General features: G+C 38.4%; 72 protein-coding genes and 1 pseudogene (2 of these 73 running past the window's edge). 30 read left to right on the forward strand and 43 right to left on the reverse strand.

Annotated elements, in window-relative coordinates:
- From ACWYN3_RS11135 to ACWYN3_RS11185, 11 genes are all read right to left on the reverse strand, one after another.
- Positions 1-837, reverse strand: the 5' portion of a protein-coding gene (locus ACWYN3_RS11135) for a hypothetical protein (RefSeq protein ID WP_456221203.1). Its footprint begins 147 nt before the window's first position; 837 of the gene's 984 nt are visible here — the first part of the coding sequence; the start codon lies at positions 835-837; the stop codon falls past the left edge of the window.
- On the reverse strand, positions 834-1,910 hold the full coding sequence (locus tag ACWYN3_RS11140) for a hypothetical protein (protein WP_456221204.1): 1,077 nt from the start codon (positions 1,908-1,910) through the stop codon (positions 834-836). Before ACWYN3_RS11140 ends, ACWYN3_RS11135 begins: the two co-directional genes overlap by 4 nt.
- The gene (locus tag ACWYN3_RS11145; protein ID WP_456221205.1) at positions 1,847-2,125 is read right to left on the reverse strand and encodes a hypothetical protein; all 279 of its coding nucleotides are present in this window, start codon (positions 2,123-2,125) and stop codon (positions 1,847-1,849) included. The genes ACWYN3_RS11140 and ACWYN3_RS11145 overlap by 64 nt, the downstream gene beginning before the upstream one ends.
- 47 nt (positions 2,126-2,172) lie before the next feature.
- Positions 2,173-3,387, reverse strand: coding sequence for a hypothetical protein (locus ACWYN3_RS11150; RefSeq protein WP_456221206.1), 1,215 nt, complete (start codon positions 3,385-3,387; stop codon positions 2,173-2,175).
- On the reverse strand, positions 3,323-4,729 hold the full coding sequence (locus tag ACWYN3_RS11155) for a hypothetical protein (protein ID WP_456221207.1): 1,407 nt from the start codon (positions 4,727-4,729) through the stop codon (positions 3,323-3,325). The genes ACWYN3_RS11150 and ACWYN3_RS11155 overlap by 65 nt, the downstream gene beginning before the upstream one ends.
- A 281-nt stretch (positions 4,730-5,010) precedes the next feature.
- Complete coding sequence (locus ACWYN3_RS11160; RefSeq protein WP_456221208.1) at positions 5,011-5,343, reverse strand: hypothetical protein; 333 nt, start codon at positions 5,341-5,343, stop codon at positions 5,011-5,013.
- 26 nt (positions 5,344-5,369) lie between these two features.
- Positions 5,370-6,320, reverse strand: coding sequence for a hypothetical protein (locus tag ACWYN3_RS11165; protein ID WP_456221209.1), 951 nt, complete (start codon positions 6,318-6,320; stop codon positions 5,370-5,372).
- A gap of 10 nt (positions 6,321-6,330) precedes the next feature.
- On the reverse strand, positions 6,331-7,314 hold the full coding sequence (locus ACWYN3_RS11170) for a hypothetical protein (protein ID WP_456221210.1): 984 nt from the start codon (positions 7,312-7,314) through the stop codon (positions 6,331-6,333).
- A gap of 23 nt (positions 7,315-7,337) precedes the next feature.
- Complete coding sequence (locus ACWYN3_RS11175; RefSeq protein WP_456221211.1) at positions 7,338-7,850, reverse strand: glycoside hydrolase family 95-like protein; 513 nt, start codon at positions 7,848-7,850, stop codon at positions 7,338-7,340.
- Positions 7,847-8,848 (reverse strand): glycosyl hydrolase family 95 catalytic domain-containing protein, encoded by a 1,002-nt coding sequence (locus tag ACWYN3_RS11180; protein WP_456221212.1) that lies wholly within the window; start codon positions 8,846-8,848, stop codon positions 7,847-7,849. Before ACWYN3_RS11180 ends, ACWYN3_RS11175 begins: the two co-directional genes overlap by 4 nt.
- A complete protein-coding gene (locus ACWYN3_RS11185) occupies positions 8,757-9,626 on the reverse strand; it encodes a hypothetical protein (RefSeq protein ID WP_456221213.1) in 870 nt (289 codons plus the stop codon). Before ACWYN3_RS11185 ends, ACWYN3_RS11180 begins: the two co-directional genes overlap by 92 nt.
- Positions 9,627-10,321: 695 nt before the next feature.
- On the opposite strand from ACWYN3_RS11185, the gene ACWYN3_RS11190 reads away from it, so the two are divergent.
- The gene (locus ACWYN3_RS11190) at positions 10,322-10,837 is read left to right on the forward strand and encodes an FAD-dependent monooxygenase (RefSeq protein ID WP_456222962.1); all 516 of its coding nucleotides are present in this window, start codon (positions 10,322-10,324) and stop codon (positions 10,835-10,837) included.
- Positions 10,838-11,194: 357 nt separating this feature from the next.
- Here the strand turns inward: ACWYN3_RS11190 and ACWYN3_RS11195 are convergent, their stop codons facing one another.
- From ACWYN3_RS11195 to ACWYN3_RS11220, 6 genes are all read right to left on the reverse strand, one after another.
- Positions 11,195-11,575, reverse strand: a complete 381-nt coding sequence (locus ACWYN3_RS11195) for a hypothetical protein (protein WP_456221214.1) — start codon at positions 11,573-11,575, stop codon at positions 11,195-11,197.
- Between the two features lie 259 nt (positions 11,576-11,834).
- A complete protein-coding gene (locus ACWYN3_RS11200) occupies positions 11,835-12,344 on the reverse strand; it encodes a peptidoglycan-binding protein (RefSeq protein ID WP_456221215.1) in 510 nt (169 codons plus the stop codon).
- Positions 12,323-12,709, reverse strand: coding sequence for a hypothetical protein (locus ACWYN3_RS11205; protein WP_456221216.1), 387 nt, complete (start codon positions 12,707-12,709; stop codon positions 12,323-12,325). Before ACWYN3_RS11205 ends, ACWYN3_RS11200 begins: the two co-directional genes overlap by 22 nt.
- A gap of 87 nt (positions 12,710-12,796) precedes the next feature.
- Positions 12,797-13,387, reverse strand: a complete 591-nt coding sequence (locus ACWYN3_RS11210; protein ID WP_456221217.1) for a DUF6266 family protein — start codon at positions 13,385-13,387, stop codon at positions 12,797-12,799.
- 687 nt (positions 13,388-14,074) lie between these two features.
- On the reverse strand, positions 14,075-14,350 hold the full coding sequence (locus ACWYN3_RS11215) for a DUF6266 family protein (RefSeq protein ID WP_456221218.1): 276 nt from the start codon (positions 14,348-14,350) through the stop codon (positions 14,075-14,077).
- Entirely contained in the window at positions 14,347-14,712 is a 366-nt protein-coding gene (locus tag ACWYN3_RS11220) for a DUF6266 family protein (protein ID WP_456221219.1), read from the reverse strand. Before ACWYN3_RS11220 ends, ACWYN3_RS11215 begins: the two co-directional genes overlap by 4 nt.
- A 382-nt stretch (positions 14,713-15,094) precedes the next feature.
- Here ACWYN3_RS11220 and ACWYN3_RS11225 point away from each other — a divergent pair, with 382 nt between their 5' ends.
- Positions 15,095-15,712: a hypothetical protein gene (locus tag ACWYN3_RS11225; RefSeq protein WP_456221220.1), complete on the forward strand. Its 618-nt coding sequence runs from the start codon at positions 15,095-15,097 to the stop codon at positions 15,710-15,712.
- Between the two features lie 7 nt (positions 15,713-15,719).
- Here ACWYN3_RS11225 and ACWYN3_RS11230 read toward each other — a convergent pair whose 3' ends face one another.
- Positions 15,720-15,902: a hypothetical protein gene (locus tag ACWYN3_RS11230; RefSeq protein ID WP_456221221.1), complete on the reverse strand. Its 183-nt coding sequence runs from the start codon at positions 15,900-15,902 to the stop codon at positions 15,720-15,722.
- A gap of 88 nt (positions 15,903-15,990) precedes the next feature.
- Between ACWYN3_RS11230 and ACWYN3_RS11235 the strand changes: the two genes are divergently transcribed.
- Positions 15,991-16,278 carry a cation transporting ATPase C-terminal domain-containing protein gene (locus tag ACWYN3_RS11235; RefSeq protein ID WP_456221222.1) on the forward strand — a complete coding sequence of 96 codons (288 nt, stop codon included), beginning with the start codon at positions 15,991-15,993 and terminating at the stop codon, positions 16,276-16,278.
- A gap of 93 nt (positions 16,279-16,371) precedes the next feature.
- Here ACWYN3_RS11235 and ACWYN3_RS11240 read toward each other — a convergent pair whose 3' ends face one another.
- From ACWYN3_RS11240 to ACWYN3_RS11255, 4 genes are all read right to left on the reverse strand, one after another.
- A complete protein-coding gene (locus tag ACWYN3_RS11240; RefSeq protein WP_456221223.1) occupies positions 16,372-17,046 on the reverse strand; it encodes a universal stress protein in 675 nt (224 codons plus the stop codon).
- On the reverse strand, positions 17,009-17,239 hold the full coding sequence (locus ACWYN3_RS11245; RefSeq protein ID WP_456221224.1) for a hypothetical protein: 231 nt from the start codon (positions 17,237-17,239) through the stop codon (positions 17,009-17,011). Before ACWYN3_RS11245 ends, ACWYN3_RS11240 begins: the two co-directional genes overlap by 38 nt.
- A gap of 93 nt (positions 17,240-17,332) precedes the next feature.
- A complete protein-coding gene (locus ACWYN3_RS11250; RefSeq protein WP_456221225.1) occupies positions 17,333-17,482 on the reverse strand; it encodes a hypothetical protein in 150 nt (49 codons plus the stop codon).
- A 15-nt stretch (positions 17,483-17,497) separates the two neighbouring features.
- The gene (locus ACWYN3_RS11255; RefSeq protein ID WP_456221226.1) at positions 17,498-18,328 is read right to left on the reverse strand and encodes a L,D-transpeptidase scaffold domain-containing protein; all 831 of its coding nucleotides are present in this window, start codon (positions 18,326-18,328) and stop codon (positions 17,498-17,500) included.
- 243 nt (positions 18,329-18,571) lie between these two features.
- Here ACWYN3_RS11255 and ACWYN3_RS11260 point away from each other — a divergent pair, with 243 nt between their 5' ends.
- From ACWYN3_RS11260 to ACWYN3_RS11295, 8 genes are read left to right on the forward strand one after another with little or no spacing between them, the layout of a single operon-like run.
- Entirely contained in the window at positions 18,572-18,925 is a 354-nt protein-coding gene (locus ACWYN3_RS11260) for an MlaE family ABC transporter permease (RefSeq protein WP_456221227.1), read from the forward strand.
- Positions 18,922-19,344: an MlaE family ABC transporter permease gene (locus ACWYN3_RS11265; protein WP_456221228.1), complete on the forward strand. Its 423-nt coding sequence runs from the start codon at positions 18,922-18,924 to the stop codon at positions 19,342-19,344. The genes ACWYN3_RS11260 and ACWYN3_RS11265 overlap by 4 nt, the downstream gene beginning before the upstream one ends.
- Before the next feature lie 6 nt (positions 19,345-19,350).
- Positions 19,351-20,094 (forward strand): ABC transporter ATP-binding protein, encoded by a 744-nt coding sequence (locus tag ACWYN3_RS11270; protein ID WP_456221229.1) that lies wholly within the window; start codon positions 19,351-19,353, stop codon positions 20,092-20,094.
- 6 nt (positions 20,095-20,100) lie between these two features.
- Positions 20,101-21,111: an MlaD family protein gene (locus tag ACWYN3_RS11275; protein WP_456221230.1), complete on the forward strand. Its 1,011-nt coding sequence runs from the start codon at positions 20,101-20,103 to the stop codon at positions 21,109-21,111.
- 44 nt (positions 21,112-21,155) lie between these two features.
- On the forward strand, positions 21,156-21,434 hold the full coding sequence (locus tag ACWYN3_RS11280; protein WP_456221231.1) for a universal stress protein: 279 nt from the start codon (positions 21,156-21,158) through the stop codon (positions 21,432-21,434).
- A complete protein-coding gene (locus tag ACWYN3_RS11285; RefSeq protein ID WP_456221232.1) occupies positions 21,431-21,586 on the forward strand; it encodes a universal stress protein in 156 nt (51 codons plus the stop codon). The genes ACWYN3_RS11280 and ACWYN3_RS11285 overlap by 4 nt, the downstream gene beginning before the upstream one ends.
- A 22-nt stretch (positions 21,587-21,608) precedes the next feature.
- Entirely contained in the window at positions 21,609-21,917 is a 309-nt protein-coding gene (locus tag ACWYN3_RS11290) for a glycoside hydrolase family 130 protein (RefSeq protein WP_456221233.1), read from the forward strand.
- A gap of 34 nt (positions 21,918-21,951) precedes the next feature.
- Positions 21,952-22,644: a glycoside hydrolase family 130 protein gene (locus tag ACWYN3_RS11295; protein ID WP_456221234.1), complete on the forward strand. Its 693-nt coding sequence runs from the start codon at positions 21,952-21,954 to the stop codon at positions 22,642-22,644.
- On the opposite strand, the gene fumC is transcribed toward ACWYN3_RS11295, so the two are convergent.
- The 8 genes and pseudogenes from fumC to ACWYN3_RS11335 form a co-directional block, all read right to left on the reverse strand.
- Complete coding sequence (gene fumC / locus ACWYN3_RS11300) at positions 22,637-24,040, reverse strand: class II fumarate hydratase (RefSeq protein ID WP_456221235.1); 1,404 nt, start codon at positions 24,038-24,040, stop codon at positions 22,637-22,639. The two genes, ACWYN3_RS11295 and fumC, sit on opposite strands and share 8 nt — an antisense overlap.
- Positions 24,041-24,148: 108 nt before the next feature.
- The gene (locus ACWYN3_RS11305) at positions 24,149-25,873 is read right to left on the reverse strand and encodes an ATP-binding protein (RefSeq protein WP_456221236.1); all 1,725 of its coding nucleotides are present in this window, start codon (positions 25,871-25,873) and stop codon (positions 24,149-24,151) included.
- Positions 25,873-27,693, reverse strand: a complete 1,821-nt coding sequence (locus ACWYN3_RS11310) for a chemotaxis protein CheB (RefSeq protein WP_456221237.1) — start codon at positions 27,691-27,693, stop codon at positions 25,873-25,875. Before ACWYN3_RS11310 ends, ACWYN3_RS11305 begins: the two co-directional genes overlap by 1 nt.
- A gap of 118 nt (positions 27,694-27,811) precedes the next feature.
- The gene (locus ACWYN3_RS11315; protein WP_456221238.1) at positions 27,812-29,194 is read right to left on the reverse strand and encodes an NAD-dependent succinate-semialdehyde dehydrogenase; all 1,383 of its coding nucleotides are present in this window, start codon (positions 29,192-29,194) and stop codon (positions 27,812-27,814) included.
- A 12-nt stretch (positions 29,195-29,206) separates the two neighbouring features.
- On the reverse strand, positions 29,207-29,455 hold the full coding sequence (locus ACWYN3_RS11320) for a hypothetical protein (RefSeq protein ID WP_456221239.1): 249 nt from the start codon (positions 29,453-29,455) through the stop codon (positions 29,207-29,209).
- Positions 29,456-29,590: 135 nt separating this feature from the next.
- A complete protein-coding gene (locus ACWYN3_RS11325) occupies positions 29,591-31,375 on the reverse strand; it encodes a phosphoketolase (RefSeq protein WP_456221240.1) in 1,785 nt (594 codons plus the stop codon).
- Between the two features lie 20 nt (positions 31,376-31,395).
- Positions 31,396-31,956: a phosphoketolase family protein gene (locus ACWYN3_RS11330; protein ID WP_456221241.1), complete on the reverse strand. Its 561-nt coding sequence runs from the start codon at positions 31,954-31,956 to the stop codon at positions 31,396-31,398.
- An 11-nt stretch (positions 31,957-31,967) separates the two neighbouring features.
- Positions 31,968-33,157 (reverse strand): annotated as a pseudogene (locus tag ACWYN3_RS11335) (acetate/propionate family kinase).
- A 287-nt stretch (positions 33,158-33,444) separates the two neighbouring features.
- On the opposite strand from ACWYN3_RS11335, the gene ACWYN3_RS11340 reads away from it, so the two are divergent.
- The 4 genes from ACWYN3_RS11340 to ACWYN3_RS11355 all read left to right on the forward strand — a co-directional run bounded on the left by ACWYN3_RS11340 (position 33,445) and on the right by ACWYN3_RS11355 (position 37,420).
- Entirely contained in the window at positions 33,445-34,608 is a 1,164-nt protein-coding gene (locus tag ACWYN3_RS11340) for an ATP-binding protein (RefSeq protein ID WP_456222963.1), read from the forward strand.
- A complete protein-coding gene (locus ACWYN3_RS11345) occupies positions 34,605-35,657 on the forward strand; it encodes a response regulator (RefSeq protein WP_456221242.1) in 1,053 nt (350 codons plus the stop codon). The genes ACWYN3_RS11340 and ACWYN3_RS11345 overlap by 4 nt, the downstream gene beginning before the upstream one ends.
- A gap of 115 nt (positions 35,658-35,772) precedes the next feature.
- Positions 35,773-36,195, forward strand: a complete 423-nt coding sequence (locus tag ACWYN3_RS11350; protein ID WP_456221243.1) for an Hsp20/alpha crystallin family protein — start codon at positions 35,773-35,775, stop codon at positions 36,193-36,195.
- 193 nt (positions 36,196-36,388) lie between these two features.
- Positions 36,389-37,420, forward strand: coding sequence for a PAS domain-containing sensor histidine kinase (locus ACWYN3_RS11355; RefSeq protein WP_456221244.1), 1,032 nt, complete (start codon positions 36,389-36,391; stop codon positions 37,418-37,420).
- Between the two features lie 110 nt (positions 37,421-37,530).
- Here the strand turns inward: ACWYN3_RS11355 and ACWYN3_RS11360 are convergent, their stop codons facing one another.
- Positions 37,531-37,959, reverse strand: a complete 429-nt coding sequence (locus ACWYN3_RS11360) for a hypothetical protein (protein ID WP_456221245.1) — start codon at positions 37,957-37,959, stop codon at positions 37,531-37,533.
- Positions 37,960-38,016: 57 nt separating this feature from the next.
- A complete protein-coding gene (locus tag ACWYN3_RS11365) occupies positions 38,017-38,391 on the reverse strand; it encodes a universal stress protein (RefSeq protein WP_456221246.1) in 375 nt (124 codons plus the stop codon).
- 163 nt (positions 38,392-38,554) lie between these two features.
- Here ACWYN3_RS11365 and ACWYN3_RS11370 point away from each other — a divergent pair, with 163 nt between their 5' ends.
- The 12 genes from ACWYN3_RS11370 to ACWYN3_RS11425 all read left to right on the forward strand — a co-directional run bounded on the left by ACWYN3_RS11370 (position 38,555) and on the right by ACWYN3_RS11425 (position 45,669).
- Entirely contained in the window at positions 38,555-39,232 is a 678-nt protein-coding gene (locus ACWYN3_RS11370; RefSeq protein WP_456221247.1) for a response regulator transcription factor, read from the forward strand.
- Positions 39,229-39,543, forward strand: coding sequence for a hypothetical protein (locus tag ACWYN3_RS11375; protein ID WP_456221248.1), 315 nt, complete (start codon positions 39,229-39,231; stop codon positions 39,541-39,543). The genes ACWYN3_RS11370 and ACWYN3_RS11375 overlap by 4 nt, the downstream gene beginning before the upstream one ends.
- 14 nt (positions 39,544-39,557) lie before the next feature.
- Entirely contained in the window at positions 39,558-40,493 is a 936-nt protein-coding gene (locus tag ACWYN3_RS11380; RefSeq protein ID WP_456222964.1) for a sensor histidine kinase, read from the forward strand.
- A gap of 75 nt (positions 40,494-40,568) precedes the next feature.
- A complete protein-coding gene (locus ACWYN3_RS11385) occupies positions 40,569-40,928 on the forward strand; it encodes a thioredoxin family protein (protein WP_456221249.1) in 360 nt (119 codons plus the stop codon).
- Between the two features lie 80 nt (positions 40,929-41,008).
- Positions 41,009-41,938, forward strand: a complete 930-nt coding sequence (locus tag ACWYN3_RS11390) for an FAD:protein FMN transferase (RefSeq protein WP_456221250.1) — start codon at positions 41,009-41,011, stop codon at positions 41,936-41,938.
- A 32-nt stretch (positions 41,939-41,970) separates the two neighbouring features.
- A complete protein-coding gene (locus tag ACWYN3_RS11395; RefSeq protein WP_456221251.1) occupies positions 41,971-42,183 on the forward strand; it encodes a DUF4266 domain-containing protein in 213 nt (70 codons plus the stop codon).
- 8 nt (positions 42,184-42,191) lie between these two features.
- Positions 42,192-42,581 carry a hypothetical protein gene (locus ACWYN3_RS11400; RefSeq protein ID WP_456221252.1) on the forward strand — a complete coding sequence of 130 codons (390 nt, stop codon included), beginning with the start codon at positions 42,192-42,194 and terminating at the stop codon, positions 42,579-42,581.
- Positions 42,551-43,417 (forward strand): DUF3570 domain-containing protein, encoded by an 867-nt coding sequence (locus ACWYN3_RS11405; RefSeq protein ID WP_456221253.1) that lies wholly within the window; start codon positions 42,551-42,553, stop codon positions 43,415-43,417. The genes ACWYN3_RS11400 and ACWYN3_RS11405 overlap by 31 nt, the downstream gene beginning before the upstream one ends.
- Before the next feature lie 55 nt (positions 43,418-43,472).
- Positions 43,473-43,997, forward strand: coding sequence for a cytochrome b/b6 domain-containing protein (locus ACWYN3_RS11410; protein ID WP_456221254.1), 525 nt, complete (start codon positions 43,473-43,475; stop codon positions 43,995-43,997).
- Positions 43,958-44,140 carry a cytochrome b/b6 domain-containing protein gene (locus ACWYN3_RS11415; RefSeq protein ID WP_456221255.1) on the forward strand — a complete coding sequence of 61 codons (183 nt, stop codon included), beginning with the start codon at positions 43,958-43,960 and terminating at the stop codon, positions 44,138-44,140. The genes ACWYN3_RS11410 and ACWYN3_RS11415 overlap by 40 nt, the downstream gene beginning before the upstream one ends.
- Positions 44,141-44,378: 238 nt before the next feature.
- A complete protein-coding gene (locus ACWYN3_RS11420) occupies positions 44,379-44,798 on the forward strand; it encodes a PAS domain S-box protein (protein WP_456221256.1) in 420 nt (139 codons plus the stop codon).
- Position 44,799: 1 nt separating this feature from the next.
- Positions 44,800-45,669, forward strand: a complete 870-nt coding sequence (locus ACWYN3_RS11425) for a universal stress protein (RefSeq protein ID WP_456221257.1) — start codon at positions 44,800-44,802, stop codon at positions 45,667-45,669.
- Here ACWYN3_RS11425 and ACWYN3_RS11430 read toward each other — a convergent pair.
- From ACWYN3_RS11430 to ACWYN3_RS11445, 4 genes are read right to left on the reverse strand one after another with little or no spacing between them, the layout of a single operon-like run.
- A complete protein-coding gene (locus tag ACWYN3_RS11430) occupies positions 45,666-45,902 on the reverse strand; it encodes a cation transporting ATPase C-terminal domain-containing protein (protein WP_456221258.1) in 237 nt (78 codons plus the stop codon). The two genes, ACWYN3_RS11425 and ACWYN3_RS11430, sit on opposite strands and share 4 nt — an antisense overlap.
- On the reverse strand, positions 45,883-47,943 hold the full coding sequence (locus tag ACWYN3_RS11435) for a cation-translocating P-type ATPase (protein WP_456221259.1): 2,061 nt from the start codon (positions 47,941-47,943) through the stop codon (positions 45,883-45,885). The genes ACWYN3_RS11430 and ACWYN3_RS11435 overlap by 20 nt, the downstream gene beginning before the upstream one ends.
- On the reverse strand, positions 47,880-48,158 hold the full coding sequence (locus ACWYN3_RS11440; RefSeq protein ID WP_456221260.1) for a cation-transporting P-type ATPase: 279 nt from the start codon (positions 48,156-48,158) through the stop codon (positions 47,880-47,882). The genes ACWYN3_RS11435 and ACWYN3_RS11440 overlap by 64 nt, the downstream gene beginning before the upstream one ends.
- Before the next feature lie 60 nt (positions 48,159-48,218).
- On the reverse strand, positions 48,219-49,103 hold the full coding sequence (locus tag ACWYN3_RS11445; RefSeq protein WP_456221261.1) for a universal stress protein: 885 nt from the start codon (positions 49,101-49,103) through the stop codon (positions 48,219-48,221).
- Positions 49,104-49,511: 408 nt separating this feature from the next.
- Here ACWYN3_RS11445 and ACWYN3_RS11450 point away from each other — a divergent pair, with 408 nt between their 5' ends.
- Positions 49,512-49,727: a hypothetical protein gene (locus tag ACWYN3_RS11450; protein WP_456221262.1), complete on the forward strand. Its 216-nt coding sequence runs from the start codon at positions 49,512-49,514 to the stop codon at positions 49,725-49,727.
- 46 nt (positions 49,728-49,773) lie between these two features.
- Here the strand turns inward: ACWYN3_RS11450 and ACWYN3_RS11455 are convergent, their stop codons facing one another.
- From ACWYN3_RS11455 to ACWYN3_RS11485, 7 genes are all read right to left on the reverse strand, one after another.
- Entirely contained in the window at positions 49,774-49,977 is a 204-nt protein-coding gene (locus ACWYN3_RS11455; RefSeq protein ID WP_456221263.1) for a helix-turn-helix domain-containing protein, read from the reverse strand.
- A complete protein-coding gene (locus ACWYN3_RS11460; protein WP_456221264.1) occupies positions 49,919-50,476 on the reverse strand; it encodes a Crp/Fnr family transcriptional regulator in 558 nt (185 codons plus the stop codon). The genes ACWYN3_RS11455 and ACWYN3_RS11460 overlap by 59 nt, the downstream gene beginning before the upstream one ends.
- Positions 50,477-50,536: 60 nt before the next feature.
- Positions 50,537-50,749: a hypothetical protein gene (locus ACWYN3_RS11465; protein WP_456221265.1), complete on the reverse strand. Its 213-nt coding sequence runs from the start codon at positions 50,747-50,749 to the stop codon at positions 50,537-50,539.
- A gap of 62 nt (positions 50,750-50,811) precedes the next feature.
- The gene (locus ACWYN3_RS11470; protein ID WP_456221266.1) at positions 50,812-51,408 is read right to left on the reverse strand and encodes a methyltransferase domain-containing protein; all 597 of its coding nucleotides are present in this window, start codon (positions 51,406-51,408) and stop codon (positions 50,812-50,814) included.
- Between the two features lie 367 nt (positions 51,409-51,775).
- Complete coding sequence (locus ACWYN3_RS11475) at positions 51,776-52,525, reverse strand: YoaK family protein (protein WP_456221267.1); 750 nt, start codon at positions 52,523-52,525, stop codon at positions 51,776-51,778.
- 119 nt (positions 52,526-52,644) lie between these two features.
- Positions 52,645-52,908 carry an alkylphosphonate utilization protein gene (locus tag ACWYN3_RS11480; protein WP_456222965.1) on the reverse strand — a complete coding sequence of 88 codons (264 nt, stop codon included), beginning with the start codon at positions 52,906-52,908 and terminating at the stop codon, positions 52,645-52,647.
- Entirely contained in the window at positions 52,860-53,225 is a 366-nt protein-coding gene (locus tag ACWYN3_RS11485; protein ID WP_456221268.1) for a hypothetical protein, read from the reverse strand. The genes ACWYN3_RS11480 and ACWYN3_RS11485 overlap by 49 nt, the downstream gene beginning before the upstream one ends.
- A 498-nt stretch (positions 53,226-53,723) precedes the next feature.
- On the opposite strand from ACWYN3_RS11485, the gene ACWYN3_RS11490 reads away from it, so the two are divergent.
- On the forward strand, positions 53,724-55,013 hold the full coding sequence (locus ACWYN3_RS11490; protein ID WP_456221269.1) for an aminotransferase class I/II-fold pyridoxal phosphate-dependent enzyme: 1,290 nt from the start codon (positions 53,724-53,726) through the stop codon (positions 55,011-55,013).
- A protein-coding gene (gene pckA, locus ACWYN3_RS11495; protein WP_456221270.1) for a phosphoenolpyruvate carboxykinase (ATP) crosses the window boundary here: on the forward strand, positions 54,994-55,215 show its 5' portion. The gene runs 1,332 nt beyond the window's last position; the window shows 222 of its 1,554 coding nt (coding positions 1-222); its start codon is at positions 54,994-54,996; its stop codon lies beyond the right edge, outside the window. The genes ACWYN3_RS11490 and pckA overlap by 20 nt, the downstream gene beginning before the upstream one ends.

Raw genomic sequence — 55,215 nt, forward strand, 5'->3', positions numbered from 1 at the left:
TAAATGGTCAAAAACCAGGAGTTTCTTTTTATCTGTTTGAAAATAAATCCCGGGTAATTCAATAGCCATCAACATACCATTAGTTTCAGTCCAGGAATTTCGGGTATTAATAAAATTCCCTACACTTCCTTTACCCTCCGCATCACTAGGCTGAATGCGTTCCATACTTGATCCGATAAGGTTATTGGTGGTATAATGACCAGGCATATTTACGGCTTCAGCTTGTGCATGCTGGATATCATTGATTAAATCAGCATATAATTTATTACCGGTCGCTCTGTACAATTTAAATAGATAATCTCCTGAGGCCTCGCAGATACCTGGTGCTGAATGTTTGTTTTGAATGCTTGCCCATACAGCCCCTGCCATGCGGCATTGCAATTTTGCAATCTGACTGCCAGACGGGAAAACAGGGTCATAAGATAATGTCCAGGTTGAACAAAGGGCTGCCTGAACTTCAGCTTTCTGCAACCAGCTCTTTTCGCCGGTATAGTTGTATAATGCCATCAATGACTCCAAAAAACCAAAAGCTGATTCTGAATTCGCATCCATACTGATGTCGCCGCAGTCACCACCAGTAAGCCCCTGTTTGACCACATCACGTTCATAATAATAATTTGCCGCGTCTTTAGCTACACGGAGCCAATCAGGGTGATTAAAGTAATTTGCTGTTATGGCCAGGCCAGCAGGCGCTATGGCTCCCGCCGTAGAATTGAATACCGCGATCTGTCCCGTTTCCGGCACAATATACTGACCAAATTCTCCATATTTGTTCCAAACGTTGGTAAAAGCAGCAGCCAATTTTTGCGCTGCAGATTCCCATTCCGGCTTAATCATGTTTCCAAAGCCTTGTGCTTTGAACAAAGAAGATGCTTCATCAACCAAAGTAAAGCATCACTATTTTTACGAACCATGGCTTGACCACCTGAAAAATCAGGATGCATTTTATCAAAAATGAGTTCACCATTAGCTTTTATTCCTCCATAAAAAAAACCGCTTTTCCCCTGAAGTTTATTCACTACAAAATCAATTTCTTCAGCAACCCGATGACGTTCTCTTTCATTATTAAGTGCAAGCATGGGGTAGCTGTTTATCATACCACTTACCCATCCCAGTTGAAAATCGTTGTTATTTTCTGGTTTGTAATAACTACCAGCAGGGACCTGTATAAAATTGTTGCTACAAATGACAGTACCCACGGTTAATAATTTACTCATAGGCAACTGATTACGAGGATTACTGGTTCCTGTCAAATCTTTACGCACCCGCATAAATTTCTTGAGTAAATCAGGAATATTGTTGGCATCAAATACATATAACCTCATGTTGATGGCTATTCGATCCCCAGGATTCCAGTCACACGCTTTGTCGCCACTATCGTGAAAATCTCCAAAACCTGTTGCCAATTTCCGCACCGCAGGAGCAGAAATAGTAAACCTGCAGCTATCCTGTTTTGCATTTTCTGCAATTGTAAGCCCACTGTTGCCCAATTTTGTTTGCTGGGTGGTCATGAGAATAAAGCCCTTTTTTGTTTCGGGTGAAAAAAAGCACATCGCCGGCGTTGCCGCATTGCCGGTTTGTAACTCCACTAATGAAGCCGTATTCAATTCTATAGCCAGCCGGGGATTGTTGGAAATCGTCAGTGGTACTTTAGGGTTATAATACATCTCCTTACTGTATTGTGGGTTGTATTCATTACCTATAGCATGATACCTGTTCCCATTATACATACTGGCCGGCACCATAACATAGTTTTTCCGGCTCCAGCGGCCGAAATCAAAAGACACTGCCAGCGCAGTAGAAGAAGCATGCCCTTCCTTTAACACAATATCTGCGGTCACATCCATCATTTCGTGGCTTGCATCTTGTTTTGTTTTTGTATTTGTTTTGTATCTAATATAACCGACCATTGTGCGCTGTCGGTTCTCAAAGAATTTTGCTTAAATTGGTGTTCATTCAATTTTCTAGTACCATCATATTGAATAGCGCTTATATGCATAGTTCCATACAATGCTTTTAAGAAACCTGGAAGTATGGGCTTTTTAATTGCTTGTGCATTGGCAATACTCCCTAAAGATTTACAAATAATTAAGGCAACAAGGCAATTCTTTTTGTTAAGATTCATAAATAAAGGTTAATTATACACACCACTTTTTGTTACACAACTATTAATTAGAGTTTTACGCCTTTACCTATAGTATTTACAACTAGCTCAAGCTTTATCTTTTCATTACCTTCATGTAATGCGGCGACAGAAATTTCCGATTGACCTTCTGGTAGCATCAGATTACGCTCAGAAGATATTTCTTCCAGCTTTTCCCTAAACTTATCCCCTACATAAAGTGAATTGTTCTTATATATAATGAATTCACCATCAGAAAGCTTTCTGTTTATCAAAAACTGCTTTCCATTCTGTAGGGTAATTTTGATTCCGTTTGCCTGTTGATTCTTTTCTGCATATACACGCAGTGCAAATTCAAGTGGCTGACCCTCAAATTCATTTTTTAATTGGTATGATTTCCCTTCGGGTAAATAAGGCTGATTGCTGTAACGGTTTTCTCTCACAGGATACAATAGGAAAGATTTCTTTCCTGTCTGCTCCAGATGAAACTTGTAATTCAGATCCTTCAGCTTTTCTTTGAGCGCCTTTGAAAAGTTCATTTCGTTCCTCAGATTTTCCCAAGTGTGGTAAGCCTTAAATATGACATCCTTTTCACTACAATTCTCCACCCCTCTTTCACTCAAACCCAACATATAAGTGGCATCCCAGCCAATTGATTTGGCCTGAAGATTCTCTGCATCATACATCGTCCAGTCACTGCTAAGATCAATAATTCCAAATGTTGCCGGCAGGTAACTGCTCTGGAAAACATCCCGCATATCCTTTCCTTCTATTCCCCACTTATTGAGTACCGGACTAAACATATGATCTCCACCACCAACGTTACATACACTCATATAATGCCAGCTTCCTTCGTTAACAGCACTTCCCATTACGCGCAGATATTTACCGCCATTTTTCTTGTAACTTTCGAAAAGCTTGCCAAAGAAACGCTTAAAAGAATATTGACCCTGCCCTTGGTATATACAGCTTTCAAGTCCATCAAAATCAATGTAATCCATGCCTCCGTCTGTCAGCCATTTTCCGTAATAATCTGCATATACCTCTTGCAAATTCATATCGGGAGCAAAACCACGATAGCAATTAGGCTGCAGCTTCACAATGGTTGTCCCGGCAGCAAAAGATCCGCGGGTGGTACCATGAAATCCCCTTTTCACATGGAGGAAGGTATAGGGTTTGGTTTCTGTTATTCCATTATACTCAATAAGTTCCTTTCCAATTTTGAGTACATTGGTATGGTTTCCTTCCCCAGCCCCCGAATTCATTAAAATAAGCCCTGTCAGCAACGGTTATAATGGTATCGAGCGGAGACAATTGCCCTGTGAGAACTGTACGCTGCATAATGGCCAGACTATCGTTAGGCACGGGTGCCACATCGCTGTTCCCATCAGGCTGCAGGAATTCACAAAGCGTATGTAACCCCCAACGTATGCCATTCTTTTTCATTAATGCCCCATATTCTGGAATGGTCATTTCAGGAGCAGACTTAAATTTTATCTTATTTCCATTCCACCTGTTTGCACGATTAGGATAATATTCACCCCATCCTTCATCCTGAACAGATTTAAGCCCAAGACGCTGTGCATAATGTACAAGGCTGTCATGATCACCCCTCCATGCAATATCCGGACGATAAGCTTTTGGATCCTTGATCCAATTGCCTTCTACTTCGGGATGGGGTAACCCTTCGCTTAAAACTATTTTCTCTATCGTATTAAGCCCTATTGAGTCCGGGCAGGCATAAAAAGCCATAGCAGAACCAATAAACCCAGCATCAGTAGGTAATACAAGCTGATAACGAGCAGAGTTCGCCTTTCCGTCCAGATCGTCTGGCAATACAGGAAAACGTATCATTTGCTCCTTTCTTCTATCGCGCGAATGCATACAAATTGTAGATCCGTATGCTGGTTCAAGATAGGCGCCGTTACCATAATTCATTCTGTAGTATTCTTCCGGATGGGAATAGAATGCCACATCATTAACACCATCGCCACCAATTGTAAAAGTTTGCCCCTCTTTAAGGTGTGAAGGAAGCGGAAATTTTACTGGGTCCGGCGAATGAATGAAATAATACATGAATGACATATCACCTCCTGTTGGTAGTCCACTTGTAGTATTATCGTTTAGACCGAGCATACCTATTGCAAAATGATCATCCCTTACTACGCCGAGTACATCTCCAATAGTCTTTGATATATTGGTTTTATAAGGGCCCCATATAATATTATCAATTTGTTCCTTTCTGGTAAGAGAAACCAGCTGAAATCTGAAATACTCCTTTTTCTGCTCTGCTTTAATCGTTGCAACTGCGCCGTTCTTAAAGTTAAGCAGGATTTCACTGCGCTTCTGATTATAAGTGGCTTTTACAGGATAGATATAGCCTTTATGCCCCGAGAGGCTCATCAACGCCGAAGAAAGTCCTTTAGGATTGTATTCCTTATTGGTTTTAATATCTTTAATGGAGATAATAAAACCTTTACCATCTATACTGATAGCCGAATAACGGTTTTTTAAATTGATCGTCTGCGCTTGGGTTAGAATACTATAACAGAGCACCACTATTAAAACTATGGATACCCTGAACAGCTGAACTGGAGAATAATTCATCTTGTTTATGTTAAGGTCTTGTGCAAATTTCCCACACGATTTCATTTGTGTCAACAAAACTATAGGTTGGTTATTTCAAAAAAAGAGTGCACTTCAAACAACTGTTCCTATCAGTAAGTCAAAGCTAAAATTAGATAATACCATGCCTATTAATTGATCCTTTATTGCCCGATATCAATGTTTTTTTTGCATAACTCAAGAGAATTATCTCTCCATAATACTGTAATATTGAGCCTGGCTGATGCCTTTTAATGGCACACATAACAAGGGGTGTTAATTGATTAAAATTTATCTCTTTTTAAAACTATCGGATTCATTTTTACACTACTGATTTTCTGGTATAACTTCCAGGTATTGTTATCCACGGTTTCCAAAGTCCAGTCTTTCTTCGGATCTGCCAACAGTTTTTTTATCAAACGGGGAAATGCATTTGCCGCACGGGCATCTTCCCAAGTTCTGATTACTTTGAAAATTGCATCCTTCTGAGGGCAGCTTTCAACATCTTTCTGGTTTAGAGTCAAGCTGTATGTGGTTCCGACCCCTATTGAAATTGCTTGTATATGCTCATACTGCTCAACTGTTGAATTAGCTTTGATAGGAAAATTCCCACCCATACCCACTGGAAAATAGTTGGAGTAAGTTACATCGCGAAGATCCTTTCCCTGACTGGTATTACTCCCCCATTCTCTGGTGTCGACATCATATAAGTTCTTTCCTCCTCCAACATTCCAGATACTTTGATAATGCCATGAACCCTCTGAGAGAGTAGAGCCAGTGAAACGAATATCAGGAATACCGAGTTGTTCAGCCCTTTCAAACATTTTACGAAAAAAAAACGTTTTGCAGAATAGTAGCCATGTCCATTGTTGAACAAGAACTCCTGTCCATCGAAATCGTAATAGCCTAAGCTATTGATGTAACAAACATTGGCATAGTATTCGGCTATTTTATCTTGTAAATCTATATTTGGAATAAGTCCGTCATATCCATAGTTTATAGTTACCTGAAGTTTGTAAACCGTATCCTGTCCTTTATGACTTACTGGTGTGGTATTCCAGTACCCCCGTCTTACATTCAACAGTCTGTACGGTTTTTTATCAGAAATACCCAGATAATAGATAAGTTCCTTTCCTATTTTTATCATATTCAGATTTTTACTATGACCTTCCCAGCTCGCAATTTCCTCAAGATATGTTGGATCGTCCACAATAATAATGGTATCGGTTGGGGTGATGCTATTCGCTAACAAACGCTTTTCCTGATAACACAGACTGTCACTCGGGATTGGGCTGGCATCTTTGGTGCCAGGAGCTAAAGAATTAGAAATGGGGGTCCTTCCTATTGTAATTCCATATTTCGCTGCCATTTCAGCAAACTCTTTATGCGATTTATTGCCGGATGTTAATTTCAAAGGTTTTTTCTCAAAATTCTCTCCATCAATATAACCTTTATTGCCACGATCCGGTCTTAAAAATCCCTGGTCATATAAACTGATAGCCTTAAACCCTAATCTGGCTGTATAAGGTATTATGCTATCATACAACCCACCACTGGTGATTGCATCGGGTAGAAAAGCCGATGGGTCTTTCACCCATTTGCCTTTAATTGTTGGGTGCGGCAGCTTTTCTGATAAAACAATATTCTGGACAACATCCATCCATCAATGCTGTACTGTCCGGGCTTCCCCAAAGCGCTATGGAAGAACCAATAAAATCTACACCAGGCAACGGTTGTACTTCAATATGATTTGGCCTATTTACTGGCATATTCGGTATTAACGAATAATACACTACTCTTTTGAAAGACCTGTCTCTTGAATGATAATTAATTGATATCCTTCCTTTCTTGTCTACTACAGCTGAATTTCCATACAGTATTCGATAATATGGTTCTTTATGAGCATAAAAAGCAACATCACTAATTCCATCACCGCCAAGGGTAAAAACCTGCCCCTCCTGCAAATGACCTGGTAAAGGAAAACGTTTAGCATCAGGAGTATGGATGATATACTGAAAAGGAGCTGCATCGGCAATGGTTTCTGAAGTACCGCCAAGAGTATTCTCATTTAGGGCTAACATGCCAATAGCGTAATTACCAACGTCGCTGGTATCCCGGGCTACGCCAATGATTTCACCAAACAAATTGGTAATACTGGTATGAAAGGAACCCCATTGAATATCGTCAACCCCGTTGCGTGGACTAAGGGATAGTAAAGTAAGTTTAAAATACTTTCTTTGAGTTATCAATGAAATTCTGGCAATCGAACCATTGGGATAGTTTAATAGGAGAAATTTACCGCCCTTATCGTAAGATGCTGTATATGGTTCGTAATAAATCTTTTTTTTACTATCATAAAGACACATCAGTGGTGAAGGCTTGTCCATAGGGCTAAATTCCTTATTGGGTATAACTGTTGTATTTTTCATACTGGTAATAAATCCCTTATTACTGATGTGGATTTTAAAATACCTGGTACTAAAGTCCCACTGTGCTTGGGCACAGAAATTAGAGGCCGATAGTAATACGATTAGCACCATCTTAATATTCATCCATTTCTTTGAACCTATTAATTCCAATCTTTTCATATTCTTTTTATCATTACTTACGGTCATCTTTTATGAAATTCCAGCCTTTTCCTGGTTTTACTATTCTGCGGACTTAGCATATAAGTGTTTCCAGCCTTTGTCGCAAAAGTATATTTTTCTCCAATCCTGCTAACTGTAATTGGCAAACCATCCTCAATAACCCGAATGGTTCTTCCTTTCCAGGGATTGTTCAGGTAGCATCTGGTGCCCTTCTCGCTATATATTTTTAGGTTCGAAACTGTTGTTCCATCGTAATCTGCTGAAACCAGAAAGGCCCCCTTGGTTCTCAGCCGTGTAAAGCTGGCTGCCGATTTGAGCCAATCGGGAAACAAATATAAAGTGCTGTCCAGCGTTTGCAGCATCATAGAATTGACGGTCTCGATGACTGCGGTTTTCTCCGTGCAGTGATGCCCGTCGATAATCAGGAAGTTTGGTTTGGCACCAGCAATGAGTGTTTTCATCTTATGAACAATTGTATCTGGATTAAAGCCTACCCTGGCAGCCATTACAAAGGCACTTAATCCTAATTCATTCATCGTGCCGGTAAAACCATTTTGTGAAACTGGTAGTATTCCACCGTATTTCTGGCAATCTGTAACGTGTCAGGATTTGAGAGTAAAGTCAGCAATTCACACGGATACACCGGATGCATTTGTATCATATGATTCGGGTGATCCCAGCCAGCTTCATTCTTTGCGAAAACCGGCAATCCCTTGTTCGGCATCTTGGTGGGTTGTATTACTTTATATTTAGACAGATGCGAAAGAATATCTCGCCACAAAGGCCGGCGGCTGGCATCTACATTTAATAACACACTGTACTTCAATAATAATCGAAAAGTTTGCTCTACAAATCCCAGGTCGGAAGAGGGATTTAAATCCCAGGAGTCTTCGTGCGCACCGGTGGTTATCGTATAACGGTAGGAATTGCCATAAGGTTCTTTTTTCAGATAGTCTTCATAGAAATCGCCGCATTCAAGGATAAAAGGATAGGCCCTGTCCTTTAAGAAAACCCGATCGCCAGTATATTCGTAGTACCAGCTAAAAAGAGGAACATTGAAAGAGCGAGCGTTCACAGTTTGTTGCCAGTAGTAGTTATAAGGAACACCTATACCCAAACCACCAACCAGGAAGAGCACTCCCCTGTACGATTTTCCCGCCAGTGACGGATGCAATTTGCCCAGTTCCGTTTGTGCTCTTCTTTTACCATCAGGTACAATGGATTCAATGAAATTGAAGAATGGTTTGGCAATTTCAGGCCTGTTGGCCGAGAAAACACTGTAAAACCCTGCCTGGCTGTTATAATTTAGGTGAATATCTCCATGATACATCATGGCATCATCCATATTCCAAACGCCATACATCCCCCCACAGGCTGGCGAGTGCTCATTATAGGCAGATGCTAGCAAATAGATAGACGACAAATAATGACGGTTGAGCAGTTCATCGTTGGTTTCTACATAAGACCGGCTCCACATATCCTTCCACCAGGCTGTTTTGATATCTTTCAACCGGGTAATAACAGTATTGTTCATGGATTTCAACTGTATGCAGGCAGAGGGTAATTTTTGCATCATTGGTTTTTCCACCACCAGAAATATAAGTTAACACAAATACTGGTTTAGTACTTGTAATCACAAATGAAGAATTAATCTGCGATTTTGAAACCAAATTCAAAGTTGACGCTGCACCTATGATCCTGGTCGAGATCCCGGCTTTGGAGATCCATCTTACACCTGTAGTTTTGGTTTGACGTGTAACCTGGGCCACCATATCACTAATCTCAGATCCCGTTCCATATGAAACTCCAGCACTGTCCGCAAATGTTTCCACCGATATGTTTATCGGAGTTCTCGAATTGGTCGTTAGTTCCGTAACCATCACATTATCATTCACCGAAATCCAGCTTTTCATATTCACTGGTTGAGAAGTAGCCGTAGTCATCCGAAGTTCATTCCCAAGCTGATCCATCTGATAATTAAACCCTTTCGTAATGGGAGAGTTTACAATGATTTGAACACCACCAACTGGCAATGCAGCAGGTCCGGTACCTGCCCAGTCGCTCCAACCATCAGTTACAAAGTCCACTTTCGATAGGTGAAAAGTCTGACTATTACCAGATGTGTGGCAGACCACTCCTACATCTCCGTTCCCCATATATGGCCCTATTGGAGCATTATTTGTTTTGATGCTACTGTAACTAAATGGTGTATTCCAGGTAGCTGTAAGCAGGCCCTTTTTCTTTAGAAAGAACAACGAATCTGTTTTTGCCTGATTGGCTGCCATGATCTTTTTGGTTACCAGAACAGACACTTTACCAGTCGTTCTGGTAAATTTCTGCGAATGGGCCAAAAAGCTCCAAAAGAGAAAACAGAAAATAAAACTTTTCTTCATACAAAATATACTTTTTTATCCCCCGAGAGTTGCACTGAAATATTCTATGCTGACTACACAAGGTCACCATCTATTGCTGTTCGAATTCTACAACCGGAGCCGTGTCTTCTCTTTCCTCGCAATATGTTAGTTTGAAGGAATGTGTGTGTGCGTTATCCTCAGATTCAAATCTATCGATTTCCTCTTCTCTATATTGATGCTAATTTGACCATTATCTGCGTTTTTTTTTTGCTCAGTACCCCTCAATAAATGCAACTTATTAAAGAAAATATTTACAGAAGGTGTTTATATTTCCTATATTAAAAATTACATCAGATTATAAACCAATTAAACCTACAAATAATTGACTAAAAAGAAAATATAGCCTCAGACCTATAACAATTTAAAATGTCACATTAAACAAACCTATTTAATGTGACATTTTTTATAAATTTAATTGCCACCAGATTAACACACACAACAGAAACACCAAACAATTACGTCCTTTACTTTAAACTATCCGTTTGTGAACGCCGGTTTAAATCCTTATTTGCTTGAACAGAAACGAAGAGGGGCATCGTCCTCAAGTCAGTTATTCCGATGTGAACGGTTCGCATAAGCTCCTCTGTGACATCGTGGGGTGTGACGGTAGTCGCAGCATCATTCGGCCAGGAGTTCGGCTTTGGGATGAGATAAGGGCACGCCTCTGTGATGAGACGATCAAAAATGCCACAGTTCATAACAAATTCTTCGTTCCACTACGTTCAGTCGTATACTCACCAGTGCAATACCGCAACCTTTTTCTTGCTGGCAATGCTGTCCACCCTGCATGTGGTAAGAGGATGAATCTTGCGGTCTACGACGTGGACATTCTAGCTCAGGCACTGCTAAGTGCAGTGCACGACCGAGATACAACTGGGTTGGAAAACTATTCCAACACCTGCCTGCCCTATATATGGAACTACCAGGACTTTGCTGTTTGGATGACTGATATGATGCACGATGCTGGCGACTCCACACTCCGGTGTACGTTTCGTCAAATGACTGCACGTGCTCGTCTTGATAATCTATTCAAATCCCCGACAGCTGGACGCTTGCATAGCGAATACCAGCGTGGTATGAATTGCCCCTTGGATCAGGTTAGTCATTGATCAAGTGTTTCAAACGGTCGTGTTCTAAGCTTACCCCCTATGAAAAATTAATGGAAATATGTGTGTAATTTCAGTCTGCAACATAGGGTTAGATTGCATCGACCTGAGTCCTCCTGATCTGTAGTTGCGATATAAGCATTAGAAATACTTGTTTTAACAGCGACGAGGACAATCTCTTTCTTTTTGGGAACTATTTTCTGACATCAGCAAGTTAACCTCAAAAGACTTATTGAAGTCCAGCATTACCTGTATAATGTATCACAAAGACAAGTGAATATACCAAAGATTGGATATATTCACTTGTCTAGCGACCTAAACTGGTAGGTTTGTTCGAGACTCTATTTTTACATTAATTTGTTAGTTTGGCAATCCGTTATTAGGATTAACAAGGTAGAAATAATCACTTTCATAACGGGTAACTACGGATATTTTCTGAAGCTCTGACTTGATATCATTAATTCCTTTTTCCAGTGATTCCATAGTTGAGACAGAGTTCCCTTGTAGTAAATCTATCCTTTTATTAAGTGACTCAAAATTGTCATCTACTTTTTGGGTTAGAAGTTGCATATTCTGGGTTAATCCTTGCACATCCCGGGTCAACCCTTGTACATCTTGTCCCATCAGTTCTACTTTTCGGCTTAGCAGCTGGAAATTATCATCACTTTTTTTAAAACCAATCATCATGGTCTCAGATAATAATGCAACCGATTCTTGAAGTTTGTTAATTGCTTGTTCCATATTTAATCCAAATTTTGGTACATACAAAAGTAATCATAATCCATAAATATCTTGTAGTGATAATATTTAATTTAATAATCAATATATATTTCACAATTACAAAATATTGTGTTATTTAATCAATCCTCTACAAACCAATGCCAATCAAAACTACCATCCCAATTACCCATATCCTTTTCCTGAGACTGAATTGTATTTGCATTCTTTAATAGATTACAACTGCACAAGAATCCTATTAAAATGAAAAACACAAAAACTTTCATGGTATCCTCCTTCCATTTTTAACCCAATCAGCCATCTGGTAAATAGTCTTCACATGTCTGCGTTTGCAATATACCCCATCCCCATTATTACTTCCCCGAATGTTCGTGTTCGCCTCAATGGAAATACACCAATCTCCATCCAGCTTTTCAATCATACCAACATGAGCAATCCGTTTCAGTTCAGGAAAATATACAGCAATCAAATTTCCAGGCAGGGCCGATTTTGTTAGTCTGGATATAGGAAAAAGACTTGGAGACCATCCTGATCCTGGTTCAGCAAAACCAGCTTCACGGTAAACCCAACTGACAAACGCACTACAATAAGGCTGTCCTTTTTTCAAGCCTGTAACTGCAAGATATTCCTCTACCCTTTCTCCATCATTGTTCCCTGTTTTCTCCCTAACTCCTATTTCTTTTGCAGCTATCCTGACCAATTGCAACCGATACCTCAAATCCAGAATTGCTCCATAATGTTGTTTACTTTTTAACAGATTGCGGTTAAGCATACTGATGCAGCTAGTAACAGCGACACAAAAGATGCCCAATAAAAGCTTAATTGTTGCCATGATGTTAAAGTTTTGAACTGTGAAACCATATCTGAAAGTAAAGGCAATCCAATGATTTGCCAGACTCGCTGTAATAACCACCAGCATAAACCAGCAACCAATAAGAAACTAATCAGGCTTAATAAAACCAATAGCCAGATACTTTGATCTATATTTCCGGCAGTTTCATCAAAAATCCTTAACCATGGAGGAGCAAGACACCACATAAATATTAAAAACAGAAAAAGCAGGTGAGGCTTTAAGCCTTTAAATATCAAGCCTGCATAAACTGGTATTGCTGGTAACTTTATAATTTGAATATTCATAATCTTCAGAATTTGTATACGTGAATAATTGAATTGTTAAAAAGATCCCCCGAAGGATCTCATAACTCATTTGGGGGATCTTTAAGCTTAGGCAGTTATGGTCAGTTTCCCCAGGTATTGAGTATCTGACACTAATTTCCGATCTTCAGACAAGAAGAACACCCACCCATGCAGCTCGCCAACAAATATGGATGGCAAACTAATATCAAGAGTCAACTTACTCCTTTCCGGACGTATCGGATTAAAAAACATCTGCTTCCCGGGATGATAGAAATAAACATAAGCCTTATCGGTAGGTTTTGTTCCCGGATTATTTATCAGTTCATCCGGTTTCCAGGTCAGCTTGATTTTCCTCCCTGGTAAAGCTGTGGCTAAAATATCCAGGCCATTGTCAATCTGGGTATCACGCTCATAAGGTTCACTTAATTTTATATTTGCGTAATCAAGCACATAGTTTGGATAAACACCGGTAATTGCGTTGCTTAAATTATACTGCATGGCCAGGTTCATGGCAGTCGTATTTTTTGGTGTCCTCTGGTAACTGAAAGGTAATTCAGGCTTAAAAGAACGCATAAATTTAATCATCATTTTAAACCTGATTTGCTGATCAAGCTGTGGAACTGAAGCTTTCTTAGAAGATGGTTTCGGCAAACTTTTGCCTACATACATATCTTTCATTTGGAGATTACTAAAGCACCGATTTTTCCATTGAAGACCCCTAATTGGCCTTGTCTTAAAGTTGCCATAATTTTAATTTTTAAAATGTGAATTGATTTGTTAACTCAAGTCGTTGCATGCCGGCAGCTTTCTGGACTCGTTGAACGAATATAAGTCACAGAATAACAACAAACTAACTTCCGGACATCGATGTCCGCTATTGTCCGCCTATGTCCGCTATTGTCCGGTGACCTGCAAAAAACCATGTAATATCATACGATCAGTAGTTCTTAATGCCTAATAAAAATGACCAGGACATAGAAATCCTCAGGTAGTATTCGAAGTACTATCTAAGGATTGATTTCAGGAAATAATCTGATTGGAAAAACAAGTTGTCCGGGTGAGCAGGACAAGCTATTTTTTATTTAGCTTATTTGCGATGGTAGATTCTCTGAGCTCTTTCTTTGAATAATGAACTGTTCTGCCAATTAATATTGGCTTAATAAAACCTAATACTTCCATCGTCGTAAGGTACGATCTGTTACTTTACAATGAGCAGCAGCTTCATTAATCGTCAAAAATTCATCTTGCTGACAAGGGCTATGATTTTCTAACCGATTAAGAACCCGGCTAAATTGATTAAGAGCATCAACAATCTTTTTGGATATGCTCCGCTTAGATAAGAACTGATACATTGGCCCGGTCTATTTACCAAATAATCTGACCTGTGTAGATGCTATCTGAAATAATCTTTCGATTTTGGGATATGAATGAAATATAAGTTTCTAATACTAAAGGATCTTTTCTTTTTCGAATGGTCAAACTTGCCTCGCCTTCAGATCTTTTACCAGCATAAAGTAAAAATGTCGCATCTTTTTTTTCCGGCTCATAGGCCAATAGCATGACCTCATCATTTGCCTTTATTCCGCTGGCGGCAAAACTTGAATCCCAATTAAAAGTTAAACCCTTTTTTATAGCCTTCACACTAACACCTGGTGTAGCTGGCATTTTACCCTACTAAATAAAACTTTTGTAAAATCAATTTGCTGATCAGGATACTCGCCGGTGATTGCGTTTGGTCGGTTACACGCTGTGGCAGCATTATGGTAATTTAGAAATGTTCCCTTTGTTTCCAGTTCAAACCCAGTCATTATAAAATCCTTGACGGGTTTAAGAAAGTCAGTACATAACTTTGTAACCTGCCAGATTGCTAAAACAGGCTTTGTGGGCTTGTCTGTACGTAATCCTATTATTCTGCTTACCCATTGTCCGTTCAACATATAGGTAATAACATTGCCGTTTCTTCCGGAAAAACTGCCATTCGAACCATTTCTAAATACTGCCATAATTATATTTTTTACATAAACAACCTAAAATTTCTATTCAAGATACGTAATTAATATTAATATACCACTTATATTATCTTTTGGATCTGGTGCAGTACTGCAGGGGTTGTGGTATGGTTTGAAGTGGGGTTGAACTAGCCTTGAACTAGCTTTGAAGTAGCCCAGGGTAGTTCAAGGCTAGTTCAACCCCACTTCAATACCAGTTCAATATATACCACAACCCCTGCAGTACTACACCAGAACCAGCTTACAATACATGTATTTCCTCTTCCTTCGTCATCTTTCTATTAATTATAGATGAATTGAATAATTATTTCATAAAATTTAATAATTGAATAAATTATTATATTAACTTGTTAATGATAATTAATTTAAATAAGACATGAAGATTTCCACAAAAGATCAATTCAATTTAGATTCCTCTTTTCGGGGTTTAGGCCTGTTAACCGTGCAACTATATGATGATATTTATGAATACATGTATCACTTCACTTTCAAAAAGGTCATGAAATCCTATGCTAATGATTTTAATGATCCATGGAAGCAGTATATCGATGAAGTTGAGTTTTTCGAAACAATTGAAGATCCTTTTGTTCAAAACTGCATCCGCACTGAGGGAAAACTCATGACCTTTAAATTTAAATTGATATCAAGGTTTGGTGTAGATGACGAAGAAGAAAGTAAAACCGCTATTTTGCAGGCTGAGCGGTTTAAACCTTATATTTTACGTTATAAGCATTCTAAAAGCTATAAGAAATTGAGGCTGTATTATGAGAGAACCATAGTAGAAACGATTGACTGTCTATATCTTTATGCATGTGCTATTACTGCACAGAGCAACAAGATCCCTTTAGTATTCAAGAGGCAATTTAAGCTTCCGGAACCGGAATGCATGAAATTATTAAATCACGATGATGAGAATGTTGAGTTGTTAATGGAATTGATTGTTGAACTGAAAAAGGACTTAAATGAAATTAGGTTGCTCATCATGAAGAAATAGAAAGCCTTTAAACAACAGAGACTGCATCCTCAATCTTTTCTTTAGATTCTAAAACAGATATTCTTTTTTGGCTCCACTCCCCTCCCAATTCAAACGCAAGGCCTTCCTGTTTAATGCCCATCATTTCCCGGAATCTCTTAACATTTCGGCCTTCATGAACCTTTTTCGGGTGATTTATAGTAGTACTCATATTAATAAAGAAACGAATTCTATTTTTAAGATTTATACAAATTCACTCTCCTGTGTAAAATATTATCCTCGCGGTGGTTTATTGCAAAGTGGTCCTTCAAGTGGATGACCGGATAACGAATAATGTGGTTTTTATCACACTGACCTTCGCACAATTATTCCATGTGTTCAATATGTCATCGGATGGCGCACCGCTTTTTAATAATGACATTACCAGAAATAAATTTGTCTGGATCGACCTATTCATTTGCGCAGGGTTAATTTTAATGGTATTTGCCATTCCCGGGATTCGGCTGGTATTGGGTTTATCAGTCATTCCAATCAAATTGTGGGTAGCCTCGATAGCAATAAGCATGCTGCCATTAGTTGCTACCTAGGTTTACCAAGCAATCTCAGGAAAATCATCACTACAATAATATTCTTTTTGGAACAGAAATCGAATCTCACAAGTTGTAAAGAATGGTATTCGGCTAAGATTTATTACCATCTGGCAGAACAAGTAATGGTATAGTGATTTTTGCTGCCATTTTTTGTGTACGACTACCCTTCAGAATAACATCTATAAAATCGTGTGGACGATGTACCATGACTAATAAACCGATATGTTCGTTTTCACAGAACAAATCCAGGCCTGCCCGGGCATCTTCATTCTCAACAGATCTATAGAAAATATTCGGATAATTTGCTTTATGGATTATTCCATTAATCAGTTCGTTTGCTATAAGTTGATGATCTGTATTTTGAGGAATTGCCAGATGTACATGGGTTACCAAAATATCCGAGTCAAATACATTTGCTAGTGGTATAAGGTTATAAATATCCTCAGCATCATGCTCTGGGTATTCAAAATTTGTAGCGAAAGCTATCCTGCCAAAATCATTGAAAGGTGAATCGGGAGGAATCAGAAGTAGAGGACAAGTTGTTGCATTAATCATATTTCTACAATTATTGTCCAACAAAAAATGAGCAATTCCCTTTCGGTGTGTACCCATTACCACCATGCCCGCATCACAACTATTCATCACATTCTCCACCACATCCGCAAGTCTTCCTGTTTGATTGATTATGCTTATCTGTGGGTGAAAGCCTGCAGTGTGATCAGTATGTTCAAAATGTTTCTTTAACTTTTTTTTTGAGTTCCTCATCACTATCGTCAATAACACCATCATATCCATTTAATGGCCAGTCTATTTCTCCAACTTCAGAAAGCTGGGCAGGAATGGTAACGGCATTACATAAGACTACATTGGCATTTAAAACCTTTGCAAGGTTATATCCATATTCGGCCGCATGGTTTGCGCCGGTTGAAAAATCTGTTAACAAAAGTAGTGTCTTCATAATTCCTGAAATATGAGCTGTGGATCAATTAGTAACAAATCTCTTAAATAATATGCCCGAATTGGATGATATGTATCATCACTGCAAGTGACATTAATCATCATTATTAAACTTAACTTCAGCACATACTCTCATCAAAATACCGGCATTCATTTTCTGAAAAAACAAGTAGAGGAATCTCAATACTTCTGGAGAGCTTTTGCGTTTGACTGCTGCAAATAGGTTATCAGGAAAGGTACTCATATTGTTTTCATCATTCTATTTTAAGATGTTTGTCTGATACATTGCCGCCTCCAGAGACTTATCGAGATGAAGGGTATCTTCATAAAAAACAAGAAGTCCATCTTTCATTTCACAAGTTAGATAAGGTGTGCTTTGCCCCCCCTTGTGGCTTGTATAAGCTTCTGCCCACCGTAAACGTTCCATATTGATTGCTACTTTTCTCACTTCTGATTTGGGAATTTCATAACAATCACCCACATATTGACCTTTAATCAGCCGCATATAACTTTGCAAATACACGTAGGTTTTTGATTTGGGTTGTGCAGTTAATATGATCTTGATGAAATCGATTTGCCGACGCGCTTCTGTAAGTTTAACTACTGCGTTAAACCCCTCAGCTCCGGTTATCCCATCTATTCTTATTGCTGAAAAGTCGGGATTTAACTTACCATAATGAAGGTGATTCAATAAGGTAATTATAGCATCAGTTAAAAACACATCAAAACGTACCAGCTCTGCAACATTTCCTTTTTCAGGATTATTGATTAGGGTACGTAAGCTGTCATATACCAACTCTCGTGGATGGTAATCAGCATGAGACAAACCAAATTGAAGTACACAGTCTAATAGCATCATCGCTTCCCAGGTTTGTTTCACCTCCTCTTTACTTTTAGTCCAAACAGGTCGAAAACCATTTTGAGAGTAATAGCGCTCCACAGACTTAGGATAGTAAAGTTTGGATTGTTTAATCTGGTCCTTTAGCTGCACAGACAATTCCATTGAAATGGAATTACCCTGGCCATAAGCGAAAAAGGACAGCATAATTAAAATGGTCATCCAGCATAAAACGTTAGCTACAATTTTCATAATCAAATATTCTAATTATCGGTCAGTTCAGGAATGATCAACATCACCGGAGCCGTTGATTTACATCCAGCTTTTTCTTGACTTCATCCAACTTTTTGATTTGTATAGCCTGGAGATTATACAAAAATGTACAACAGCTGCTGTTTATCAAATGATATTGGTCAACGGAGGTAATGATCAGGATCATTTGGTTCCGGGCTGTTGTCATGGCAGGGCATTTCCCCATCCTTTACCTTTATCAACATGTCATTAGTCATTCGCTTTAAAAAATTTCTGGATGAAACCGGAAATATAGCACGTTTTACAGGGCGATTCTTTTCGGTAGGAATAAAACCCAGATATGAGAATAAAGAATTTTTCAACCAATGCTATACCATTGGCTATCGTTCATTACCCTTAGTCGGACTTACTGCCTTTATCATGGGGCTGGTACTTACGATGCAATTAAGGCCTTCGCTGGTAGACTATGGAGTTGAATCGCAGTTGCCAGTTATGGTTGGCCTGGCAATAGTCAGAGAAATTGGACCCGTAATTACGGCTTTGATTTTTGCCGGAAAGATTGGCAGCAGTGCATTGGTGCTGAACTGGGTTCAATGAAAGTAACTGAGCAAATAGATGCTATGACAGTTAGTGGTATTAAACCTTTTAAATACCTGGTTGCTACGCGGGTTTTAGCCACAACATTAATGCTGCCACTACTGACAATTCTTGGGGATGCCATATCTTTATTTGGTGCTTATCTGGGCGTAAATATCAGATCAGTAACCAGTTTCGACCTGTTCTTTCTACAGGTTTTTAAAAGTCTGGATTTTAGTGATGTGTTACCAGCCATTATTAAAACCTTATTCTTTGGTTTTGCAGTAGGCATTGTAGGCTGTTACAAGGGTTTTAATTCAACTAAAGGTACGCAAGGAGTTGGAATCTCAGCTAATTCAGCAGTAGTTTTATCCTCAGTACTCATATTTATCATTGACTTACTAGCTGTGCAGATTACTGAATTACTGGGACTTAATTAAGAAATCATGAAAGCAGCGACAAAAGAACCGGTAATTGTTATTAAAGATCTGGTTAAGGCCTTTGGGGATAAAAAGGTATTAGATGGATTTAATCTGACGGTCGAAAAAGGCACTAATGTAGTCATCCTGGGAAAATCGGGTTCAGGAAAATCCGTACTTATCAAATGTATCATTGGCTTGTTACAATCTGATAGCGGAAGTATCCATGTATTTGAAGAAAATATATCCCGGATGACTGAAGATGAACTGGATCAGGCCAGGTCAAAAATCGGCTTTCTGTTTCAAAGCAATGCACTTTATGATTCGATGACTATTCGAGAAAATCTGGAATTCCCCCTGCTCAGGCATTGGGTTGACATCACTAAGGAAGAAGTAGAAAGACTGGTTAGCGAGGCACTTGAAAATGTAGATCTGCTGCATACCAGGGATATGATGCCATCGGAGTTATCGGGAGGAATGCTTAAGCGTGTTGCCCTGGCCAGAACAATGATCTTACGGCCAGAAATCATACTTTATGATGAGCCTACAACAGGTCTGGATCCGGTAACGTCAAGGGAAATAGAAAATCTCATCCTTAAACTCCAAAAGAAGAACCATACCTCTTCCATTATCATTTCGCACGATATGAACTGCGTAAAAAACACGGCAGACCTGGTCGTGCTCTTACTGGAAGGCAAATGTTATACCAAAGGAACATATGAAGAATTAAAGCAATCTACAGATGAAAACATTAAACAATTTTTCGAATAAAATAGCATGGGAAATCAAAAAGTAAATAATATCAAACTCGGTGCATTTGTATTGTCAGCATTAGTACTGATGATACTCGCCTTTTTTATCATTGGCAGGAACAACAACATATTTGGCAATGACTTCAAACTGAAGGTCCGGTTTTCTAATCTGAATGGTTTAACAAAAGGTAACAACGTACTCTTCTCAGGTCTGCAAGCCGGGACGGTTAAAGAAGTTGAACTGATCAACGACAGCACTATCGAGGTTACCATGCAGATCAATAGCAAAGTAAAATCATTCATCCATAAAAATGCATTAGCAGCTGTTGGAACTGAAGGTCTCATGGGTAATAAAGTGATTAATATCAGCCCGGTGAAAGGAATCAGTCAAAAGGTCGGAGAGGGCGATTTGTTACAGGCAAAAAACATGGCTAATATGGATGAGATCATTGAAAAATTAGCTCAAACCAATAACAATGTGGCCAGTATTTCAGAGGTTTTAAAAGGAACGGTCCTGCGAATAGACAGCAGTGCAATCTTAAAATTAATCAACGATGAATCCATTGGTATCAGTTTGAAGTCATCTCTGAAAAATATTTACAAAATGACCTCCAATGCCAACGAAATGACCATAGGGTTAAACCACATGGTACACGATATCAGAAATGGTAAGGGAACTGCCGGTCTTTTATTGACCGATACCTTAATGGCTGGTACACTTAGGGATGCGGTAGTACAAATCAGGGCAGCCGGTGTCAATGCCAGCATGATGACCAGGCGAATGAACACCATGGTAAAAGACTTGAATCATGACCTGACTAATGGGAAAGGGCCTGTCAACACTTTACTAAAGGATTCTTTAATGGCCAGAAATATTAGCCTGACCATAGAAAATCTGCAAAAAGGAACCGACGGATTTAATCAGAATATGGAGGCCTTAAAACATAATTTTCTCTTCAGGGGATATTTTAAAAAACTTGACCGCCAAAAGAAAAAGGAACAAGCAGAATTGCTGGAAAATTCCCAGCAGAAATAATACGCCGAATTTTATAGCATCAATTATATTAGAAATCAGATCAAATGGAATTTCATAAAATCTTAATCGCAATTGACAATAATCCAAGTTCAGAAATAGTTGCTCTGAGTGGTCTGCAGCTGGCTAAACAGCTTCATTCAGAAATAGCCCTGGTCAGTATCATAGATCCTGATGGTATACCGGATGCTGACCCTGTCACAACCAGAGAACGTGACGACATGATGGAACACAATTTAAACCACAGTCAGCTTAATGTAATTGAAAAGATATTCAAAACTTTCCAGTCAAAAGCTTTGTGGAAAAAGGTATTCCTTACAAAGTGATTATAGAAACAGCCGAAAAGTGGGGTGCTGATATCATCGTTATGGGTACACATAGCAGAAAAGGGTTACCTCATTTACTGCTGGGCAGCGTTGCTGAGGATGTAATCAGGCACTCAAAAAAAACTTTGATTGTAATTCCGGTGAGTAATTAACAAACCATTAAATCCAAATACTTTGATAGTAGTTAAAAAAGAAGGTGTTGTCTTAAGAAAAACCGTTCTGGATTTTGAATGTCAGGGCGTGCTCAATCCCGCGATAATAAAAGAAGGTGAGCTGGTTTATATGTTTTACAGAGCAGTGAGTAAAAACAATTACTCCACCATTGGCTTTTGCCAGTTGAACGGCCCATTAGAAGTTACTCAAAGATTTGATCTTCCCGTCCTCATACCAATGGGTGAAGCCGAATCCAGAGGAATAGAAGACCCGAGAATCGTAAAAATAGATGATTGCTATTATCTGACTTCTGACTTATACTGCTTTTGACGGATTCAATGCCTTAGGCTCGCTGGCAACCTCAATGGATTTAAAAACTTTTGAAAGACGTGGTATCATTGTACCAGTGATTTCGTTCCCCGAATTCAAAGCTCTCGCGCAGAATAAATGTAATCTCAATGAAAAGTATTCCAGGTTTGCTCATGATAAGACAATAATGACCATGAACACAAGACTTCTTGTTTGGGACAAGGATGTCATTTTTTTCCCCAGAAGGATAAATAACCGGCTTTATTTTCTTCACCGTATCAAACCAGATATACAAATTGCCAGTATAAATGAACTATCGGACCTGAATATGTTGTTTTGGAAAAACTACCTGTCAAATTTCAATGATAATATCATTATGACTCCAAAATATGATCATGAAATAAGTTATATCGGTGGAGGGTGTCCACCGATAGAAACTACAGAAGGCTGGCTGGTGATTTATCATGGGGTACATGATACAACAAATGGATACGTGTATTCTGCATGTGCAGCCATACTGGATCTGGGGAACCCTGAAAAAGAGATTGCACGGTTGCCATATCCATTGTTTAAACCTGAAACAGAATGGGAATTATCCGGTGAAGTGGATAGGGTATGTTTTCCTTCCGGCACAGCTATTTTTGGAGATACACTTTATATCTATTATGGAGCAGCAGATGAGCAAATAGCCTGCGCTTCTGTTAGTTTAAGTGCACTCCTTGCTGAGCTTTTAAAAGCTGTTATTTAATTGTTCCAATCATATCCTCTGGACGAACCCACTGATCAAACTGTTCATTGGTAACCAGGCCAAGACCTATTGCTGCTTCCCTTAATGATTTGTTATCCGCCAGGGCAGCTTTTGCAATCTTTGCCGAATTATCATATCCAATGTGTGGATTTAATGCTGTTACAAGCATGAGGGAAGTTTCCAGGTGCTTTTTGATTCCATCATAATTTGGTTCAATACCAAGCGCACAATGTTCATTAAATGAAAACAAGCAGCCCCCAATCAAACGGGCAGACTGTAGAAAGTTAGCGGCCATTACTGGTTTGAATACATTGAGCTGAAACTGTCCGTTTGACCCCGCAACAGTAATCGCGACATCGTTACCCATTACCTGGGCCGCAACCATGGTTACTGCCTCATTCTGGGTTGGATTGACCTTACCGGGCATAATGGAAGAGCCAGGTTCATTCTCAGGCAAATGCACCTCCCCTATGCTACATCTTGGTCCTGAGGCCAGCATGCGGATATTATTGGCAATATGCATAAGCGAAACCGCGATCTGTTTTAAGGCACCATGGCTTTCTACTATGGCATCGTGCGCAGAAAGCGCCTCAAATTTATTGTCCGCTGTCCGGAAGGGGAAACCGGTAAATTCTGCGATGTACTTTGCAACAGCAATATCATACCCCGCAGGAGTATTCATACCTGTACCAACGGCAGTCCCTCCCAGTGCAAGTTCTGAAAGATGGTCAAGGGTATGGCCTAAGGCCTTCAGGCCGTGGTCCAACTGGGAAACATAACCCGAAATTTCCTGACCAAGCGTTAAAGGCGTTGCATCCATCAAATGGGTGCGCCCGATTTTAACTACGTTCTTAAATTTTTCAGATTTCACCTTTAAGGTATCTCTTAGTTTTTCGATACCGGGAATGGTTACATCAATCAATATTTTATAGGCGGCGATATGCATGGCCGTTGGAAAGGTATCATTTGAGGACTGCGATTTGTTTACATCATCATTCGGGTGAACATATAACTTGCCCTTTCCCAACTCGTTTCCCTGGAGCACATGGATCCGGTTGGAAATAACTTCATTTGCATTCATGTTCGACTGGGTTCCTGAACCGGTCTGCCAGATGACTAATGGAAATTCCCCGAAGAGCTTACCAGCTATAATTTCATCACAGACTTTTGCAATCAGATCTCTTTTATCTGCTGGCAGTACATTTAAATCTTTATTTGCATAGGCTGCTGCTTTCTTAAGAAAACCGAAGGCTTCAATAATCTCTTCGGGCATAGATGCCTTTGGACCAATTTTAAAGTTATTTCTTGAACGCTCTGTTTGTGCGCCCCAGTAACGGTTTAAAGGGACCTGTACATCGCCCATGCTATCGTGTTCGGTTCTTTCTATAACGGCCATATTGTCTTATTTAAGTATAGTGTAAAGATGCCGGGGTTCCAGGAGGTGGGCCATGATTTTAATCAAGACAATTGGTGATTTTAATCAGATGAAGGGATATAAACTGGATTAATTTGTAAAAAGAGGCATGCTAAAGAAAAAAGATGAGCCCCGATTAATTTCACTTTCCACCCACACCTTGCCATGATGTCTTTTGATAATTTCAGCCGATAAATAGAGTCCTAATCCAAATCCAGGTATTGATTTAGTATCCATACGCTTTATACGATAATAACGATCAAATAATTTCTCCTGATCCTGTACTTTTATGCCTATACCATTATCTTTCACGCAAACTTGAACTGTTCCATTAAATTCCATTGCAGATACTTCAACAAGTTTTTCATCAGTTGAGTATTTAATCGCATTATTAAGAAAATTATTGAGCACCTGACCGATTTTATCCCGATCTGCTTTCAGAATCAATTCTGCCCCGGCTTTAAAGACAATCTTAATTCCTGAATTTAAAAAACGTGATTCCCCGACAATTTCATTTATTAAACTGTTCATTTCAAAAGTTTCCAGTTCTAAATGAATTTGTCCCTCCTCCGAAGCAGAAACGGTTAGAAAACCATTAATCATTGTATTCATTTTTTTAATAGATGCATTCACCCTTGCCAGTGAGGAGTTGATAAATGTATCTTCACCTTTTTTCACCTGTAAGGTGATCAATTGCATATAGGCCTGGATTGAAGTAAGCGGTGACTTAAGGTCATGGCTTACCATTGCGATAAAATCATTTTTTCTGATTTCATCCTGCTTGTGTACGGTAATGTCATTTAATACACCCGTAAAAAAGCCCGTTTTTTTTTTCTCATTGTTATAGGAAAGATTTCCTATCATCCTAACCCAGTGCAACTTGTTATCGTGAAAATTTCGCAAAGGAAATTCCAAATCACATTTATTACCTTCGTTAAGACTGGATTCAATAGCATTAATGAATTTATCCCGGTGTTCCTTTTCAATTCTTTCAATAACGGCCTCATAACTAAGTTCCTCCTCTGAATAGAAGCCAAAAATTTCTTTAAAATGTACAGATGTCTGAAATGCCCGTGTTCCAACATGGATAGAAAAAGCACCTAATTCAGCAGAATCTATACTCATTCCAAGCATTTTATTACTGATATCCAATTCCACCTGAGTTTTTTTCAATTCCGTAATATCATTGAAGGTGATGATCGCACCGCTATTTTTCTGATCAGATTTACGCACATAAGGCATGGTCATCACCTGATACCATTTCCCATTATTGGTTTCAATCTCCTTGGTAATGACATCTCCATTACTCAAAACATTCTTAATGTCTTCAATAAGGGTTTCAAACTTTATATTAGTGGTAATATGACTCAGCGGCCTCCCAATATCAGTTTCAAGTAAATTGATCTGTTTTACTGTACCTGGAGAAAACTTCATTAAAAGCAGGTCATCATTAATAAATAACTGCCCGTTAACATTACTCCTGAAGTAATTGTTCAGATCATCATTAATTTCCAGCAATTCTTTATTTTTAAGTTGGTACTCTGAATTAATAGTATCCAATTCTTCATTTACAGACTGCATCTCTTCATTGGTACTTTGCATTTCTTCATTGGCAGAAATCATTTCTTCATTAAAGGACTGCATGTTTTCATTGGAAGCATCCAGTTGCTCATACGCAGAATTTAGTTTCTGCTTAACTTCTTTTAATTCTTGTTCCAGGTTAAGTGTATACTGATCCTGGAAGACAGCCTGATCAAAGTCCAGAATTTCTTTTTTCGAAGTTTTAACCTCTTTATCTGTTGTAAAAGTGACCATTAATAGCCTCTGTTCCTTTTTTTTTTACTTACCAGAGGGCTCACTACCAGATTCACATTGACAAATGAATCAGCTATTTTGATCTTTATACCGTTCAAACGAGCCATTTCATTCGTTTTTAAGACAATATTGCTTAGCGTATTGAAAACCATCTCCAATTTTTTAGGTAACAGTTTCTCCAGGTTAGATGTAAAATGTTTTGGAAGCAAATATTTGCTCGTGTCTCCATAAGACTTTATCACTTCCTTATTTTCATCCACACATACGACCAGATAATCCTGTTCATCAGCAAGGTTGGTATGCATCATTTCGGCAAGCGACTGTAGCGGATTATCGATCACATGCTCATTATTGCTACAAGCAGACTTATTTTTCACCTCCAGGGAATCTGGCATTGAAAAAGCATCGAAACTCACAATCCTTTTTGACTTGATATTCCTATATAATTTATATTGTTTATTTACGACTTCAAGATTCTGGATGATTGGCATAGGGTTCTCACTTGATCCCAGAAATAAATAGCCGTCCATTTTAAGTCCAAAGAGCAACATGCTAAATATCTTTTTTTGCAATACAGGTGCCATATAAATTAAAAGATTACGGCAACTGATAAAATGCATATTACAATATGGTGGATTTTTAACCAGATCATGCTGCGCAAAAATCGCCATTTTCCGAAGGCTTGGCTTGATCCTATAATGATTGCCCTCCTTTAAAAAATACTTTTTTAATCGCTCAGCTGACACATCTTTAACAATATCATGCGGATACACGCCCTTACCTGCATGAACCAACGCAGTACTGTCGATATCGGTAGCAAATATCTTCACCACAATATGCGCTAAGTCTCCCGTCATTTGTTCAGCAATAAGAATAGCCAAAGAATAAACCTCTTCTCCTGTCGCACAACCTGCTACCCAAATTTTCAGTTCTTCATTTGGCTTAAGTTTTTTTAATATACCAGGCAGGATATTATAACGTATATACTCAAAAGCCTCCTTATCTCTAAAAAATGAGGTCACACTGATCAAAAAGTCTTTTGATAGTGTTTCAATTTCCTCCGGGGAGGACTTTAAAAATGCCAGGTATTTTGTCAGGCTATTAAAATCATGGTAGGCCGCCCTCCTTTTGGTGCGCCTTAATATGGTAGAGTATTTATAATCTGAAAAATCAAGTGGAGACTGCTGTCTGATCAATTCAACTATAGCTTTAAGGCTTACTTCATCATTATAACTCTCGGCCTGCAAAATTTCCTCGTGTTTTACATAATCTTCAATTGCACCTGGCATTGCTGCCGGTTCAAGCACAAAATCTACCATTCCGGTAGCTATCGCCTTAGATGGCATACTGGGAAAAGCAGAAGTTTCCGGATTTCGGGTCATTACCATTCCACCAGCTTTTTTAATTGCAACAAGACCTTCAGATCCATCACTTCCTAAACCAGAAAGAATAATACCTATCGCTTTTCTCCCACAATCTGCCGCTAAAGAATTAAAAAACAGATTGATAGTCAGGTGCACTCCATTTACTTCCTCCTTAGCTCTTAAATACAATCTGTTATTTTCAATGATCATGTATTTATCGTGCGGAATAAGATAAACCTGGTTGCACTCCACGAGCTTACCATCAGTAGCTTCTTCGACAACCAGCTTGCTGTGTTTAGCAAGCACTTCAACCATCCTGCTTTTAAAAGAAACTGAAAGGTGCTGAACAACAATGTAGGATACCCCATCTAGTGGCGTATGGTCAAAGAAAGAATTGATTTCTTCCAGGCCACCGGCAGACGCGCCAATTGCAATAATATATTCAGGTTCACTCATTACCTCAACAGGTTAGAAAATACTATTTTATTCATGAATTAGGATGTTAATATAACTGATACAAAACCAGCAGATAAATAAATGTGCAGGCAAAAGAAGAGATATTTCAGAAAGATAATTAAAAAGGGTCTGTTAATTTGCTGATCCGAATCAGTTTTTTATTGACAAATTCCTGAATACCAAGACTAGACAATTCCCTACCATATCCAGACCCTTTAGTTCCGCCAAAAGGCAAATCAGGCTGAGTCCAGGTTGGATGATTGATGAATACCATACCTGTATCTATCTGTTCAGCCAAACGTTTTCCGCGTTCGATATCATTAGTAAAAATACTTCCACCTAAACCAAAAGGTGAATCATTGGCCAGATCAATTGCCTCCTGCTCATTTTTCACCCTGTAAAACGAAGCAACCGGCCCAAATAACTCTTCATGATACGCAGCCATACCGGGTTTAATATCACCTAAAATGGTAGCCTCAATAAATGCACCTTTCCGATCAATTAGTTTACCACCCAGCAGTATCTTCGCGCCAGCCCTGACACTTCGCTGTACTTGTTCGATCAACTGTATAACAGCCCCTTCAGAGCTTAATGGTCCCAATTCTGTTTCCTCATCCATTGGATCTCCAACTTTCAACCCACTCAGTTTACCCTTGAACTTATCCAAAAACTCATCAGCAACAGCTTCCAATACAATAATCCGTTTAGAGGCCACGCAACACTGTCCTGTATTGTTCATCCGCCCAACAACAGCCCAATCAACAGCCATATCCAGATCTGCGTCTTCCAAAACAATAAAGGCGTCGCTGCCACCAAGTTCAAGCACCGATTTCTTTAGAGATTTTCCGGCAGCAGAGGCAATACTTGCACCAGCAATTTCACTCCCTGTAAGGGAAACCCCTTTAATCCTTGGGTCTGCGACCACATCATCAATGCGGCTTCCGCTGACAAATAAATTGGTGTACAATCCCTTTGGTGCTCCTGCCTGCTCAAACAATTCCTGAATTGCCAGTGCACATTGCGGAACGTTCGAAGCATGCTTAACTAATACAACATTACCTGCCATAATGTTAGGTGCAGCAAAACGCGCCACCTGATAAAAAGGGAAATTCCAGGGTTCAACACCAAGAAGAACACCAATTGGGGTACTTTTTATATAAGCTTCACCAAATTCCGTTTCCAACTTTTGGTCACGAAGAAACGTTTCCGCATTCGTCGCATAGTAGTCTATAATATCTGCACTGAGTGCGATCTCTCCGTAGCTTTGCGCAATTAACTTGCCCATCTCCAATGTGATCAATTTAGATAAATGGTCACTCTGCTCACGCATCAATTTTGCGACACCGTGTAAAAGATCTGCCCGTTGGGCATAACTAGTTTTACGCCAGCTTTGGAAAGTTTCATCAGCGATAGAAATTTCATCTTCCACCAATTCCGTAGACATTTCCTGAAAACTTTTAATAAGTTCGTTATTAAAAGGATTAATAGTCTGTATAGCCATAATATGGATTATTTATTTCAATTGTGTAACACTTTTAGCTAATAAGATGTCCATCTGCTCGGCAACCCAATTGGACAATAGATCTCCAGAATACCGGCTAAGTGTACTCACTTTTTTGAAAACAGACAGTCGTTCAGAGAAACTTTTACTTTCCCACAAACTAAATTTCTCCTCAGACCGCAGCATCTGGTCTTCATAAGGAACTATTCCGGTATTGCCGGACAAAGATTTTTGATCTTCACTGGAGTGTATCATATTCATGATCATTTTAAATAGCGGTTATTGCATTTGAGTTACCCCAAGCAGATAAAGTTTAAAGGTCTGTGTAATCACCTATATCGGAAATGATGCTAATCATCTCTGCATAAGACACTCGTCATCAGATCAGCAAAGCCTTTATTTCATTTTCCATTTCCAATTTTTGATTTCAGGCATGTCATCCAGATTAGTACAGATATATGCCCTATGTTCGGCTAGTTTTGCTTCACAAAAGCTAACAAAACCATTTGCCTGTTCCTGCATTGCGGGTACTCTCCTTACTGCTTCCATTGCCAGATGATAGCGGCTCATCTGATTTAATACCACCATATCAAAAGGAGTTGTTGTTGTACCCTCTTCCATAAATCCCCGCACATGAAAACGTGCTGGATCGGGCCTGCCGTGTACCAGATCATGAATAATGCGCACATAACCATGAAAAGCAAAGATTACTGGTACGCTATCTGTAAAAAGCAGCTTAAACTGCTCCTTACTCATCCCATGCGCATGGTACGCCACAGGTGACAGCGCCATTAAATCTACAACATTCACCAGGCGTACTTTAAGCGCTGGCAGGTGTTCATTTAAAATGGAAATTGCCGCAATCGCTTCAAGTGTCGGTACATCACCCGCACACCCTAAGACGACATCAGGCAAAGTACCATTTTCATTACCCGCCCATTCCCAGTTGGATGCTCCCTTAGCACAGTGTTCAACCGCCTCGTCCATACTTAGCCACTGAAGCTCTGGTTGTTTACCAGCAATAACTACATTCACATAATTCTTACTACGCAGACAATGATCCATAACAGAAAGTAAAGTGTTGGCATCTGGTGGAAAGTAGATTCTGATAACTGTACTTTTTTTATTAGCGACCGTATCAATAAAACCTGGCCCCTGGTGACTATAACCATTATTATCCTGCCTCCAAACGTGTGAAGTCAGTAAATAATTCAATGAAGCAACGGGCTTTCTCCAGGAAAGTTCACCTGCAGTTTTCAGCCATTTGGCATGCTGGCTAACCATCGAGTCGACTATTGTTACAAATGCCTCATAGCAGGGAAAGAGTCCATGCCGGCCGGTCAAGATATATCCTTCAAGCCATCCTTCGCATAAGTGTTCACTTAAAACCTCCATTACACGTCCATCTGGAGCGAGTTTATCATCGATCGGGATAATTTCTTCCATAAAACAGCGATTGGTAGCCTCAAATACGGCTTCCAGGCGATTTGAGTTAGTTTCGTCGGGACAAAATAACCGGAAGTTACGGTGTTTATCATTTAGCTTAATGACATCACGAAGATACTTGCCCAGATTACGCGTACTTTCGGCCTCCAGTTCACCAGGAGCCCTTAAAACAACAGCATAATTTTTAAAATCCGGAAGTAATAATTCGTGTAGCATCAACCCACCATTTGCGTAGAGCGATGCGCTCATTCGTTTTTTATACCTGCGGGCGGGAGCCAGTTCTGCCAATTCCGGAATCAGGTTTCCCTGAGCTGTAAATAGTTTTTCAGGCTTATAGCTACGCATCCACTCCTCCAGCATCTTCAATTTTTCAGGATCCTCTTTTACTCCAGTCAAGGGCACCTGATGTGCTCTGAATGTACCTTCGATAGGTACACCTTTCCATGATTTGGGACCTGTCCAGCCTTTTGGGGTCCTTAAGATAATCATTGGCCATTTAAAGTCATGGACGATTCCAAGTTTGCGGGCATTCGTCTGTATGTTTTTGATTTTCTGATAAACTATATCCAGCGTTAAAGCCATCTGTCTATGCACTTTGATCGGTTCATCTCCTTCTACAAAGAATACCTCATATCCATATCCGCTAAACAATTCTTTTAAAGAGTGGTCATTCATACGTGCAAAAACAGTGGGTCCTGATATTTTGTAACCATTCAGATGTAAGATAGGTAACACTGCACCATCTCTTACCGGGTTCAGGAAGCCTTAGAGTTCCAGCTGGCAGCTAATGGTCCCGTCTCAGCCTCACCATCACCAATTACGCAAACAGCCAGTAAATCTGGATAATCATATACTGCCCCGAAAGCATGCATTAGAGAGTATCCTAGTTCCCCTCCCTCATGGATGGAACCAGGGGTATGTGCACTGACATGACTTGGAATACCGCCCGGTGTAGAAAACTGTCTGAATAACTTCAGCATACCAGCTTCATCCTGGCTAACTGAGGGGAAAATCTCAGAATAAGTTCCTTCCAGATAGGTATGCGCTACCACTGCTGGTGCCCCATGGCCTGGCCCGCATACATAAAGTATATCAGCATTGGTATCTTTGATCAGTCTGTTTAGATGAACATATACTAGATTTAAGCCTGGAGAAGTACCCCAGTGCCCCAATAGCCTGGGTTTGATATCTTCAGATTTCAATGGTCTTTTCAATAATGGATTAGACTGTAAATAGATCTGACCGGCAGACAGGTAGTTAATTGCCTGCCAATAAGCATGTATCTTTTCAAGATGCTTCTCTGATAAGGTATTCATAATTTCTTTTATTAAGTGTTCGTGATATCCCCGATATGTTTTGCAATCATCCAGGCCTCATTTGTTTTGATTATCTGGATGTTAACTGCGCTATCTAAAGTAGAAATGATATGGTCTCCGGTCTGATTGCGAACCGGATCTAACCTGATGCCCATAAACGCCATGTCCCTGCAGATTTGTTCACGGATAAGGGGAGCATTTTCGCCGATCCCCCCTGAAAAGATCAGCATATCCACTCCACCTAAAACTGCTGCCAGTCCAGCAATTTGTTTTTTGGCCTGGTAACAGAATATGTCAATTGCTTCCCGGGCCCGGGGATCTGAAGACCGATCCTGGATTAACTGCTCCATATTTCCAGTACCAGCGATTGCTTTCAACCCAGAGGAATTACTGAGCAGTTCATCCAGTTGCTCAGGTGTCATTTGGTATTTCCTTAGCAAAAACAGATCACCCCCGGATCCAGATCCCCCGACCGCGTACTCATAACCAAGCCGCCAATCGGACTCATACCCATAGTTGTTTCCTGGCCTATCCCACCGGAAACCGCGGCCATACTTGCTCCGTTGCCTAAATGCGCAATAATTATTTTCTTTTCATCAACACGCTCATTTTTGCTGTAGAGCTCCTGTAAGATATATTCATAAGAAAGTCCGTGAAATCCGTAACGCATCAGACCTTGTTCCCGATACGCCCGGGGCAAGGCATAAAACTTAGCAACAGATGGCATATTTTGATGAAAGAATGTATCAAAACAGGCGATATGAATAGCTTTTTTGAAAGACTTTCGAAAAATTCGAATCAGCTGAATTTCTCCCGGGAGATGATTAGGTGCGAGATAAATGTAAGTCTCAAGCATGTCAATCAGATCTTCGTTGATTATTTCAGGCGTTCTATGTAAGGAGCCACCTTGTACCAGCCGATAGCCAATGTATTGAATTGGAAACCGATCAGATAACGATTCTAATCTATTGATTAACTCGGCAGCAGCCATTTCCAGGTTAAGATAACAGGTCTCTTTGCTCAATGTAAGCTCACCTGCTGGATCACTGATTAGCAATTCAGCTTGTTTATCCCCAATTCCTGTTATAGATCCGGACCATTCCAATTTCAAGCTGCTATGATGATAAAGGCTAAATTTGAGGCTGGAAGAACCTGAATTGAGTACCAAAATAAAACCACCGAAAGTATTTGACTGATCCATTTCTTAACATAGTCCAATTACAAGCCTGAATTAGTTTGCAAAATAACCGATCTCAAATCTAGGCGTTGATATTTCCCTGAAGCATGACCGGACACCAGACAAAAGATGACCTCTATCATCAGACTACTACTACTTAGAATTAAAACAATATGCACTTTGGATTGTCTATATTGTGCAGGTTAGCAATATCCCAACAATATGGAAAATACCGTTCTGCTTAAAGCGATTATCGATAATGCGCGATAGACGGTCTGATTACTATAGATGACCAGGGAATAATTGAATCCATTAATCCTTCAGCCTGCAAACTCTTTAGTTATACTGAACAGGAAATTCTTGGAAAGAACATCTCCATACTGATGCCACAACCAGATCGGATGCAACATGATGGTTACCTCTTTCGCTATAAAAAAACTGGTCAGGCCAGCATTATTGGTGTTGGAAGAGAATTGACTGGCTTGAGAAAAAACGGGAGTCAATTCCCTTTTCGTCTGGGTGTCAGCGAGGTAAAATACTCAGGAAGGATTATTTATGCTGGTTTTATTCATGACCTGAGCCGGGAAAAAGAAGCCGAATCAAAACTCCAGGATTATGCAGCTTTACTGGAGGATCAGGTACAGGAGCGAACCTTTTCTCTTCGGGAAACTGTTGAGGCCTTAGAGCAAACCAAGGCCGAATTGAATCTATCTCTTGAAAATTTACACAATACTGTTTTCACTTTAGAACAAACCCAGCGGGAACTGAACTTATCTCTGGCAAAAGAACAGGAATTAGGTAAGCTTAAAAGCCGTTTCGTTTCTATTGCATCGCATGAATTCCGTACCCCCTTGAGTATGGTGCAGCTTTCTGCATCGCTTATTGAACGTCATGCTCTTCCTTTTGACAATCCCAATATCAGCAAGCATGTAGACAAAATAAAAGATGCCGTACTGAATGTTACTGCTATCCTGAATGATTTCCTTTCCCTTGAAAAATTAGATGGCGGAAAAGTACTGACCAAATTCAACCACTTTAATCTGGCTGAATTCGCTGCAGAAATTACCGAAGAGATGCAAGTCGCTTTAAAAGGGAGACAAAAAATAGTCTTTGTGCACAGAGGCTCGGAAGTCATGATTACACTAGATCAAACATTATTGAAAAACTGCATCGTTATACTTATTGACAACGCTATAAAATACTCTGGTGAAGAAAGTTCCATACAATTCTACACCAAAATCAATGAAAATAACTGTACCATTAGAATTTGCGACAATGGCATTGGGATACCTTTTGAAGACCAAAAACATCTTTGTGAACCATTTTTCCGTGCCCACAATACTGGAAAGATCTCTGGCAACGGACTTGGATTAAGTATTCTTTCCAGGTACACCGATCTGATGAATGGTAAAGTAGATTTCAAAAGCAGAATTAACCGGGGTACGCTTTTCACCCTCACATTTCCAATATCATGAACAAAAAAATATTGATCATTGAAGATCACGACGCCATAAGAGGAAACATAGTTGAGATCCTGGAAATGGCTCAATACACTGTTTTTGAAGCTGACAACGGCAAAACAGGTATAGAAATGGCTTTAAAGCATATTCCTGATATCATTCTCTGCGATATCATGATGCCTGAACTTGACGGATACGGGGTTTTGTATATGCTCAATAAGTACACTGAGACTTCATCAATTCCTTTCATTTTTCTGACTGCCAAAGCTGAACACAATGACTTGCGTAAGGGAATGGAGATGGGAGCAGATGATTATCTAACCAAACCTTTTGATGATATTGAACTGCTGAATGCCATTGACGTCAGACTAAGAAAAAAAGCCCATTTACAACTCCAAAATCAAAACACGGCTGATGAATTCAAATTACTGGTAGCCAAAACTGATGGTCTGGCAGAATTTGCAAAGATCATAGCGGGCCATAAGAGTCGTGAATTCAGAAAAAACCAGGTCGTTTACTATGAGACAGATCATAGCAAAGGCCTGTACCTGATTCTCCATGGTAAGATCAAAACTATTAAACTTTCGCTGGACGGCCGTGAATTGATGACAGGTATGTATGCATCCGGGGATTACCTTGGCATTAATGCTATTTTAGGAAAAAGTACTTATACCGATACAGCAACCGCTATAGAGGATAGTATACTCTGCCTGATCCCAGTGGAAGAGCTTGAAAAAGTCATTAATCTTTATCCTGATGTAGCGAGAAAATTCATTCATCTTTTATCCAATGATAATCGGGCAAAAGAAGAGCAGCTCCTCCAGCTGGCTTATGATTCAGTAAGAAGAAAAATGGCAGGAGCTATTCTTCGCCTGTATCACCAACAAACAATAAAGAAAGACTTTTTCTGCGTTACACGTGAAGACTTAGCGGCAATGGCCTGTATGGCTACAGAAACAGTAAGCAGAACCTTATCAGATTTCCGCAACGAAAAAATAATTGAACGTGAAGGGTCAACCATTACGGTACTGGATCTGGAAAGGCTTGTGAAAATGAAGAACTAATTAAGCCGTGAACAGCAAACAACTTAATGATTAACATCAACCCTTCTACTGATTCACATCAAATTAAATTATTATTTCTTGCTGATCTTTATATCAAAATTAAAACTTAAACGATATGGAAGAGTTAGTAAAATCAAAAAAATCTGAAAAAACATCTTCAATGATCGATAACTTCTGGAAAACAGATGTTTTTGATAATACAGATGAACCTGAGCATGCAGTAAACATCAGGGATACAGAAGCTAAGTTCAAACTGGAAGTTGCCGCCCCTGGATTCAAAAAGGGAGATTTCAAAATTACTACCGATAATGGAATACTGACTATCACCGCAGAGTCTAGTAAGGAAGAGCATAAAAATGAAGAAAACTATTCCCGAAAAGAATTTTCACGTTCTTCCTTCACTGGTTCATTCCACCTTCCTCAAGATGTAGCACAAGATCATATTTCTGCCACTTACCGCAAGGGATTACTTTGTATAGATCTTAAAAAAGTTGGTTTAATTGAGCCTCAAAAGAGAGAGATTAAAGTACACAAGTAAAAAAGCGGGTATTAAATAAAAACAAACGAAGATTTGCAAAGAGATGCAAAACGAAATCAAACAATAAAGAGCTGTTCCGTATTCGGGACAGCCCTTTAATTTATATTTTCACCGGGTGATAGGCATCATCATTTTGAATGGTTCTTTACATTTAAATAGCCCGTCTTTACCTATAACATGCAAAAATGACCTCATGAAACCACATATTAAGCAATTGCAATTATTAAAATTAGTGGAAGAAATTGAGGGGCATGCCATTTTGGTTTTAGACAAAAAAGGTTATATCGAAACATGGAATAAGAGTGCTGAAAAGATTAAGGGCTACAAGGCTGAAGAGATCATTGGACAAAACATCAGTGTTTTCTACACGAATGCCGACTTAATGACCGGTCTGCCGGAAAGGCCGCTTGCCGAGGCTACATTAAATGGAACAGCTTATAATGAAAGCTGGAGATTAAGGAAGAATAAAACCAAATTCTGGGGCGCAGTAACTATTACCGCTTTGCACGATGATAAAGGAAATGTAACCGGTTTCGCGAAAATAACACGGGACCTTACTGAGAAAATGGAGGCAGAAACCATCATCAGACAACGTTCAAGAGAATTGGAAATTAAGAACAAGGAGATCGAACAATTCGTCTATATTGCCTCTCATGATCTTCAGGAACCTTTATTCACGGTAACTAATCTGGTTGAATTTTTTCAGACAGAATATGCGCATTTGTTTGATGAAAATGCAAATACATATTTGAATTTTATTATCCAGACAACCGACAGGATGAAAAAGCTGATCAAAAACTTGCTGGATTATTCCTATCTTGGTTCGGAGAAAAAATTAGCAAAAAAAACTGACTGCAATCAATTGCTGGATACACTGACCTCTGATCTTGCGAACCAGATCAAAAAGTCCGGGACAAAAATATCCTATAAAAATTTGCCCGTTATAAAATGTTATCCGACAGAGCTGAGCCAATTGTTCCAGAATCTGATTAGTAATGCCATAAAATTCAGAGACAAAGATGAGTTCCCAAAAATAGAAATCTCTGCAATAAAGGTACCCAAATACTGGCGTTTTGAAGTAAAAGATAATGGGATTGGCATAGATCCCAGGTTTAAAGAAAAAATCTTCCTGATATTTCAACGTCTGCACGGCCGGACTGAATATGAAGGTAGTGGTATTGGTTTAGCCTATTGTAAAAAAATAGTCGAATACATGGAGGCATGATTTCAGTAGAATCAAATAATGGCAAAGGAAGCTCCTTTGTATTTACCATACCATTCAAACCTAATTTGCTTCCAACATGAAAAAACATGAGGTAATTCGGGGACAATAAGCTAGCGTTCCGGAAAATTACTGACCTCAGTGTGTCTGATCTGCCCCCCAAGATAACCTGTTCTCGCCACTAAACCAAAGCAGACAATTGAACCTATTAGAATAACAATTGCAATAACTCTTCTAAATGGAATAAGCTCAGGATTGAAAGTGAAAGCAAAAAGGGAAAGGATACCCAGGATAGCTAAAGCTATAATAGACGACTCTGCTGACTCCTCATGTGATTCAATCGTATTTTCAAAAAAACCAGGAATGTGCTTAATAGTCTCTTCAGCCGGTTCCCCTGTAAGGTAAGCAATTCCGCCACCTATGCTGGCAATGACTAACACTAAGTAAGCGGCTAGTATAGTTTGATGGCTATGGAAATACAAGCCATAGGCTAGTACGACGGCACCCAGAAATGCTCCGAAAATTGGTAGATGTGTAATCAATAAATGAAAGTGGGTAAAATCCATAATCTTAATTCAATAAAGGATGTCTAATATTAATTATTCCTTTTTAAAGGAAATTATTGGTATTCTGCTGTAAAAGCTGTATTCAGCGGCATTTGAAGGGAGCATCAATTTTTCTAAAAAAGATCGGGATTGATGGGTGAAAAATGTGACTAACCGGAAGTTCACCCCGATCAAATTCATCGATTTGATAATATTTTTCATAAATGCTGTAATTTCCAGCCTGGTTTGATTTAGAAAAGTCTCCTTATATACAAGATAGGCATTTCCAGACCAGGAAAATGGCTTCACGATATGATAGGCGTGCAGAACAATTAAATCTGCATTCCTCACCCCTGCCAAATTAATAGCAAAACGTATAGCAGACTTCGAATTTACAGACTGGTCGGTAGTGACAATTATTGTTCCCATATTTTGCCTTATTTATATCGTTCATTGGAACGAAGAATTTAAAGTTACAGCTTCCATCAGGCTATTATTATGATTTAAATCACCTTAACCGATGATTTAAATCGCTTTATTTAACTTATACCAACTTCAGAGAGTCTTCAGATTTTAATCCCATATTTACTTTATGAAATTTCTGATTGTTGAAGATGAAGAAAGCCTGAGAATTAGTATCTATCAATATCTGACAGTTGAGGGAAACATTTGTGACTATGCCTCTACTTATGAACAAGGATACCAGAAAGTATCCATTTATGATTATGATTGTATTTTACTGGACTTAACCCTGCCTGACGGAGAAGGTCTCCAACTATTAAAATATCTTAAAAAAATAAATAAAGCAGACGGCGTACTGATTATTTCTGCCCGCAATTCTTTAGATCAAAAAATAGAAGGTCTAAGTCTCGGTGCTGATGATTACCTGATCAAACCCTTCCATTTGTCTGAGCTGTACGCCAGAATACAATCCATAGTAAGGCGCCGGCATTTCAACGGAAATAGTATTTTTCATTTCAATGAAATAGAAATTGATACTACCGCTAAAGAAACAAAAGTAAATGGTAAGCCGGTATACCTGACCAGAAAAGAATTTGACCTCCTGCTATATTTTGTAGCCAACAAAAATAAAGTCATTTCCAAGGCGGCCGCTGTAGTTCATATCTGGGGCGATGATGCCGATATGGCCGACAGCTTTGATTTCATTTATACCCACATTAAAAATGTAAGAAAGAAACTAACAGATTCTGGCTGTAAAGAATATTTTCATTCTGTTTATGGTGTAGGTTATAAATTCACCGATACATGAAGTTATTCAGCAGCTATAACAGGATCTTATCGGTCATTACACTCACAGGTTTACTGGTTATAGGATTTCTCTTTTATCAAACGCTCGGGCAATACATCAACAAACAGATTGATGATCATCTGTACGAGGAACTCCTCGAGGTACAGGACTTTGCGCACGTTAAAAATATTCTACCATCTCCTGATGGTTTTGATGATGTCATTGTTGAATATAAAAAAATACACCGGCTATCAGATAAGCATAGATTATTTGCTGATACAAATTTCTATAATCCTAAAAAAAAAAACATACTGAATCAGCAAGATACCTGAAGACAGAATTAGTCATAAACGGACAGCCTTATGAGATCATGATCATGGCTTCCAAATTTGAACGGCAGGAACAGATCAAAAGTATTATTCTGATCATCTTATTACCAGTAATGATCTTGTTATTGATCTTATGGATGGTAAACAGAGTCCTGATCAAAAGAATGTGGCTACCATTCCGCCAATTGTTAACAAATATCAAAGCATTTAACATTAACCAGGAGAAAGTATTTGAACCAATTCATACCCGTATAGAAGAATTCCAGGAATTGAATAAGGCCGTTCTTGATGTATCCTTAAAGGTCAAATCAGATTACAGGGAGATTAAACTATTTACAGAAAATGCATCCCATGAAATGATGACACCGCTTGCAGTAATCAACTCAAAACTTGATACCTTGTTGCAATCCAATACACTTGGTAAAGAAGAAAGTGAAATTCTGGCTGATCTTTATAAGGCGACCTCAAAATTGACAAAGTTGAATCAATCACTCCTGCTTCTGGTTAAAATTGACAACAATCAGCTCCAGGACAAAGAGGAAATCGATCTTAAGGTATTAATTAATGAGAAGATCAGCTATTTCCAGGAACTCATTCAAAAAAGGGATTTGCAGATAGAAACAAAGATGAGTTCATTCTCTGTATTTGCAAACCGTTCTTTAATAGAAATATTAATCAATAACCTGTTCAGCAATGCCATCCGGCACAATTACAGTGGAGGCTCTGTGCTGATTACAATAACGGAGGATAGCCTTATATTTTCGAATACCAGCTCACGAGGGGCACTCCATCCCTTAAAGATTTTCGAAAGGTTTTATAAGGACAATGCTTCAGATGGTACAGGTCTGGGACTCGCTATTCTGAAACAGGTATGCTTAAAACAGAACTATAAATTAAATTACAGTTACGAGCACGAATACCATCAATTCAAGATCACATTTAACATATTTTAACAGGTAACTTCACAATGTCTTCAGAATTCACTTTGATATTAGCATCATTATTTAATGAACTAAGATCAGGGACAGATGAAACTATTACTAATTACATTATTATCAATTCTTCCAGGCTCATTGATCTGGATGGGCAACTTTACCGAGGCACAACAACAAGCTAAAGCCACCCATCAACAAATTCTGATCAATTTCTCCGGATCGGATTGGTGTGGCCCATGCATCCGTTTAAGAAAAGAAATCCTCGAATCGGAAGTTTTTGAGACTTATGGCAAAGCTCATTTGGTACTGGTCCGTGCAGATTTCCCACGTCAAAAGAAAAATCAGTTGTCTTCCGGACAGACTAAACTAAATGAAGCACTGGCAGAAAAATATAATCCGGATGGTAAATTCCCCTATACCCTGCTCCTGGATGAAAAAATGGAAAAGTTTTAAAATCATGGGACGGCTATCCAAATGAAACTCCTGAAAATTTTGTTCAGGAAATTCAGGCCATAGGCTCTGGTAAATAAAAAATGATGGAGACAAATGCAGCTTATAAGCGCGTATTAAAACTTATGGGCAATCGTTTTGAGTTTACTGTAATTGCTGCTCATCAGGCTGCGGGCGAAAAAGCAATTGATCAGGCCGTAGCTGAGGTTAGACGGATCGAAGAGTTATTAAGCACGTTCAAAGATACCAGCCAAACCAGCCTCATCAATCAGAATGCTGGCATAAAACCTGTAAAAGTTGATCAGGAAGTAATTGAGCTCATTCAGCGTGCAGTAAAAATATCAGACATTACCCAGGGTGCTTTCGACATTAGTTATGGCTCCATTGATAAAAGTCTTTGGAACTTTGATGTCAATATGACTTCGCTGCCAGATTTTGAAACGGCACTTGAATCGGTAAGCCTGATTAACTACAAGAATGTAATTGTAGTAGATCCTGAAAATTTTACGGTCATGCTCAAACATGAAGGCATGCGTATAGGATTTGGTGGCATAGGAAAGGGCTATGCAGCTGACAAGGCCAAACAGCTATTGCAAAATATCGGTATCGAACACGGAATCGTAAATGCTGCAGGAGACCTGATTACCTGGGGAAACCAGCCAGCCGGCAGGCCCTGGTCCATAGGCATCGCCGATCCTGATCAGAGTGACCGTCCTTTTTCTGCACTAAACATTAGCGACATGGCTATTGCAACATCTGGCAATTATGAAAAGTATGCCACTATAAACGGCCGTAGATACTCACACACAATTGATCCGAAGACTGGTTTACCAGTTAGTGGAACTAAAAGTGTAAGTATCATTTGTCCCAGTGCTGAACTGGCCGATGCATTGGCGACACCTGTGATCGTAATGGGCGCACAAGTAGGCCTTGATCTGATCAATCAATTACAACAAGTAGCCTGTATTATCATAGATGATAATGACAATTGTGTATACATCCAAAAATATTAATGTAAAACAATGATATGAAAACGTCCATTCCAATGTCAGTACTACTAGGCGCAGGCTTTTTTGCCCTTAGCCTGCTGAGCGCGTGCGCAACGGTAAAACCGTATCAGAAAAACAAGCTTAATGATGCTGAAATGGTTTTATCCTCCCGAACGGCGCAAAAATTTGAACAGAGTTTCCAGTTATACCGCGAAGGTGGTTCTGGCGCCAATGGTGGCAAAAGCGGTGGTGGTTGTGGCTGTAACTAAATAAAATCATGAGAAAGATTTATCTGCATGTACTCCTGCTGTTCCTCGGTGTTTTAGGTGCTCAAGGACAAATTAAGGTTAAACCTGCTGCTGCCGATAGCAGTAACTATCAAAGCAGGAAACTTAAAATAGACGAAATTAACCTGGTATCGGCCTATTATCACCAAAATGGCAATAATTCGGCTGTTACGGGTGGTATTGGAACAGAAAAACTGACTGACTTCGCCAATACCATCATCGATTTGCAATTGTCTAAATTCAACAAAGCAGGTAAAAAAAAAACACCTTTTTGTTCGAATTGGGTGTCGATCATTATACCTCTGCTTCGTCGGATAAGATTGATCCAGGTACGATTTCTTCAGCATCCATGGCAGATACCCGTATCTATCCATCTTTAAACTGGACACAAAGTAATGAAAAAACAGGGAATGCTTTCGGTTTTACAGGCTCCTTCTCCAAGGAATATGATTATCAGTCATTAGGTGCAGGATTTAACCTTACCCGTTTGTCAAAAGATAAAAATACTCAGTTCGATTTTAAACTGCAGGCATTTTTAGATACCTGGAAAGTCATTTTACCTATTGAACTAAGACCCGTAACAAGTGGTAGCAATGGCCGTGAATCTAAGAACGAGGGCTCTAGTCCGAGAAATTCATTCAGTGCCTCATTTTCTATTTCACAGGTTATCAATCCAAAACTTCAGGCACTGATCATTGTTGAACCGGCCTATCAGAAAGGTTTACTAGCTACCAGATACCAGCGTGATTATTTTACAGATGGTTCTTTAAGGGCAGAAACTCTCCCAGATCAAAGGTATAAACTGCCTATTGCCGCAAGATTAAATTACTTTGCCAGCGATCAGGTGATTATACGGACTTATTACCGCTATTTTATGGATAACTGGGGTATCAGGGCACATACTGCAGAAATAGAAGTTCCAGTAAAACTTACTCCGTTTATCTCCTTAAGTCCTTTTTACCGCTATAATAAACAAACAGGAACCCGTTATTTTGCACCCTACGGGCAGCATGACCCTTCTGCTACCTATTTCACCAGCGATTATGACCTGTCGAGTTTGAACAGTGATTTTTATGGGGCTGGCATCCGGCTTGCACCACCACATGGTGTATTTGGCTGGCAGCATCTCAATATGCTGGAACTTAGATACGGGCATTACAGCAGATCTACCGGTCTGGTTTCTAACATCATTACTTTAAATCTAAAAGTTAAATAAAGAGACTCACCTCATCTGGAACATGAACTTCCAGATGCACTAAAATGCAATAGACATGGCTATCATTGAACCATTGAGGAAAGATATTATAAACCCTGCTGAATTGAAAAAGCATAGCAGATCACTTAGGTTATGGCATTGGCTAAATCTGTTGGTCATTACCGGATCACTATTGACAGTATTGTTAAACTCAACTTTGTTTGAGGTAAAAAGTAATACCAGCTTCCTACAACAACAATCCGGCACATCAATAACTACCGAACAAGCCAAAAATATAGCCCATGGTATAGAAGACCAGATCTGGAGTATTCACATTTACTTTGGCTATGCACTTGCAGCTTTATTCTTGTTCAGGTTACTCTCTATATTTTCTTTGTCCGGAAGGCATGGGTTTTTCACGAACTTAAAAAGCGCTTATCAGGCTTATCGTAAACATAGTAAACAATCTAATGCAGCACTACATGAATTTACTGTAAAATCATTATATCTTTTATTTTACTTACTTCTGGCCTGGCCATTATGGTGTTCACAGGTTTATCCATGGCATTTGACAAGGAACTTGGTATCAGCAAATCAATAAGCCACAGTATTAAAGAATTTCATGGTTTTTGTATGTATTTAATCCTGATCTTTATCTCAGTACATATTGTTGGCGTACTAATGGCAGAAAGAAGAGATAGCAGAGGTATTGTATCAGACATGATTAACGGAGGTAAAGCATAATATGGAACTTGAAGAACATTATACCAATAGAAGCGGCATGCTTCCGATGCTGGTTTCTATTTTTGCGCCACTACACTTAATGGTCATTTACCAATACAGTTTTTCGATCGTATTTTAGCCATCTCGCACCACTTCGCCAAAAAAAATGACCACCCTCATCACTAAGCTTGATCATCATCATGTTAAACATTCAACTAATCTTATAATTTTATGCCAGATAATATTTAAATTAAAAAAAATGAATAACCTGGCATTAATCAATATCCTCAATAATGCCATTGATGGCATTATTACTGTAGATTTTATTGGGAAGATAGAATCTGTAAATCCATCAGCCTGCAAAATTTTTGGTTATACTCCAGAAGAGGCGATTGGAAAGAATATTTCTGCGTTTATGCCCTGTACAGATAAAAAAGAGGGTACGGATTATAAACAACGCTATCAGCCAGGAATAGTTCCTGATATCACGGGCATTACGTTTGAAGTAATGGGGTTAAAGAAAGATGGCACAGTTTTTCCCTTTCAATTAGCAACAAGTAAGTTTGAAAACAGAGGAAGAAAAGCTTTCACCTGCTTTATTCATGAGCTAAAGGCTGAAAAATCAGAAAATAAAACACAAGCAGAATATCAACAGACCGTTTGCAATTCTACCAGTTAAGATGAGAACGATAAATAAGAAAAGTATCTTAGTGCTCACTGATTTCTCAGAGTATTCCAAAAATGCAGCAGAATCTGCATTGAGTCTGGCTATCAAGATGAAGGTAAACATCATTTTACTGGACATCTATCCTGTACCTTCAGTATTATCTTCGACAGAAGTTCCTTTCCCAATTGAATATTATGACATTGCAAAACAGAAAAGTATCAATAGTCTTAGAAAAAAAAAAATACGACTTCAGTCCATTTTAAAAAAGAATAGTGATCTTTTAATAACACCCGATTTAATATGTCTGAATGAAGGCCATTCTTTTTCGACTATGGGACACTGGATCAAGAAGAAAAAAAATATTATCCTGGTTATTATGGGTGGCCGTCATCATCAGGGCAGTGATATTCTGTTTGGTAGCAGCATCAATGCTATTATTGGCAAAAGCAATTGCCCTGTTCTTCTTATCTCTGAAGAACTGTTAAGTGACACTATAAAAACCATAGTCTTTGCAACTGATCTTGCAATTGAGGACATGAAGCAATTAAAGCTTTTAACAGAAAAAGCAGATTTGTTTAAATTTCATATTCACGTCTGTCATATTTCACCCCCAGATCAAATAGTAATTAATTTTAATGAAGAATACCACTTATCCGAATTTATTCAGGAAATGGGCAAGCTAACATTCAAAAAAATATCTTTTAAAAATATACAAGGTAAAAATATAGTTCAGGATCTGATAGCATTCAATGAAGAAATTCACTCAGGTCTTCTGGTGTTGATCCATAAGAAACATTCCTTTTTATGGAAGCTATTTCATAAAAGTAATGCTAAAGGATTAATTAGAAACCAGAAATCGCCACTGCTAATCTTACCTGGTTAAAATTTACTTTTCCATTTCACAATTTCATACCATATCACAGAAAGGAATCCGACAAGGCTGCTTATAAACAACTGGTCTATATTCAGACGCTGAAATTGAAAGAACTCCATTACTGGACTTACATAAATCAAAATAGCGGAAATCAGGATGGTAATACTTATCATAATGGGTACCAAGTTGTTCCGGTACTTTAGTGTATCGATTAAGGAGTATTTAAATGAACGGTTGATCAACGTTAAAAAATATATTCGCCGCTATTAAACCTGTAAAAACCATTGTTCTGGTAAGCGCTTCATTGTAATTTTTATTTACTGCATACTGATAGATAAATAGTGTACCTGCGGTAATCATTAATCCCTGAACAACGCTTGTCAGAAGTTCCTTGAAATTAAAAAAAGTAACTGTGAATGGTCTGGGTTTTTGAAGCATAGCGTCCTTTTCTGTAGGTTCATTTTCATAGATAATTGAGCAGGTTGGCCCCATAATCAATTCTAAAAAGATAATATGAACCGGAGAAAAAATATTAGGGTAGACCCAGCCCAGTACCAGTGGAATAAAGACAGTCAGAATAATTGGGATGTGAATAGATATAATGTAGCGGATCGCCTTCTTTAAATTCGTATAAATCCTTCTGCCCATAGCTATAGCATTAACCATTTTTCCTAGATCATCTTCCAGCAAAATCAAGGAGGCAGCCTGTCTGGCTATTTCCGTTCCCTTCTTTCCCATCGCAATACCAATATGGGCTGCTTTTAGTGCCGGACCATCATTCACACCATCTCCTGTCATGGCTACAATTTGATTTTCTGCTTTAAGTGCATTGATAATTCTCAGCTTTGCTTCAGGAAACATTCTGGTAAAAACGTTTGTTTTCATTACAGTTTGTTGAAGATCATAGTCGTTTAAAGCCATTAATTCATCACCAGTAATTACTTTTTCAGCACCAGCAAAACCTATTTGGCGGGCAATTGCAATAGTAGTATTCGTATTATCCCCGGTAATTATTTTCACTGCAATACCCGCATTGTAAAACGCTTCTAAAACTGATGGAATGTTTTCTTTAGGCGGATCATAGAACCCTAAAAGACCCTTAAAATCAAATTGAAAAGATTGCTGAACTGTCGGAAAATTATCACCCTTAAGAAAAGCTTCTCCAACTGCCAATACCCGATATCCTTCTTTAGTTAAATCATCTATTGCTTTTTCAATCTGATTCTTTTCCATATCAGTTAGATTTGAGCATTTAATTAATGCTTCAGGAGCACCTTTAGTGGCAATTATACGATCTCCCTGCTGGTTCTGGAAAATATGGGTCATCATAGGGGGCTTCCCTCCTAAAGGATATTCATGAATCATTTGATAAAAAGGTCTTGCATCAGAACTCATTATTTTTCTATATGCAGCATGTAATTCAATTTCCATAGGATCGAACGGAATTGACTCACTTGCCCACATTCCGTAGGTCACCAGTGTTTTTTGCTCGTTATTTAATGGTTCAGTTGTACTTGAAATCAAGTTTGTACCTGGCACAAAAAGCTTTGACAAACTCATTTTATTTTCAGTAATAGTTCCCGTTTTGTCGGTACATATAACAGTAGCACTTCCTAATGTTTCTACAGTTTTCATCTGCTTCACTACTATTCCCTGTTTCATTAAATGCCAGGCACCCAAAGCCATAAAGGTGGTAAAAGCTACAGGAATTTCTTCAGGCAGAATGCTCATTGCCAGTGTAAGTGCTTTGAGCAAACTATCTAAAAGATTATTGGAATGGAAATAATTAATTCCCCAGACCAGGATAAAAATGATGAAACCCGCAATGACCATCTTCTTTACAAAGTTCCATATTTGCAATTCTAAAGGCGTTTTCTCTTCTTTGATATTTTCCAGACTCTGACCAATTTTGTTGAGTCTGGTCTGACTTCCAATTGCTGTAATAACAGCAATAGCTAATCCACTGGATACGGTCGTACCCTGGTAAATTAAATTATCAGATTGATTTTCATCTTTGAATAGAGATAAAGATTCTCCCGAGAGTAAGGACTCATTTACCGAAAAATCATTTGAATGAATAATCACGCCATCAGCAGCGATACTGGTTCCCTCTTCTGCAACCAGGTTGTCTCCAATAACCAGATCTTCCGTCTTTACCGATATAACCCCGCCATTCCTGATCACTTTAGACTTTGGTTTTGTGAAGTCTTTTAGTTTTTCTAATGCGTTTCGGCTCCTTGAATCCTGATACAATGAAATAGCAGAACCAATACAATAGAACATGATAAAAACAATCCGTCTCCTACATTACCACTGATAAAATAGATAAGTGCTGTAATGAATAATAAAATTACCATAGGTTCTCTGACTAAACTTATCAAAGCGCTGATTATGCCACTCTCTTTTTTATAATTTACACTGTTATATCCATATTTTTTTCTGGCAGAGAGCACCTGAACGGGAGTTAAACCCTTGATTCCGAAGATATTTTCAATCATATTGTGTTAATTATTACAAGAGAATGTTCCCATCTGTTTTTTGAATTATCTTTTTTATAATTAAGATTTTAAAATAGACTCATCTGGCGGAAATACCAGAAGCGGAACTTCTATCTGCCTGGAGAGTTTCTGTGTATGGCTTCCTTTAAATATTCTCCTTAAAACAGGATGATGGTGATGCACAATAGCTACCATATCTATATCCTCCTGGCTAATAATCCAGTTAAGCCCATTATCTACAGCTATGTTCCAGATTTTTTCATATTTAATTTTTTTTGGATGGTTAATCTTTTCAATGACATCACTCATAAATACATCCATTTTATGTTGTTGCCTACTACTTTTATCAATTTCTTTATCAGTAATATGAGTAATCGTAATTTCGGCGTTCAATGAACTGGCCAGATTAACCAGTTGTTTTAAGGGCCCTAACTCCCGGCTGTCAAAATTTGTAGCAAATACAATTTTACTTATATTCTTAAAGCTCGCGGAGTAAGGAACAAATAAAACGGGGAAATCTGCCTTTTCAATCATATCCTTACTATTACTACCTAATAAAAATTGAATTACCCCGCTCGCTCCGGCCATTCCCATTACTACCAGGTCTACTTCTCTCTCTTTGACCAGGGAGTGAACTACATCATACACAGTCCCTGTATTACTTTCATATGTTATCCGCGGGCATTTTTTTTGTGTGTCCTCCAAATTATCGGGATCACATAATTTTTTAACCAATGCGTCCAGTTCACTTGCAGCTTCCTGCTTTAGCGTTGCATAGTCCATTAAAGGCCATACGACCTGCGCTGCCATTGGCGCTTCAGCGGGAACTTTAATCGCATTGCATAACAACACATCTGCCTCCAGCATTTTTGCAAGTTGTACAGCGTATCTTACTGCATTTTCGGCTGGTACAGAAAAATCAGTTGGTATTAAGATCTTTTTCATGATATATGTTTTTAATAAATGGTCTGGTATTCATGAACTTCTTAACAAAGATTCTGAAAAAAAACTTATCAAAACATGACCACAATCATTTAAGCAAATGATAATCAACATAATACATAAACATAAGACAACCTGTTTCTAAACTAAAAATATCTGAAGGAAGAATTAGTGATTTAAATCATTTCTACACATGCTGAATATCATTAAAATTAGAAGTCGGAAACCACAAATGAAATAGTTCTGGACAAAACAAGAAGATATTTCTACCAAATACTTGGAGAGATATTTTATTCAGTTGCATCGACAGAGAAGAAAACCAGTAAAGAAGAACTGGAAAAAATTGCTTTTATTGTAAGGAATGAATGGCTAAAATATAATGATACCGATAAACAGTGCGGACCTGATTACATGATCCAAATTGAAATGGCATTTTATAAGCTTGCGGAAAACAATTGGGATATGATCAATGCAATTGAGCATTTAGCTAATTTTAAAAAGGATCATCCTGATTTTTCTACTGCCGTCAAAACACTAATTTTAAGAAATGCAATTGCTATAAACTTTTCAGGAAAAAACAAATTCGAGCTGGTCATGCTCAATGAAATAGAATATATACTTTCTTAATCAAAAAAATAGCATAAGCAGTAACAAAAGGAATGAGTTATTTGGATTACTTATAATTGGATCGCGCAACAAGTTTCGCTATATTCTTTACCCAAATTTTGCGGCCTTCTGTCTCAATTATATCTTCGGATTTAAGTTCTTTTAATAATCTGATCACATTTTCTTTAGCAATTCCTGCAATGTTTGCCAGATCACGAAATATCAATAGTAATTTCCTGACCTTCTGCTGTCTCAATTTTAAATTTTTCACGGATAACAATCAAAGCAATTGCTAATCTTTCCACAGCAGACCGTTGAGCAAAAACTGAGATATTATTTGCAAGTACAGCATATTCATGGCTTAACGTTTTCAACAAACGGTTGGCTAATAAGGTAGAATTACTTAATACAGTCAAAAAATCATCTTTAGGAATAAAACTGATCACACTTGATTCAAGTGCAGCAGCAAAGTCGGGATAACGTTCTTCAGATAAGATAGCATGGTAACCAATCAACTCCCCTTTATTTGCTACATAAATAATTTGCTCCTTACCCGTCTGATCAACTTTATATTTTTTGACCATCCCATGGTGTATATAGAATATGCCAGATGGGACAACTCCTTCTCTGAAAATTATTTCTCCCTTTTGATATTTCTGCTCACCCTGCCGGCCAATCAAAATTTGATATTCTTCATCCGAAAGGATACTCAGAATCGATTGAGTGGTAAAATTCCATTTATCAATAGGGAAAATTCCTGATAAGCTCATTCAGCAAAGATACGATTTATTAAGGCTGATATATATCATTCATCTTCCATTGATTATTGATCACGAAAAATTACGTAAGTATATAAGAGCGTATCTAAAGCAACTGAATTGTGTACTGTTTAATGTTAAAGGGGATAGATTCTCTATTTTCTTCTCTAATCCATCAATGTAATCATGTACAACATAGTTTTCTCCCTTAAGCTGATCGACGGAACTGAGTATGATAGTCTCCACCTGCGGATAATCCTGTGCTTTACCTATTTGATCCAACATTGATGATACATAATTTTCTAACATCATTTTTCTATATTATTATTACTTTCTATTAGATTATATTACTTTCTAATCCACATTTTAAGAGGTTTTTGATCATCTTGTTCAACAATTTCATAGGCTATAGGAATTTCATGTTCATATCCATGATAAGTAACCAGACGTGTCCCGGTCGGCATATTATCAAGTACCCTGCACAAATAATTGGAATAATAGGTATACAGACCCGGGGAATAATCGACAGAATTATCAATACGGCCTACATCAATTAAATTCTCTGCAAAAGAATTATAGAAATAGATACTATCATATATATCGAGATTCAATTGGGTGAAATTACCATTGATAAACTGTACGTTATTAGCTCCACTCCTTTGTTGTGCCTGTAAAGCAATATCATGCAGATCTTCTCTTTGTTCTATCCCATGAAATTCAGAGTCAGGAAAAAAATGTGCTGCTGCAATACAAAATTTCCCAACACCACTTCCTATATCCAAAATTTTTGAACCCGATACCGGTGCCAAAAATGAAGCGGCCTTTTTGGAGATTGCCAGAGGAGTCCAATGGATTTTTGAAATCTTTCTTAATTTCTCAGGTAAAAAGCTATCAAAAACAGTATCATTAAGGTAATAATCCGAAGGTAACAAAATGGATTCCATGTAATTATAATAATTTTATTCCATTTAAAGACAGATAAAACAGACCGGATATTAGGGAGAAATCTTACGTAAAAATCATTAATCCAAGAAAAATTCCAACGATCATGATAACATATAGAAGGATTTCTGTGATCGCAAAGTTTTTATATCTGCTCCAAAATGAAAGGTCTTCTGAGGGTTCATCCTTTTTATTCATAAGAACGCAATTAAACAAAGGGCTTTAATAAATTCATAAAGCAAAATTACTGCTAATTAGTTCCCTTTTTATAGAAACATATCAGCACAAAAGTTGATAAAAATCACTTTTTAAATAAGAAACAGACATTTTTTTTTATTTGCATTAATTCATTCCTGCCAATATATTCCACTAAGGTTTAATAACTCTTTTTACTGCAATTGCAGTTTTTTGATAATATCGCTTAGCTTTTATTCTAAAAAAAATATCGTAGAGTAAAGCATAAATCAAAATACCAATTGGCCCGTAAAAAGCTTTAAATCTAAAATGATGAAAGAAATAAGCCCCAACAATAGCACCTGTCATAAAAAAGAATATGATAACAAGTCTAAGTTTGATTTTGGCCCGAAGGGCTGACTGGGAGCCCTTTTCTTTATTAAAGAGTTGCGCCAGTTCTATACCCAGATCAGTAAAAGTTCCAGTAAGATGGGTCGTTCGGACTACAGAGCCCGAAATTATAGATACTAAAGAATTTTGCAAGCCCATTGCAAAAAGCAAACTCCCTGCAAAGATTTCTTTAGAGACTAGAGTTCCATCATAACTTTCCCCATATAATCCTGAAAAAAACAAAATAATTATTTCAATGAAAATAGGAATAGAATAAGAGTACCTCTGGTTGTGTCCCGTAAAGGATAGTATCAGACTTGAAATAAATGCCCCCGCTAAAAAAAGGAACATCCATAATGCAACAACCTGAGCAGTTTTCCAATCCTGCAAAGCAATTCTTTCAGCAAATAACGCAGCATGACCAGTAACATTTGTGGTTAATACTGAGAATCCCAGAAATCCTGCTGCATTTACAAACCCAGCAGTTAATCCAAGTAAAGTCGCTAATCTGAGGTTATGTTGAGGGGTACGTTTTGCCCCTAAGTGTCTTAACATGGGTGTTATTTATTACTTTTAGACGACAGCAGGCATTCTTTATAAATTGAGCAGAAAATAAGCTAATCAGCTATAATTATAAAGAATGCTAACCGTCCTGCAGGCCAATTTAGGTATTTTTAACTTTGCTTGCGAACATACTGTGTAAGGATAACAATCAGTTGACCTTCCACCCTACCCTCAATCTGGTCTTTATTGTCATCAACAAGTTTAATGTTCTTAACTACGGTACCCAATTTTGCACTTAAACTAGAGCCTTTAACGTCCAGTGTTTTTATCAGAATTACTGTATCACCATTTTCCAGAATGTTATTATTGCAGTCTTTATGAAATTCTACGGCAGAATAGTTCTCGTGATCGCCCGTAGACTTAGCCCAAACCAGAGTTGCCTCATCAAGAACATCATATCAAGATTGTCTATAGCCCAGCTTTCCTGTCTTAATCTGTTTAACATTCTCCAGCTAACCACTTGAATACCGGGAATTTCACTCCACATGCTAGAACTAAGACATTGCCAGTGCTTACTATCCAATACCTCTTTTTTTTCAATTTGCGCCAAACATTTCCCACATACCATCACACACTCTTCGACAGTATTTCTTGTTTGAGGAGGAACTTCATAAATACTTAATTTATCATCTGATCCACACAGTTCACATTTATTTTCACTTCTACTACGCAGCTGTTCTTCCAGTTTCATATTGTTAATTGATAAGGGCGCCAAATGTACACATTATTAAATAATTTCATAATTAAGAGTTTTACAAGAATTATTTGGGTCTGTTTAAAGGGTAACCACAGATTATTCCAATTTTGACGCAATTCTTAATTACCTCGCCAAAAACTGATAAATATCACTTTTAGCAATGATTTCTTACGGTAAAACAATTTGATTTACCCAATAGATTTGCATGTGACTAAATCTTATCGACTTCTATGCTGTCCATTTATGGACAATCATCCTTAAAAAAGGAATCCAATATGGAATTTAGAGAATAACAGAGACTTGCACTGGATACCAATGAGATTGTTAACAAATTATTATACCACAATACATGAGCATATATACAATTAACAATCAGCATCGAAGAATCAAACCAATTTTCAAAAGGAAACCAGTCCAATACAGATAGTCAAAAAGAAATAATTATGCCATGTCATTAAATATAAAAATGGCAATTAATACAAAATTTAGATAATGAATTTATTAGAAAAGAACTTACTAAAATTAGGGCCTTTAGGCATGCATGCACATTATGCTCACGGATATTTCTCTTATCCAAAATTAGAAGGTGAGTTAGGCAATCAGATGTTCTTTAACGGAAAACAGAAACTCGTTTGGAGTTTGAATAATTATCTGGGTCTGGCAAATTGTAACGAAGTACGCAGAGCTGATGAAGAAGGAGCAAGACAATATGGTTTAGCTTACCCAATGGGTGCAAGAATGATGACCGGTAATACAATTCTACATGAGTTGCTGGAAGAGAAGCTTTCGTCTTTTGTAAATAAGGAAGATACTTTTTTACTTAATTATGGTTATCAGGGTATGCTTTCAATTATTGACAGTCTCCTTGATCGTCATGATGTGGTTGTATATGATTCAGAATCTCATGCATGCATAATAGATGGTTTAAGATTACATATAGGTAAACGCTTTGTTTACAAACATAATGATATTCAAGATTTTGAAAAACAATTAATAAGGGCTAAGAAACTTACAGATGTTAGTAATGGCGGAATCCTTGTCATTACTGAAGGTGTATTTGGCATGCGTGGGGACACCGGGAAATTAAAAGAAATAAGTGCTTTTAAAAAGAAATTCGATTTTACTTTCCTGGTTGATGACGCACATGGTATCGGGGTTATGGGGGCTACCGGAGCGGGAACAGGTGAAGCACAAGGAGTTCAGGCTGACATTGATCTTTATTTTGCCACCTTCGCCAAGTCTTTTGCTGCAATAGGTGCCTTTGTCTCAGGAAAAAAAGAAATTATACAATACCTGAAATATAACATGCGTTCGCAAATTTATGCTAAGGCATTGCCGATGCCCCTGGTTTATGGATTACACCAGCGCCTTAGCTTAATTAAAAGTAGGCCAGAACTTAGAAGCAAACTGTGGGAAATCACGAACCTATTGCAAAAAGGTTTAAAAGAAGCTGGATTAGAAATTGGCAATACAGAGTCTCCTGTTACACCGGTTTATTTAGAAGGGTCAATCGACCAGGCTACCACATTGGTCAGAGACTTAAGAGAAACTTATGACATTTTTTGTTCATTGGTTGTCTATCCAGTAGTTCCTAAGGGAATGATCATCCTTAGACTTATACCAACAGCCAGTCATACTATCCAGGAGGTCGAACGGACAGTCGAAATATTTAAAAAAGTCAAGCACAACTTTTCACCGGAGAATACGACAACCAATACCAGCTGTCTTAATCAAATCCCATCAAAAATTGAAGAATTAGCTTATGATAAACTCAAAAGATAACTCATTAGAATATTTAGGTATTAAAAGCAGTAAAATAATACGCTGGAATCTTCCAGTCTCCGAATTAATTAAAGATTCGATTCTTGCAAAGCAAGGGGAACTTACCACATCCGGAGCTCTTGTCTGCAGTACTGGTCAATTTACAGGGAGGTCTCCGAAAGACAAGTATATCGTAGTTGATGGCCAAACTGAAAAAACAATA

Source organism: Pedobacter sp. NJ-S-72 (genome assembly GCF_053890575.1).

What these genes read in the sequence shown, in the direction of transcription:
- ACWYN3_RS11140 (WP_456221204.1), bottom strand. Translation starts at nt 1,910, where the DNA reads ATGGTCGGTTATATTAGATACAAAACAAATACAAAAACAAAACAAGAT.
- ACWYN3_RS11145 (WP_456221205.1), bottom strand. Translation starts at nt 2,125, where the DNA reads ATGAATCTTAACAAAAAGAATTGCCTTGTTGCCTTAATTATTTGTAAA.
- ACWYN3_RS11150 (WP_456221206.1), bottom strand. Translation starts at nt 3,387, where the DNA reads ATGAATTCGGGGGCTGGGGAAGGAAACCATACCAATGTACTCAAAATT.
- ACWYN3_RS11155 (WP_456221207.1), bottom strand. Translation starts at nt 4,729, where the DNA reads ATGAATTATTCTCCAGTTCAGCTGTTCAGGGTATCCATAGTTTTAATA.
- ACWYN3_RS11160 (WP_456221208.1), bottom strand. Translation starts at nt 5,343, where the DNA reads ATGGGTGGGAATTTTCCTATCAAAGCTAATTCAACAGTTGAGCAGTAT.
- ACWYN3_RS11170 (WP_456221210.1), bottom strand. Translation starts at nt 7,314, where the DNA reads ATGAAAAGATTGGAATTAATAGGTTCAAAGAAATGGATGAATATTAAG.
- ACWYN3_RS11175 (WP_456221211.1), bottom strand. Translation starts at nt 7,850, where the DNA reads ATGAATGAATTAGGATTAAGTGCCTTTGTAATGGCTGCCAGGGTAGGC.
- ACWYN3_RS11180 (WP_456221212.1), bottom strand. Translation starts at nt 8,848, where the DNA reads ATGAACAATACTGTTATTACCCGGTTGAAAGATATCAAAACAGCCTGG.
- ACWYN3_RS11195 (WP_456221214.1), bottom strand. Translation starts at nt 11,575, where the DNA reads ATGGAACAAGCAATTAACAAACTTCAAGAATCGGTTGCATTATTATCT.
- ACWYN3_RS11200 (WP_456221215.1), bottom strand. Translation starts at nt 12,344, where the DNA reads ATGCTTAACCGCAATCTGTTAAAAAGTAAACAACATTATGGAGCAATT.
- ACWYN3_RS11205 (WP_456221216.1), bottom strand. Translation starts at nt 12,709, where the DNA reads ATGAATATTCAAATTATAAAGTTACCAGCAATACCAGTTTATGCAGGC.
- ACWYN3_RS11210 (WP_456221217.1), bottom strand. Translation starts at nt 13,387, where the DNA reads ATGAAAGATATGTATGTAGGCAAAAGTTTGCCGAAACCATCTTCTAAG.
- ACWYN3_RS11220 (WP_456221219.1), bottom strand. Translation starts at nt 14,712, where the DNA reads ATGGCAGTATTTAGAAATGGTTCGAATGGCAGTTTTTCCGGAAGAAAC.
- ACWYN3_RS11225 (WP_456221220.1), top strand. Translation starts at nt 15,095, where the DNA reads ATGAAGATTTCCACAAAAGATCAATTCAATTTAGATTCCTCTTTTCGG.
- ACWYN3_RS11230 (WP_456221221.1), bottom strand. Translation starts at nt 15,902, where the DNA reads ATGAGTACTACTATAAATCACCCGAAAAAGGTTCATGAAGGCCGAAAT.
- ACWYN3_RS11240 (WP_456221223.1), bottom strand. Translation starts at nt 17,046, where the DNA reads ATGAGGAACTCAAAAAAAAAGTTAAAGAAACATTTTGAACATACTGAT.
- ACWYN3_RS11245 (WP_456221224.1), bottom strand. Translation starts at nt 17,239, where the DNA reads ATGAAGACACTACTTTTGTTAACAGATTTTTCAACCGGCGCAAACCAT.
- ACWYN3_RS11250 (WP_456221225.1), bottom strand. Translation starts at nt 17,482, where the DNA reads ATGAGTACCTTTCCTGATAACCTATTTGCAGCAGTCAAACGCAAAAGC.
- ACWYN3_RS11255 (WP_456221226.1), bottom strand. Translation starts at nt 18,328, where the DNA reads ATGAAAATTGTAGCTAACGTTTTATGCTGGATGACCATTTTAATTATG.
- ACWYN3_RS11260 (WP_456221227.1), top strand. Translation starts at nt 18,572, where the DNA reads ATGTCATTAGTCATTCGCTTTAAAAAATTTCTGGATGAAACCGGAAAT.
- ACWYN3_RS11265 (WP_456221228.1), top strand. Translation starts at nt 18,922, where the DNA reads ATGAAAGTAACTGAGCAAATAGATGCTATGACAGTTAGTGGTATTAAA.
- ACWYN3_RS11270 (WP_456221229.1), top strand. Translation starts at nt 19,351, where the DNA reads ATGAAAGCAGCGACAAAAGAACCGGTAATTGTTATTAAAGATCTGGTT.
- ACWYN3_RS11275 (WP_456221230.1), top strand. Translation starts at nt 20,101, where the DNA reads ATGGGAAATCAAAAAGTAAATAATATCAAACTCGGTGCATTTGTATTG.
- ACWYN3_RS11280 (WP_456221231.1), top strand. Translation starts at nt 21,156, where the DNA reads ATGGAATTTCATAAAATCTTAATCGCAATTGACAATAATCCAAGTTCA.
- ACWYN3_RS11295 (WP_456221234.1), top strand. Translation starts at nt 21,952, where the DNA reads ATGGATTTAAAAACTTTTGAAAGACGTGGTATCATTGTACCAGTGATT.
- fumC (WP_456221235.1), bottom strand. Translation starts at nt 24,040, where the DNA reads ATGGCCGTTATAGAAAGAACCGAACACGATAGCATGGGCGATGTACAG.
- ACWYN3_RS11305 (WP_456221236.1), bottom strand. Translation starts at nt 25,873, where the DNA reads ATGGTCACTTTTACAACAGATAAAGAGGTTAAAACTTCGAAAAAAGAA.
- ACWYN3_RS11310 (WP_456221237.1), bottom strand. Translation starts at nt 27,693, where the DNA reads ATGAGTGAACCTGAATATATTATTGCAATTGGCGCGTCTGCCGGTGGC.
- ACWYN3_RS11315 (WP_456221238.1), bottom strand. Translation starts at nt 29,194, where the DNA reads ATGGCTATACAGACTATTAATCCTTTTAATAACGAACTTATTAAAAGT.
- ACWYN3_RS11320 (WP_456221239.1), bottom strand. Translation starts at nt 29,455, where the DNA reads ATGAATATGATACACTCCAGTGAAGATCAAAAATCTTTGTCCGGCAAT.
- ACWYN3_RS11330 (WP_456221241.1), bottom strand. Translation starts at nt 31,956, where the DNA reads ATGAATACCTTATCAGAGAAGCATCTTGAAAAGATACATGCTTATTGG.
- ACWYN3_RS11345 (WP_456221242.1), top strand. Translation starts at nt 34,605, where the DNA reads ATGAACAAAAAAATATTGATCATTGAAGATCACGACGCCATAAGAGGA.
- ACWYN3_RS11350 (WP_456221243.1), top strand. Translation starts at nt 35,773, where the DNA reads ATGGAAGAGTTAGTAAAATCAAAAAAATCTGAAAAAACATCTTCAATG.
- ACWYN3_RS11355 (WP_456221244.1), top strand. Translation starts at nt 36,389, where the DNA reads ATGAAACCACATATTAAGCAATTGCAATTATTAAAATTAGTGGAAGAA.
- ACWYN3_RS11365 (WP_456221246.1), bottom strand. Translation starts at nt 38,391, where the DNA reads ATGGGAACAATAATTGTCACTACCGACCAGTCTGTAAATTCGAAGTCT.
- ACWYN3_RS11370 (WP_456221247.1), top strand. Translation starts at nt 38,555, where the DNA reads ATGAAATTTCTGATTGTTGAAGATGAAGAAAGCCTGAGAATTAGTATC.
- ACWYN3_RS11375 (WP_456221248.1), top strand. Translation starts at nt 39,229, where the DNA reads ATGAAGTTATTCAGCAGCTATAACAGGATCTTATCGGTCATTACACTC.
- ACWYN3_RS11385 (WP_456221249.1), top strand. Translation starts at nt 40,569, where the DNA reads ATGAAACTATTACTAATTACATTATTATCAATTCTTCCAGGCTCATTG.
- ACWYN3_RS11390 (WP_456221250.1), top strand. Translation starts at nt 41,009, where the DNA reads ATGATGGAGACAAATGCAGCTTATAAGCGCGTATTAAAACTTATGGGC.
- ACWYN3_RS11395 (WP_456221251.1), top strand. Translation starts at nt 41,971, where the DNA reads ATGTCAGTACTACTAGGCGCAGGCTTTTTTGCCCTTAGCCTGCTGAGC.
- ACWYN3_RS11400 (WP_456221252.1), top strand. Translation starts at nt 42,192, where the DNA reads ATGAGAAAGATTTATCTGCATGTACTCCTGCTGTTCCTCGGTGTTTTA.
- ACWYN3_RS11405 (WP_456221253.1), top strand. Translation starts at nt 42,551, where the DNA reads ATGGCAGATACCCGTATCTATCCATCTTTAAACTGGACACAAAGTAAT.
- ACWYN3_RS11410 (WP_456221254.1), top strand. Translation starts at nt 43,473, where the DNA reads ATGGCTATCATTGAACCATTGAGGAAAGATATTATAAACCCTGCTGAA.
- ACWYN3_RS11415 (WP_456221255.1), top strand. Translation starts at nt 43,958, where the DNA reads ATGGCATTTGACAAGGAACTTGGTATCAGCAAATCAATAAGCCACAGT.
- ACWYN3_RS11420 (WP_456221256.1), top strand. Translation starts at nt 44,379, where the DNA reads ATGAATAACCTGGCATTAATCAATATCCTCAATAATGCCATTGATGGC.
- ACWYN3_RS11425 (WP_456221257.1), top strand. Translation starts at nt 44,800, where the DNA reads ATGAGAACGATAAATAAGAAAAGTATCTTAGTGCTCACTGATTTCTCA.
- ACWYN3_RS11435 (WP_456221259.1), bottom strand. Translation starts at nt 47,943, where the DNA reads ATGTTCTATTGTATTGGTTCTGCTATTTCATTGTATCAGGATTCAAGG.
- ACWYN3_RS11440 (WP_456221260.1), bottom strand. Translation starts at nt 48,158, where the DNA reads ATGATTGAAAATATCTTCGGAATCAAGGGTTTAACTCCCGTTCAGGTG.
- ACWYN3_RS11445 (WP_456221261.1), bottom strand. Translation starts at nt 49,103, where the DNA reads ATGAAAAAGATCTTAATACCAACTGATTTTTCTGTACCAGCCGAAAAT.
- ACWYN3_RS11450 (WP_456221262.1), top strand. Translation starts at nt 49,512, where the DNA reads ATGATCCAAATTGAAATGGCATTTTATAAGCTTGCGGAAAACAATTGG.
- ACWYN3_RS11460 (WP_456221264.1), bottom strand. Translation starts at nt 50,476, where the DNA reads ATGAGCTTATCAGGAATTTTCCCTATTGATAAATGGAATTTTACCACT.
- ACWYN3_RS11465 (WP_456221265.1), bottom strand. Translation starts at nt 50,749, where the DNA reads ATGTTGGATCAAATAGGTAAAGCACAGGATTATCCGCAGGTGGAGACT.
- ACWYN3_RS11470 (WP_456221266.1), bottom strand. Translation starts at nt 51,408, where the DNA reads ATGGAATCCATTTTGTTACCTTCGGATTATTACCTTAATGATACTGTT.
- ACWYN3_RS11475 (WP_456221267.1), bottom strand. Translation starts at nt 52,525, where the DNA reads ATGTTAAGACACTTAGGGGCAAAACGTACCCCTCAACATAACCTCAGA.
- ACWYN3_RS11485 (WP_456221268.1), bottom strand. Translation starts at nt 53,225, where the DNA reads ATGAAACTGGAAGAACAGCTGCGTAGTAGAAGTGAAAATAAATGTGAA.
- ACWYN3_RS11490 (WP_456221269.1), top strand. Translation starts at nt 53,724, where the DNA reads ATGAATTTATTAGAAAAGAACTTACTAAAATTAGGGCCTTTAGGCATG.